Origin of the sequence: Phyllobacterium sp. 21LDTY02-6 (assembly GCF_023554255.2) — a bacterium.
Classification (GTDB): domain Bacteria; phylum Pseudomonadota; class Alphaproteobacteria; order Rhizobiales; family Rhizobiaceae; genus Phyllobacterium.
The window spans coordinates 285,228-341,387 of sequence record NZ_JAMJWD020000001.1; the positions used below are offsets into that span (position 1 = coordinate 285,228).

The window sequence follows — 56,160 nt, forward strand, 5'->3', positions numbered from 1 at the left end:
GACATTGGACGTGCCGTAGCGGGCGCGCACGTCCCGCGCGATCACCGGTACCGCATAGAGATTATCGGTCGGGATGTCGAAGAAGCCCTGGATCTGGCCGGCATGGAGATCGAGCGTCAGCACGCGGTTGGCGCCGGCTTCGGTGATGAGATTGGCGACGAGCTTGGCCGAGATCGGCGTGCGCGGCCCGGGTTTGCGGTCCTGCCGCGCATAGCCGAAATAGGGAAGCACGGCGGTGATGCGCTTGGCCGACGAGCGGCGGAACGCGTCGATCATGATGAGAAGTTCCATCAGATGATCGTTCGCCGGATAGGAAGTGGACTGCATGACGAATACGTCTTCGCCGCGAACGTTTTCCTGAATCTCGACGAATATCTCCTGATCGGCGAAGCGCCGGACACTGGCCTTGCCGAGTGGAATGTTGAGATATTTGGCGACTGATTCAGCGAGAACGCGATTGGAATTGCCCGCGAAGAGTTTCATGCCGTATTTTCCTCACGTCTTTTTCAGAGCGTCAGCCAAGGGAAGGATATGGCGGGCCTTTTACTGCGACTGACGGACAATGCAAGCGCGGTGCCGTGATTCATGTGGGATTCAGTGAAGTAAACTGCCGGAACGCGTAAATATGTCACGTCTTCGGGGTGGAAATCCAGCTCATATAGCCGTCGATTGCCTTGTCCGCGATGCCCTCCATCGTCGCGGCCGGTACGCTGCTCCATGGATCGGCACCGCCGCCAGCCACTTTTTCCTGGCCCTGGATGCGGTGCAGGCGGGTACCGGCGGGATCGAGAACGTCCCAGACATAGATGATCGTCGTCTGGTTGCCATCGGCCAGCGCGGAGAAATAGCCCTTCATGATGTGGGTATTGTCATTATCGCTGGCGGTGCCGAGCGTGATGCCCCTGGACTTGGCCAGCGCGGACAGGCGCTGCGAAAGTGGCGTGGCCGCGGCGATGGGCGCGCCGACGATAGGCGCGAATCGCAGTTTTGCCGTTTGCGCCACCCCGGGCGAAGCGGGAGCGGCCGGCTGGCCCGGCGCAGCGGTTGTTGGCCCAGTGGTTGCCGGTGCTGGCGCCTGCGCCGGGTCGGTAGTCGGCGTGGCGGCGTTCTGCGTCGGCGGCAGGTCCGCCTTGGTTACTCCCATGGGAGATTCTGAACTGTTGCAGGCGGAAAGTCCGATGGCTGCCGACAGTGCGGCGGCGCTAATCAACGCATAGCGGAACTTCATCTTCACTCAAACCCCAAGACGACCCAGTGGTCAGCTGCATAGCCATGAGACAAGAGTTTTATTTGACGATTAAGTCAAGTCCCAGGCGAGAAAGCGGCTGGGCAGCGCCATTTGTCGTCAGGTAGGTCCTGCCGAGAGTCATCGCGCTCTGGCTGTCGGAATCCATGATGATCATATGGGCGAACAGCGTCATGTCGGGCTGGATGGGCTCGGGATTGCCCGAATAGAACATCGGCATGTCCATCCATGACGGCGTGAACCGCGCTCCGACCGAATAGCCGCACGCATTCAGCCGATGCCGCGTCAGGTCATGGGCTTCCATGACCTTCGAATGCGCCTCGAACACGTCGCCGAAGGTCGAATCGGGGGTGAGGGCGGTTTCCACCGCTTCCAGCGCCTCGCGGGCCGCGTCATAGAGTTCCTGATGGCGTTTCGAAACCTTGCCGGTCAGGATCGTGCGCATCATGGGCGCATGGTAATGGCGATATACGCCCGACCATTCGAGCGTCAGCTGGTCGTTCTTGGTCAGTTTGCGCCGCCCCGCCTTGTAGCGGCAGAGCAAGGCATCGTCGCCGGAACCGATGATGAACTCGTTGGCGGGATAATCGCCGCCGCCGGAGAAGATCGCCGAATGCATGGCGGCGAGAATGGCGCCTTCGTCGGCTCCGGCCTTGACGAGCTTCAGCGCTGCCTCCAGCGCTTCGTCGCCGAGCGCCGCCGCCTTCTTGCTGAAGGCTATTTCGGCGGGGCTCTTCAACAGGCGAAGCCTGTCGACGAGGCCGGAAGCATCGACCAGTTGCCCGAAGGCCGCCAACTGCTCGTCCAGCTTGCGCCCATTGGCGGCGGTCAGTCCATGCGTCTGGTATTCGATGCCGATCCGGCAGCCGAGAAGATCGAGATCGTTGAGAAGCTCGCGCAGGTCCGCCGCCGGATTGGCATTGTCGCGGTCGGCCCAGACGACGATGTTTTCGATATTGGAGGTGTGGCGGGCCTGCCGGAGATCCGCCGACCGCGTCATCAGGACATTGCTGCCGTCCGCCTTGACCACCAGGCACTGGAAAAAGCAGAAGCCGAAAGTGTCATAGCCGGTGAGCCAATACATGCTTTCCTGCGAGAACAGCAGCATGGCATCCAGTTTCTGCTCCGTCATGACCATCATGAGGCGGTCGCGGCGCGCGCTGAATTCTTCCGGTTCGAAATGAAGCGCCATGATGTCTACTCCGTAATCGTGATTGCCGAAATCTGGCGGCCATAGTCGGGTTCGTTGCGGTGGGTCGTGCGGCGATAGGAGAAGAACCGATCCTCATCCGCATAGGTGCAAAGCCGCAGCGCGGAAGCGTTGACGCCGGTCCCTTCCAGCCTGTGAAGAATGAAACTCCACAGATCGAACATGAAACGATCACTGCGGCTGCCATCGCGAAAGAAACTCGTATATTTCCTGTCGGTTCCGGCGAACTGGTCGTAAAATTCCTGCCCGACCTCATAATTTTCGGGGCCGATCGTCGGTCCGAGCACGGCTTCGATGCGCTCGCGCCTGGCCCCGAGGGCAATCATCGCTTCGACGGTATTTTCCAGCACACCTGAAATCGCGCCGCGCCAGCCGGCATGGGCAGCGCCGATCACCCTGGCGTCGGGATCGGCGAAAAGGATCGGGCCGCAATCGGCCGACAGCGAGCCGATGACGATGCCGGGCGTCGCGGTGACCATGGCGTCCGCCTTCGGGCGCTCGCCATCGAAGGGGGCATCGACGGTGATGACGTCGGGCGAATGCACCTGATGCACCGTCACGAGATGCGACAGCGGCGCCCGAAGCGCCTGCGCCACGCGGCGCCGGTTCTCGGCCACCCTGGCCGGTTCGTCCTTCGAGCCGCTGCCGACATTGAGCCCACGATAGATCCCGTCCGAAACGCCGCCCTGGCGCGTGAAGAAACCATGCTCGATTCCCTGCCGTCCGGCCGGTGCCAGCTGGGGAGAACGGATCGGTTCGGGAGTGTCTGTCATGGTCGCACCGGCTGCTTCAAAGGTTGCGGATGGTGGTCGAGCTATGGCGCGAAGTCAATTGCGGTCTCGCGCCAGATTGAAGGGAAAGGTGGTGGTGGCGGCGTCGGTCACGCACAATAGCTTGAAGAGATGTCCCATCTGGTCGGGGCCGGCAAGCCGTTCGACGTCGGCGCGAATCTGCTCCTGATAATCTGTGGATTTATCCCGGCCAAGCGCGCCGGCGCGATCGAGAAGCCCCATCGCCAGCAGGAAATCGCCCTGGGTCATTGTCGCCGTCCGGCATTGCTCCGCATTTGCCGCCTGCACAAGTGCATGGAAGTCCACATGGGTGGTGACATCCGCCTCGCCCGGCGTATCGAGAACATCGACATGATCGTGGCTGCGCAGCGCCTGCAGCGTGTCGCCGAAGCCGGCCTGCAAATGGCCGTAGTCGACCAGCAGCGCGGCGCCGCGGCTCCGGCCTATGCGGGAGGCGATTTCGCGCATCAGGGCGACGCGCTGCGGCGATATCTCGAATATGGTGCCTTCCGCCGCAAGGGCATGCCCAGCCGGCAGCAAACCGGCATCCAACGTGCCGGTGCCGGCGATGAAGTGCAACCGGTCGTCATCGTCCGCAACCAGAAGGCGCTCGACGAAATGGCCCCGGTGTTTCACATATTGCCGGGTGGGGATGGCGTCGAACAGTTCGTTGGCGACGAGGATCAATGGCAGCCGGCTCGTCGTATCGAGCTGTGTGCGCCATTCGATGGCCAGAGGATGGTGCGCGAGCTTGCGGCGCTGCAACTCGGCCAGCCTGTCGCTGAGCTCCACCATGTGGATGCGGGCGGCGGCGCAGAAGGCCGGCGAGAGCCTGGCGACGGTGCGCAACAGATCGTCCATCAGCGTGCCGCGGCCGGGGCCCATCTCGCACAGGACGAAGGAAGAGGGCGAGCCCATCTCCTGCCAGGCATTGATGCACCAGGCGCCGAGCAGTTCGCCGAACATCTGGCTGACTTCCGGCGCCGTTATGAAGTCTCCTTCGGCCCCGAATGGCTCCCTCGTCGTGTAGTAGCCATCCTTCGGGTCGAAAAGGCATAGCGCCATATAGTCGGCGACGCTGATAGGGCCGTTCAGCCTTATCTGCCGCACTATGCGCTGCTTGAGGCTCATCGTCCCGTCGGGGTCTCGGGGTTGCGCGCGGACAGGACGAAGCCGATGCCGACCAGCACCATGGGGATCGAAAGGATCATTCCCATCGTCAGCCAGCCGCCATAGAGATAGCCGAGCTGCGCATCCGGTTCCCTGAAGAACTCCACGAAAATCCGCGATACGCCGTAAAGCGCAACGAATGTGCCGCTGATGAAGCGCGGGCTCTTCAATTTGCGGCCAAAGAAGATGAAAAGCGCGAGAATCGTGAACAGAACGATGCCTTCGAGGGCCGCTTCATAGAGCTGGCTCGGATGCCGCGGCATCGGGCCGCCCGTCGGGAATACGATGCCCCACCACACATCCGTCGGCCGCCCCCACAATTCGCTGTTGATGAAATTGGCGACGCGGACGAGCCCAAGCCCGACGGGCACGCCGGCGGCTATCGTATCGAGCATGCTCGACACGTTGATCCTCCTGGCGCGAGCGAAGAGCACCATTGCAAGAATGGTGCCGAGCATGCCGCCGTGGAAGGACATGCCGCCTTCCCACACCTTGAAGATGTCGAGCGGCTGGGCGAGATAGCGCTGGAAGTCGTAGAACAGTATGTAGCCGATGCGCCCGCCGAGGACGACGCCGAGCGCGGCCCACAGGACGAAATCGTCGAGATCGGTCGGCTTCATCGGCGGTGTATTGTTGGCCCAGAGGCGAGGCTGGCTGACAAGCTTCTTGGCATACCACCAGGCGAAGAGGATGCCGACGACATAGCCGAGCCCGTACCAATGCACCGACAATGGTCCGATACTGAAGATGACCGGATCGATATTGGGAAAGGCAATGGCCGAGAAGGTCGGCAACAGGACTTCGTTCACAACGCACTCCGGATAGATTTGCACATCGGCGCGGACCATGCGCGAGGGCTTGTTGGCCGTCAAGCCACAGCCCGGGTAAGTTTTGCCGGAGCGCCGCCTTGCCTCGAGCGACGGAACCTTTGCAGGCCCCGCAAATTGTAGGGGTCCAGGGGCTGTGTCATAATGATCGTATTCGCACGGGCAGCTTCCAATCGAATGGGTTTTCCTTTATTCGCTTGGGCAATCAGAGAGGTATCAGCCAATGACCAATGGATCGAACCGCGTTCTTGATGAACTGGCCAAACTCGTGACCGACGCCGCCGGCGCTGCCCAGGGCGTGCGCAAGGAAGTGGAAACGGCGTTCCGGGGACAGGCGGAACGCCTTCTCAACACGATGGACGTCGTCCAGCGCGAGGATTTCGAGGCCGTGCGGGAAATGGCGATCCGGGCGAGGGCCGAGAACACTGCGCTGCTCGCGCGGATCGAAGCATTGGAAGCCCTGGTGGGCAAGACGCCAGCGGAAAAACCCGTAAAGCCCGCTGGCACGAGAGCCAGGAAGTCCTGATCCTGGCCGATCGAGAAGTTGCTCAGGCCTGATTGTCTTCAGCGAGGTCTTCCTCGCCAGCCGCCAGGGCCGCTTCCTCGGTCTCGAAGGGCCCTACCTTCGGGCCTTCTTCATCATCTATGGTGATGGTGTAGTACCATTTTCCGTCATCATTCTTCTGCATTGCCCGTATTGTGGTTTCAGCTTCGTCGGCCATGATTCCGGTCCTTTGATAGGGTTGGTCTGTGGTACGCGCCGACTTTAGCGGCGGTTCTTATCGCCGATATGACGGGCGCCGCATCGGCAGGTGCAAGAATAATCGGCCCGCGGGCCCTTCCATCTTCTTTCCCCAAAAATAAATCGCAAGTCTTTATCAACAGGGACCGAGCGCCGAAAAGCCTTTGCATAGAGTCATTTAAAGGCAGCTTGTGAATCTTTTTCAGAACTTCTGTCCACATGCATTCCGCTCAAATCGCCGAAAGGGGACTGGCGCTGGGACTCAGCATCAATACACTGAAATTACAGCATGATTCGTGGCAGCGATCATGCCGCGGCCAGAATAAGCGGGCCGCAATCCGGCGGGTGCGTTCTTCCTGCTGGAGAGTTTCAAGCGTTGACGGTGTGCTGGGTGCGCCTCCTCTGGTGGCGTTTTACGATATTCGATTGAGCAGGGAATGGGCGATGAGCCTTCTGGAAATAGAGATTGCGAGAGACTTACACCCGGTGGACGTAATCGAGCATGTCGCCCTCACGAATGAGTGGGCGTTCGAACGGACTGGAGAAGACGAGATTGCCATCACCGTCGAGGGGAACTGGACCGATTACCAGATTTCCTTTTCCTGGATGGAGGATTTCGAGGCTCTTCACCTGGCCTGCGCCTTCGATATCGCCGTCAGCGAACCGCGCGTCAACGAGGTGCAGCGGCTGCTGTCGCTCATCAACGAACAGCTGCTGATGGGGCACTTCGATCTGTGGCGGCAGGAAGGCGCGATCATGTATCGGCAATCGCTGCTGCTCTCCGGCGGCGTAGAGCCGACGGGCAAGCAGGTGGAGGTGCTGCTGGCAAGCGCGCTCGATGCCTGCGAGACATATTTCCAGGCGTTTCAGTTCGTCGTCTGGTCCGGCTCGACCGCGCGGGAATCGCTCGACAGCATCCTGTTCGAGACGATCGGTTCTGCCTGACGGATTGCGGCCATGACGATAAGTTTTGCGGATTTTGAAAAGGTCGATATCCGGGTCGGCACGATCATCGAAGCTGAGCCTTTCCCGGAAGCGCGCAAGCCCGCCTTCAAGCTCAAAATCGATTTCGGCGGCGAGATCGGCGTCAAAAAATCATCCGCCCAGATCACGAAGCGGCACACGATCGAGGAACTCGTCGGGACGCAGGTGATGGCGGTGGTCAACTTTCCACCGCGGCAGATCGGCCCCTTCATGTCCGAGGTGCTGACGCTCGGCTTCCCGGACGAAAACGGCGATGTCGTTCTTGCCGCCATAAGCCGCCCCGTCCCCAATGGCGGCCGGCTTTTCTAGCCGCCCGCTTCTAATATCGTCGGCATCAGGCCGGGATGCGGATGATGGCGCGCAGGCCCTTTTTCGGGCTTTCATCCAGAATGATGTCCCCGCCATGGCTGCGCGCTATATCGAGCGCGATCGCAAGCCCGAGCCCCGTGCCGCTCGAATCCTGATTGCGCGCCTCGTCGAGGCGGAAAAACGGCTTGAACACTTCCTCGCGCATTTCCTTCGGTATCCCCGGCCCGTCATCATCGATGGTTATCGTCAGCCATCCATCGCGGTGGTCCGCCAGTACATAGACGTTCTTGGCGTAGCGGAACGAGTTCGACACGAGGTTCGACACCAGCCGTGAAAACGCGTTGGGGCGAACCTGGATTTCGGCAGGGCCGCGTATGGTCGATGTAAAGCCGCGGCCGAGCAGATTGCCTTCCTCCTTCAGCTTGGCGAAAACGCGGTCGAGATTGACCGTCCCGGTTTCCTCCTCGGCCTCGCTGCGGGCAAAGGCGAGATAGCCCTCGAGCATGGACTGCATGTCCTCGACGTCCTGTTCCATGGCGGCCGTATCGAGCCTGTTGCTGACGAGTGCGAGCTGAAGCTTGAAGCGCGTCAATATGGTCCGCAGATCATGGCTGACGCCGCTGAGCATGGTGGTGCGCTGCTCGATTTGCCGCTCGATCCGCTCACGCATGACGATGAATGCCGCGCCGGCGCGGCGAACTTCCTCCGCTCCGCGCGGCTTGAAATTGGGCGGCGCCGGCCGTCCCTTGCCGAAACTGTCGGCAGCGGCGGCAAGCTGCTGGATCGGCTTGATCTGGTTTCGCAGGAAGAGAATGGCGATCGCGAGAAGAACCAGCGCCGAACCGGCCATCCATACCAGGAATATCAGCGTGTTGGAGGCATAGGCCTGGCTGCGGCGGGCGAAGACGCGCAGCACCTTGTCCTCGAGCTGGATACGGATTTCGACGAGATCCGAGTCGCCGACCGTATCGATCCAGAACGGCCGGTTGATCTGGCGGGTTATCTCCTCGCTCAGGATGCTGTCGAGGATGGAGAAGAACGGCTTGGGACCCGGAGCGGGCAGGGGATCGAGCGGGAGGATCGAAATGTTCAAGGCCAGCCGTTCGCGTGAAATCCGGATGAGGTTCTCATGACCGGGGTCCTGAGGAAATGTGTCCATCAGGTCGATGATGCCGGAAATGTCGCGCACGACTGCCGTCGAAAGCCGCTGGGTGACGGTCTGCCAATGGCGTTCCATGAACACGAAAGCGATGAGCGACTGGAGCAGCACCATCGGCGCGATGATGATGATAAGCGAGCGGGCATAGAGCCGCTTGGGCATCCAGCGCGCGAGCCAGCGGGTAAATTTCCGCCATGGCCCGAACAGCGTGCTTCGCTTGCGGCGCCAATGGCGTTTTCGGACCGCGAGCGCGCGGCCCGCAGTGTCGCGTGATGCCATATCGGTGTCCGCTCGCGATTTGCGCCTGGTATTCGTCGGGAGTGCCTCTCTACTCAACGCTCAATTTATAGCCGACGCCTCTGACGGTCTGCAACCAGACCGGATTGGCGGGATCGTTTTCGATCTTGCGCCGCAATCGGTTGATCTGAACGTCGATCGTGCGCTCGCCCACTTCGCCTTCCTGGCCGGTCAGTTCGTGGCGCGGCACCGTTTCGCCTGCACGCTCGGCGAAGATGGCCATGATATCCTGCTCGCGATCGGTCAGGCGGATGACATCGCCCGAGCGCTTCAACTCCCGCTTGGCGATGACGAAAGTATAGGGCCCGAACACGATCTGCTCGATCTTGGCCTGCGGCGCCGGCGCGCCTCGCCGCAATATATTGTTGATGCGCAGGATCAGTTCGCGCGGGTCGAAGGGCTTCGGCAGGTAATCATCCGCGCCAGCTTCGAGCCCGGTGATGCGGCTGTCGGTTTCGGAGAGCGCCGTCAGCATGAGGATTGGCACGTTCTTTTCCTGCCGCAGCGACTGCGTCAGCGCGACGCCGCTTTCACCCGGCATCATCACGTCGAGAATGAGCAGGTCGTAATCGATGCCCGCAAGCTTCCGGCGCGCCTCGTCGGCATTCGCGGCCACCGTAATGCGAAAGCCGCTGCCCGTGAGATATTGCGACAGCAGGTTGCGGATTCGGGTGTCGTCGTCGACGATCAGCAAATGCGGCGCGTCGTCGGACAACTGGGCCGTTTCGCCTTCGGTTCTCGCGTCCTTGGTCTGTTCCATATCTCCCCCTTTCTTCCCAGGTTCTACCCCGTCTTCGGCAAGCTGTCGATCTGTTGCCATTGGGCAGGGTTTACCATCGCCTTCAGAAAATGCTCGACTATCGCCCGGTCGCCCGGGCCGATTTGTTCCAATGCACCGCTAATGCGGCGTGATTGCGGTGCCGCAAGCTGCAGCGCCAGGTCCCGGCCCTTCGGCGTGGGGTAGAGTTCACGCTGGCGCCGGTCCTTCGGGCCCGGAACCTGCACGACATGGCCGGTGTCGATGAGCTGTTTGAGCACGCGGGCGAGGCTTTGCTTGGTTATCTTCAAGACGTCAAGCAATTCCGCCACCGTCATTCCGGGCTTTCTGTTGATGAAGTAGAGGACGCGGTGATGGGCGCGCCCGAAAGCCAGCTTTTCGAGGATGAGATCGGGGTCTGCGGTGAAATCCCTATAGGCGAAGAAGAACAGCTCTATGATGTCCAGTTGCTCGGCATCCTGGCGGGTCAGGGCTGTCTCAATTGGCCGTTCTGGTGTATAAGAATTCATGCAGGATCCCCGGTTTTGCAGAAATTATGTCAGCTTTGTTGACTTAATTTTAGACTGCTGATAATTTTTGGCAAGCTGTTGGCCGGCATTTTGAAGCTTTCGAAAAGCCAAGACGTGTTTCTATGATATTTTCCTCATTCGAAACGCCTGTTGGCGCCGTTTACGATGGTACACCAATTGGACGCCGGGACCAGTTGGCGCAACGACAAATCCCGCTGAATCAGGAAACAGGCCTGGAGGAAAAAGATGGCATCCGTCCCATTCGATCAATTGGAAGGTTATATCTGGATGAACGGCGAGTTCGTCCAATGGGCAGATGCCAAGATTCACGTGCTTTCGCACGGCCTTCATTATGCCAGTGCGGTCTTCGAGGGTGAGCGCGCCTATGGCGGCGAGATATTCAAGCTCAACGAGCATACCGAGCGCCTGCACGAATCGGCGCGTATTCTCGGCTTCACCATTCCCTATTCCGTCGAGGAACTGAACGATGCCTGCCGCAAGCTGCTGGTCAAGCAGGGGTTCGAGGATGCCTATGTGCGTCCGATCGCATGGCGCGGCAGTGAATCGATGGGCGTCGCGGCGCAGGCGAACAAGATCAATGTGGCAATCGCCATCTGGCAGTGGCCGAGCTATTTCGACCCGGCACAGAAGCTGAAGGGCATCCGGCTCGATCTGGCGGAATATCGCCGTCCCGATCCGCGCACCGCGCCTTCCAAATCGAAGGCGGCCGGCCTCTACATGATCTGCACCATTTCTAAGCATGCCGCCGAGGCCAAGGGCTATGCCGACGCGCTGATGCTCGACTGGCGCGGCCAGATCGCCGAAGCGACCGGCGCCAACGTGTTCTTCGTCAAGGATGGCGCCATCCACACGCCGACGCCCGATTGCTTCCTGGACGGCATCACCCGCCGCACCGTGATCGATCTTGCCAAGCGCCGTGGCTACGAGGTCATCGAGCGGGCGATCATGCCGGAAGAACTCGCAGGTTTCGAGCAGTGCTTCCTCACCGGTACGGCGGCGGAAGTAACGCCTGTTTCGGAGGTCGGGCCCTATAAATTCACAGTCGGTGAGATCGCCGCAAATTTGATGAATGATTACGCTGCAGAAGTAACGCCAAAGAAAGCTGCCGCAGAATAACGCGCTTATTTTCCCCTGTTTTAAACTTGATGCGTCTTTATTGACGCATCAAGTTGTTTGACTTTGCCTAAAACTTGGTCATCATGACAATTGTCAGGCATGAGTCTGACGTTGAAACGTTGACGGGGTGTCCATTATGGAAGCGCTTCTACCTATAGTCATTCAACTTATTTCAGGTGGCGTCGGCGGCAATATCGTCGGCTCTCTACTGAAGAACCTGAGTCTCGGGACAACCGGCAATTCCGTTGCCGGTGCTGTCGGCGGTCTGATCGGCGGTTACCTCACGCAGTTCCTCGGTGCCGGCGGTGCTGAAGCTGTCGCAACTGCTGCCGCTTCGTCCGGTCTGGATTTCGGAGCGATCATCGGCCAGATAGCAGGTGGCGGCGTAGGCGGGATCATCCTGACTGCAATTGCCGGCGCGATAAAGAACTCGATGGCCAGAACCTGATCGTTCTTCGCAAGTGTTTCCTGGGCGGTCGTCGGGCCGCCCTTTTCATGTCCGCAATCCGGTGAATTAACCCGCGCCATGCGTCACCAATCGCGCGGCGAAGGTTCTCTACAGTCGGAAATTGCTCTAGGCTCCGCCTTTGAGCGGTGCGCATGCACCGATTCAGGTGGAGGCGCGGCATTGCCCGCGCGAACTGGACAGGATTGAAATATGGGACAATTGCAGGCCGGTATTATACCCGTGACGGCCTTTCAGCAGAACTGCACCATCCTTTTCGACAGTGAAGACAAGCATGGGGTGCTCATCGATCCGGGCGGCGACAATGATCAGGTGCTGCGCGCGATTCGCGAGAACGACATCGTCATAGAGGCGATATGGATCACGCATGGCCATATCGATCACGCCGCCGGCGCCATGGACATGAAGGAAGCGCTGGGCGTGGATATTGTCGGGCCACATGAGGCGGACCGTTTCCTGCTGGAGAGCATCGAGGCGAAGGCCGAGCAATATGGCATTTCCGACAAGGTGAGAAACTGCACGCCGGACCGCTGGCTGAACGACGGCGATGTCGTCTCCTTCGGCTCGCATGAATTCGAGGTCCTGCATTGCCCGGGCCATGCGCCTGGCCACGTCGTATATTACAACCGCGCGGCCAAGTTCGCCCATGTCGGCGACGTCCTGTTCAATGGTTCGGTAGGGCGCACGGATCTGCCGGGCGGGGATCACGCCGCGCTCATCAATTCCATCAAGACGAAGCTCCTGCCGCTCGGGGACGATATCGGCTTCATCTGCGGCCATGGTCCGGGAGGCCGTTTCGGCGAGGAGCGCCGCACCAATCCGTTCCTGGCAGGGACATGAAAAAGCCGCCGCTGGGATGGCGGCGGCTGGTTCCGGTTTTGTCTATATGATCAATCCGCGTTGCAGAAATAGTCGCGGCCGTCATAGCCGCGGAAGGTACCCGTCTCCGGATTGAAGGAGCGGTAGCGATCCGAGCAGTAGCGGTACCATTCACGCGACCAAGGCTCGGCGCTGCCGTAATAGCGCGGTGCGCGAACCTCGCGGTAGACACGGACCGGCTCGCGGTAGACGCGCCTGTCGTCGTAATCGCGGTAGACGACTTCCGGCTCGCGCGGCTGCGCCAGCGCGCCGCCGATCAGGGCGCCAGCGGCAAGGCCGATAGCGCCGGCGGCAAGTGCGTCGCCGCCGCCGCGGTGATGATGCCGGCGCCAGCGGTGGTGGTCAGCCGATGCCGACGATAGCGGTGCGACGACTGTTGCAACGACCGCCGTGGCAAGAATGGCAAGTTTCGTACCTTTGTTCATGTTTTCGCCTCCTTGAAGCATCTGGCGCGCATCTGCCGCCGAAATTGTTTGGGCCATCAGGTCATTCAGACCGGCCATGCTCCATTTTTATGCCGTTCAGAATGAATGCAAGCTGAACGATCATGACATGAAGAAGGTTGCAGCATGCCATGTCCTGCCTGCATTGTTCCACGGAACACAGACATGAGGATTTCAGCATTTCCAAGGCAAAAGCAAGGTTATGGCACGCAGTGCGCGCTGGGAGTTGCAGAAGATGCTCACCGCAACAAAACTTCCCCCAATCGCAGTTGGGGGATAGCTTGGATCACAGGGGCGTTCCAAATCGGGCAATGCCCGGATGAAAAACCCTGATCTGACCGTTTATCGGCAGATTATTCCGTGATCGAAATGTTGACGGCTTTCGGGCCCTTGCCGCGACGATCCGGCTCCGTATCGAAGGAGACCTTCTGATTGTCCGCAAGGTTTGTCAGCCCCGAGGCCTGTACAGCGGAGATGTGGACGAAGATGTCTGCCGCGCCATCATCCGGCTTGATGAATCCAAAGCCTTTCTCGCTGTTGAAGAATTTGACCGTACCGGTCTGTGCCATGCTCAGTTCCTTTTTCATAACTACCGCGTCCCCCTCTGTGGGTCTGCGGGCTTTGTAGTGCCGTCTCCGGGTAGATGACCTTCGACGATATAATGCAGGCAGTTCTCGAATTCAGGAAAGGAGCCGATCATTGCCGGGATTTCTCCCGACCCGGTATTATTGCGGTTCCGGCGCGCCGTTCTTCCAGTCTTCCAGTGTTCATAGATGCCCGAGCAACTCAAGACTGCTAGAATAACTGTTTTTTGGCAAGCAAAAGTTTTTCTACCATTTGGGGCGTCAGGTAGAATGAACCTGCAAGCCTGTGCAACCGGCATAGAACTTGGCAATTATACGTGGCGGGCGTGCGCCTTCCCGGGTCAACACTTGGCGCTCGCAGCTAGCGGTTGCGCATGACGATGCAGGCACCACCGGCGGTACGCAATTCGGAGCAGATTTCATTCGCCTCGGTCCTGCTGTCCGAACCGATGCGAACGGCATAGACGCCGCGACGTCCCATTGGACTGCGGTGGCGGCTGATCACAGGCTGGTGCTTGCCAATAATGCCCGGAAAGCTGCGCCTGAGCCGGACAAGTTGCCTTTCGGCGGCGCTGCGGCGGAAATTGCCGGCGATCTGTATGCCCCAGGGTTTTGGCTTCACCTGCGCCATCGCCACGGTGGCGAAGCGGATGATCGGCAGGCGGCGGCATGCCTGGTCGAAGCCGAGCTTGGCATCGAGCGGGCGATTGGTGATCTCGGCGCCGGCGGCGAAGTCGTCCGGTGAGCGGCCCGTGATGTTCAGCACGTATTCCTCGGTTTCGAGCGGCAGGAACCCGCCGCTCGCCAGCCATTTCGAAACGCGTGTCGGCCCGGCATTATAGGCGGCCGCCGCCAGGCCCCAATTGCCGAACGCGCGGCGCAGTTCCTTCAGAAACGCCGCCGATGCAGGTAGAGCAGCGGCGAAATCATAGGGCTTGGCAAGACCGCGCTCTTTCGCGGTGCCGGGCATGAATTGCGCAATCCCCTGGGCCCCGACAGGGCTGGTGGCATTGGTGTCGAAGCGGCTTTCCTTCCAGATCAGGCGGGCGAAGAAGTCGCGCGGTACGCCGTGGCCGTCGGCGCTGGTGGTGAGCGCGGCGCATATCTGGGCGACGCTCGGTTCCGGCGGCGGCGCGGGCCGCACCAGGGCAGCATTCTCCGCAGCGTTCGCAATCTGCGCGCAGGACAGCACGATCATGCCCAGGATGAGTTGCTTCGACCAGTTCACGCGGTTCTCGTCATGAGAGAAATATCGCTTCATTAAACACAGCATCGCGTCCAATGAAAGATGGCGCGCGCATTCCTCTTAGTGACCGGCCTGCAATTTGCTATAGATGTCCCATGGCGGATTCGATAACGACGATCGGCTTCGATGCCGATGACACACTTTGGCAGAACGAGCAGTTCTTCCGTTCGTCCGAACGGCAGTTTGCCGCGATGCTCGCACCCTATTTCGACGGCGACGATCTGATGGATCGCCTTCTCGCCGTGGAGAAGCGCAATCTGCAATATTATGGCTTCGGCATAAAAGGCTTCACCCTGTCGCTGGTTGAAACCGCGATCGAGGTCACCGAGGGCAATATTCCCGCCTCGGTGATCGCCGACATCCTTGCCGCCGGCCGCGAAATGCTGTGGCATCCCGTCGAGACATTGCCGCATGTGACCGAGACGCTCGAGGGCCTGGCCGACCGCTACCGGCTCGTTCTCATCACCAAAGGCGATCTGTTCGACCAGGAGCGCAAGCTGGCGCAATCCGGCCTCGGGGACTTCTTCGACGCCATCGAGATCGTCAGCGACAAGGATCGCTCCACCTACGAGCGGATATTCACGCAGCATGGCGATGGTCCACGGCACGCGGTCATGGTCGGCAATTCGCTGAAATCGGACGTGGTTCCGGCGATAGAGGCGGGAAGCTGGGGCGTTTTCGTGCCGCATGAACTGACATGGGTGCTCGAACATGTGGACGAGCCGGTTTCGAGCAGCCGTTTCCGGCGCATCGAGACATTGCGGGCGCTGCCCGAAGTGCTTGCGGAAATCTCTGCCGCTTATTCCGCCGCCTGAGTGTCGAAGCCGGCGTCGTCGGGTGCATTCGGATCGCCCGCCGCCGTTTCGAGGCCGAGATCCGGGAACGCAACAATGCGGTTGCCGGTGAAGTCGGTGCGGACGACAATGAGGCCGCGCTCCTCGAAATAGGTCAGCAGCCGCCGCGCCCGGCGTGCGGAATGGGTACCATAGGCGCGGGCCAGGGTGGCATCCGACGGGCAGGGCGCGCCGGTAACCGCCGCCTGCGCCACGATGAAGAATACGCCCTGCACGTCGTCCGGCAGGGTCTTCGACAGTTCCAATGCCTGCTGCCAGGGTTCGCCGCGCGCCGTCTCGCCATCGATGCCGGCCCGTGCGACTGCCAGCCGGCGCCGAAAGGCGGGCAGGGGCAGCTGCTCTCCCGGCACCTTGCGAATACGGCAGCGCACCAGAAAGTCCTGGTAGAGCACGGCATCGTTGCGGAAGGAGGCGTCGGGGTCGTCCAGCATGTCGCGCATCACCGCCTCGAGCAGCGCATCGCGCTCGGCCTCGTCGATCTCCGGAAAGAGCGTCGGCGCGGCGCGCTCCTCCTGCTCCGTGGACCGCGCCTGGCTGAGCTGGGTCAATATATCGGCCGTCGGCATGGGTGGCGGCGGCGGGGCCTTGCGGATCGGCGCGCGCCGCTCCTCGGGCGAGGGGGTGAAGATAAGTTCCCGCGCATCCTCGCCCGGCTGCGGCAGTGGCGTCAGCTTGGGGCTGGAGGAACGGGCAGAGGTCTCGACAGCGCCGATGGTCACCGGCAACGGGCGGCGCGACAGCGCCGGGCCGAGCGCGATGAAATTGCCGCGGGCAAGATCGCGGAACTGCTCCGCCTGCCGCCGTTCCATGCCGAGAAGATCGGATGCGCGGGCCATGTCGATATCGAGGAAGGTGCGCCCCATCAGGAAGTTGGAAGCTTCGGCGGCGACATTCTTGGCCAGCTTGGCCAGCCGCTGCGTCGCGATCACGCCGGCAAGGCCGCGCTTTCTGCCTCGGCACATGAGATTGGTCATGGCGCCGAGCGACAACTTCCGCGCCTCGTCGGAGACTTCCCCGGCCACGGCGGGTGCGAACAACTGGGCTTCGTCCACCACGACGAGCATCGGATACCAGAAATCGCGCTCCGCATCGAAAAGACCGCCGAGAAAGGCAGCGGCGCAGCGCATCTGCTGCTCGACGTCCAGCCCTTCGAGGTCCAGCACCACCGAGACGCGGTGCTGGCGGATGCGTCCGGCGATGCGCGTCAGTTCGTTTTCGGTGCGGGCGCCATCGACGACCACATGGCCGTATTTCTCGGCGAGGGTAACGAAATCCCCCTCGGGATCGATAACGCATTGCTGCACCCATTGCGCGCTCTGCTCCAGCAGGCGGCGCAACAGATGCGATTTTCCCGAACCGGAATTGCCCTGCACGAGAAGGCGCGTCGCCAGCAGCTCCTCAAGGTCGAGCATGGCTTTTGCGCCTGCGGGCGCTGCTCCCATGTCGATATCGACCTTCATTTCAGCTCCAGATCCAGTGATTCCGCGCGCAATGTTCTGCGCGCGGACTGTCTAGCATTCCTTGGCCGCCCATGCGCCGGTTGCGATCAAAAATCGGCAGTTAACCACAGCTGGTTTCATCGTGTTTCCTTGAAGATGGTGCCAAAGGCCTTCATCTGCGCGACGACGTAATCGGCATCCATGATGCTCTCCGGGAGGAAAAGCCCCGGCTTCAACGCCTGCCCGTCCCTCAGGCCCAGCGCACGCTCCACGGCGAGCGCCACGTGCAGCGCCGTCAGCGGAGCCTGTCCTTGCGGGTGGACGATATCCAGACGGCGCTTGCCGCTGCCGCCATCGGCAGGCGTGCCCTCCATTTCGATCGCGATTTCCGTGGAGAATGCTTCGCCGCGGCGACGGCTGGCGGATGTGCCGTAGACGAGGTCGACCCGGATCGATTTCGCATTGGTCGCGGTCGAAAGGCTGAGAACGTCGAGGGGCGCATAGCCGGTCGCCTCCATTGCTGTGCCGTCAACATCGGTGAAGGAACGCCGTGCCTCATCCTTGTCGGCCCAGTGCCAGCGCCCATCGACCAGTTGCAGCGGGCTCGGCGCGGATTCCGTCAGGCGCACGAAATCAGCATAGGCCGCGGGACCGCCCATGTCCTCCTCGTCGAGCACGACGGTAATCCTGATGCTGTCGATGGCGCTGAACTGGCGGGCCATCCGTATCGCCGGGAACGTCGCCGCACCGGCCAGCCAGTTGCTCGCCATGAGAACAGGCGCGGCGTCGGGCTTGCTGATGGCGAGAGCCATTTCCGGGCCGACTTCGTAGACCCCGCTCGATACGGTGATATGGGGCAGGCCCTTGCGCTGGGCGTAGCGCATGGAGTTGAGCGTGTAGTCCTTGACGAAAACGGCGAGGGCGCTGAACCCCGCTCCGGCTGGAAGGGCGAGATCCGCCTGGTCGAGATCGACCCGGACGGCTGTCGTGTTGGGAAAGCGCGCGGCGACTGCCTGCGCCTTGGCCAGATCGCGCCCGCCCACAGCGATGGGAAGATCGGGATATAGCTTCCGCAATGTCTCGACCGCCCTGGAGCCTACTATCCCGGAGCCTCCGATGATGAGCGCCGGCTTGCTGCTATTGGTGTTCATGCCTGAATTCCTTTACAAGTTCGCGTTGGAACGGGCATGTTCGACATGAGTGCCCGTTTATGCTACTATTAGTAAGTTACTGATAGTATCATAACAAGGCATGCGTGAAATTATTATTGGACCTGGTGGCGAATGGCGATGAACGTTGCAAGAAAGATGGCAAGGCAGGACCGGCGCAAGCAGCTCCTCGACAAGGCGCTGACCATTGTGCGCGAAGAGGGGACGGACGCTCTGACCCTTGGCCATCTGGCGGAATGCGCCGGTGTGAGCAAGCCGATCGCCTATGAGCATTTCGGCACGCGCAGCGGCTTGCTGATCGCGCTCTATCAGCTGCTGGACGACCAGCAGGTGGACAAGCTCGTCGCCGCACTGGAGCAGGCGCCGAAACATCTGGAGGACGTGGCCCGGACGCTCAGCTACGCCTACATGGATTGCTGTCGCTCGATGGGTCCGGAATGGTCGGCGATTTCCGCCGCTCTCAAGGGCGACGAACAGATGGAGGCATTCCAGCTGCAGCTGATCGACGATTATGTCGACAGCTACTGCTCGATCCTCGCGCCCTACAGCAGCCTCGACCGGCAGCAATTGCGGTCGCGCTGTGTCGGCATCATCGGCGCGGCGGAAGCCATCGCCCGCGAGATGATGCGGGACAAGCTCGAAGTCTCAGCGGCCGCAGACCTGCTGCGGTCGCTGATCATGTCCTGGCTGGCGCCTAGCCGGCATGAGCCGGCTGCATGACGTCCTTCTTGGCGTGCTTGCTGATCGTCAGGACGAGCAGCGCGGCGATGAGGCACAATATCCCGGCCACCATGAAGGCAGGCATGTAGGTCTGGTACTCGGTCCGCGAAAAGCCGCCGCCATAGGCCGCGGACGCTGCACCGAGCTGGTGCCCGGCGAACACCCAGCCGAAGATCAGTCCCGCCTTCTCCCGGCCGAAACGGTCGGTGGCGAGTTTCACCGTCGGCGGCACGGTGGCGATCCAGTCCAGGCCGTAGAACATGGCGAAGAGCGAAAGGCCGTAGAAGGAAAAATCGGAATAGGGCAGGTAGAGCAGCGACAGGCCGCGCAATCCGTAATACCAGAACAGCAGCCAGCGATTGTCGACACGGTCCGATAGCCAGCCGGAGCCGATCGTTCCGAAGAAGTCGAAGAAGCCCATCATGGCGAGGACGCTGGCGGCACCGACGGCGGCCAGGCCGTAATCGCCGCACAAGGCGACGAAATGCGTGCCGACAAGCCCGTTGGTGCTGGCGCCGCAAACGAAGAATGTCGCGAACAGCACCCAGAACGTGCTGCTGCCCGAAGCCTCCTTCAGTGCCAGAAGCGGCATGGTCACCAGTGTCAGAAGCCCCCCGGTCACCCTGGGCGTCGGAATCACGTCCTTGTCGCCATAGGCCGGCAGGCCGACATCGGCAGGCCTGTCGCGCATCAGGAAGAATACGGCGATGACCGCCACGGTCAAAAGCGCACAGATCAGCATGACGGCGGTGCGCCAGCCATAGGTCTCGCTCAAGGACGCCATCAGCGGCATGAAGGCAAGCTGGCCCGTGGCGGAACTGGCGGTCAACATGCCGAGTACGAGGCCGCGCCGCTCCGTGAACCAGCGAGCGGCCACTGTCGCGCCGAGCACCATGGCGGTCAGGCCGGTTCCGAAACCGACCACGACGCCCCAAAGCATGATCAACTGCCAGATTTCAGTCATGGCCAGCGATGCGAAGAGCCCGCCCACGATCAGGGCCAGCGCGACGCAAACGACCCGCCTCACTCCGAAATAATTCATGAAAGCCGCCGCAAATGGCCCCATCAGGCCGAAAAGCAGCAGGCGAATCGAAAAGGCGATGGCGATATCGCGTGTTTCCCAGCCGAATTCCTTTTCCAGCGGAACAATAAGAACGCCCGGAGCGCCCACCGCTGCGGCCGTGACGAGCATGGTGAGAAAGGTGACTGCGACAACGACCCAGCCGTAGTGGACGTTGCGCTTCGCGAGAATATTTGCCAGCGGAGTGGAAAGCATGAGCGATCTTTCAAACAAGGAGAGCGATGACTATATCGATAAGTTAGATGATGGTCATCATATTTGACTATTCATGACGAGCATCATATAAATTGTCAAGAGACCGATCCCAGGAAAAGCGGAAGCATTCCCGACTGGGGGAGAACGCATCCTTGTAGAGGAAGGGGAGCGCAGATGCGCGTCAGTAAGGAGCAGGCAGCGGAGAACCGCGCCCGTATCGTCGAGGTCGCGAGCAGGCAGTTCCGGCAGAAGGGATTTGGCGGCATCGGCGTCGCCGATGTGATGAAGCAGGCGGGCCTGACGCATGGCGGCTTCTATGGCCACTTCGCGTCCAAGGACGATCTCATCGCCGAATCATGCGATGCGGCGATGAAACGCTCGGCCGAGAAATGGTCGCAACTGGTCGAGCAGGATCGCGAAAGCGCGCTCGACGCCATCATCCTGTCCTATCTCAGCAAGACCCATGAGGGCAATCTCGCCAATAGCTGCACCATGTCAATGCTCGCGCCGGACATTGCCCGGCATGGCGGCGAGGTGCAGGCGCGCTTCACCGAAGGCACCAAGCGGCTGCTCGACATCATGTCGCTGGTGGTCGACGAGCCTTCGCAGCAGGCGAAGCGGAAGAAGGCGCTGGAGATAATGGCAGGCCTGGTCGGCGCCGTGGTTCTGTCCCGTGCATCGGATGATCCGGATTTCGCCGATGAAATCCTCGATGCGGTTCGGTCCGGTTTCCAGGGCTCCGAGCCGGAAAGCGGAAATACGCCTTAAAATATCGACCCAGCCGCGATCAGCGGCCGGGACGCCCCGTCTTGCCTGGGCGGCGCTTGCGCTTGCCGTCATCCTCATAGGAGCCAGCCCCCGCTCGCTCGCGGCGGATGATGGCGTGATCATTGCGGTTCGTGCCGGTGAAGGCCGGCTTTTCCGGGATATTGCCCGGCAGCGGCTTCTCGGTTCGTCCCACTGTCATCTCGTCCAGCGTGTTCTTGCGGAAACCCTTCGGCGCGAGCGGCCGGGTGCTGTCGCCGCCCATTTCGTCGAGATGCGGCTTGCGGAAGACGCCGGCCGGCGTTTCGCCATCTTCGGTGACGACGCGGTGAGCGGCCCGTCCGGCATTGTGCCGGCCCTTGGTGCGCCCCGTGACAGGACTTTCCAGCTCTACTTCGCGGGCCATCGGATCGTCGGAAATGGCAAGTTCCGTATCGCGCAGGCGCTTGATCTCGTCGCGCAGCCGTGCGGCGACCTCGAAGTCGAGATCGTCGGCGGCGTCGCGCATCTGGCGCTGCAGATGTTCGAGATGCGCCTTGAGATTATTGCCGACCATTGTACCGGAATCGGCAAAGCCGGAAATATCCGCCATGACGTGGTCGCGCTCGTAGACGCTGTTGAGGATATCGCCGATATTCTTCTTCACGCTTGCCGGCGTTATGCCGTGGGCGATGTTGTAGGCCTCCTGCTTCTCGCGGCGGCGGCTGGTTTCCGCCATCGCCCGTTCCATCGACCCGGTAATATGGTCGGCGTAGAGGATGACCTTGCCGTCGACATTTCGCGCGGCGCGGCCGATCGTCTGGATCAGCGAGGTTTCAGACCGGAGGAAGCCTTCCTTGTCCGCATCCAGAATGGCGACGAAGCCGCATTCCGGTATGTCCAGGCCCTCGCGCAGCAGGTTGATGCCCACCAGCACGTCGAAAGCGCCGAGGCGCAGGTCGCGCAGGATCTCGATGCGTTCCAGCGTGTCGATGTCGGAATGCATGTAGCGCACGCGGATGTTCTGCTCGTGGAGATATTCCGTCAGGTCCTCGGCCATCCGCTTGGTCAGCACGGTGACGAGCGTGCGGTAGCCCTTTGCGGTCGTCTCGCGGATTTCGCCCAGCACATCGTCGACCTGCGACTTTGCGGGGCGAACCTCGACCGGCGGGTCGATAAGACCGGTCGGGCGGATGACCTGCTCGGCGAACACGCCGCCGGACTCCTCCATCTCCCAGCCACCCGGCGTCGCGGAGACGGCAACGGTCTGCGGCCGCATCGCGTCCCACTCTTCGAAACGCAGCGGCCGGTTGTCCATGCAGGAGGGCAGGCGAAAGCCATATTCCGCCAGCGTGGCCTTGCGCCGAAAGTCGCCCTTGTACATCGCGCCGATCTGCGGCACGGTCACATGGCTTTCGTCGATGAAGACCAGCGCATTGTCGGGGATGTACTCGAAAAGAGTGGGCGGCGGCTCGCCCGGCTTGCGGCCGGTGAGATAGCGCGAATAGTTCTCGATGCCGGCGCAGGAACCTGTCGCTTCAAGCATTTCGAGATCGAATGTGCAGCGTTGCTCGAGGCGCTGGGCCTCCAGCAGCCGCCCGGCCTCAGTCAGTTCCACCAGCCGGTGCTTGAGTTCTTCACGGATCGACTTGATCGCCTGGTTCAGCGTCGGCCGCGGCGTCACATAATGCGAATTCGCGTAGATCTTGACCGAGCGCAGGTCGCCGGTCTTGTGGCCGGTCAGCGGATCGAATTCGGTAATTGCCTCGATTTCATCGCCGAAAAGCGAAATTCGCCAGGCGCGATCCTCCAAATGGGCGGGGAAAAGCTCGATCGTATCGCCGCGCACCCGAAACGAGCCACGGGAGAAATCCGCCTCGCGGCGCTTGTACTGCTGGGCCACGAGGTCGGCGAGCAGCGCGCGCTGGTCGAGCCGGTCGCCGATCTTCATTTCGAAGGTCATCGCCGTATAGGTTTCGACCGAACCGATACCGTAGATGCACGATACCGAGGCGACGATGATCACATCGTCGCGCTCCAGCAGCGAACGGGTAGCCGAGTGCCGCATTCGATCGATCTGCTCGTTTATCGAGGATTCCTTCTCGATATAGGTGTCGGAGCGCGGCACATAGGCTTCCGGCTGGTAATAATCGTAGTAGGAAACGAAATACTCGACGGCATTGTTGGGGAAGAACGACTTGAACTCGCCATAGAGCTGCGCGGCAAGGGTCTTGTTCGGCGCCAGGATGAGAGCCGGCCGCTGCGTCGCCTCGATCACCTTCGCCATGGTGAAGGTCTTGCCGGAGCCGGTGACGCCGAGAAGGACCTGCGTCCGGTCGTCATCGCCGATGCCGGAAACAAGGTCGGCAATGGCCGTCGGCTGGTCGCCGGACGGCGTATAGTCCGTCTCCATGCGGATCGGGATGCCACCTTCCGATTTCTGCGGGCGCGCGGGCCGATGCGGCTGCCAGGCCGTGCCGTTCTTGAACAGCGGGTTGCCGCTCTCGATCAGGGCGGACAGGGCGGCGACGGTAGCCGTGGCGCCGCCGGGCGCTATGCTGCCGGCGTCTTCCAGCGAAATGTCCAGCCCCGCGACCGGATTGAGACCGGCGGCGGCGCGCGTCTTGGGATCGGATGAGCCGCCGATCGACGTGCCACGCGACGTGCGCGCGGCAGGCGCTTCCTTTGCGGGTTTCTTCGTCCTGGCGCGCGGCTTTGCAGCCTGATCCGACTGTTTCGTTATGCCGACAGCCCAATCGCTGATGCTGCCGGAAAGCGGCGTGCCTTCCAGCTCCGGTTGCGGGGTTTCGCCGAAACCGTCGGTGCTGTGTTTCGATGGTGACTTGGTCATGGGGCAAATATGGTTAGAGTCTGCCGAAATGGAAAGGGGCATCGCCCGGAAAGCGCACCGCCGACACAACCTCCTGACACCAAGCTGTCAGGAAGTTGTCATGAAATGCGGCGTTCAGGGACGGAAAATATTGCTCCGGTGATAGTGCAGCAATCCCTGGTGCGGCCAGTGATAAGGGTCTTTCGGCAGGTGTATGCGCGCCGGCTTCCTGATCAGGAGGTCGCACACCGCTTTCTGCCCCGCAATGACCGAGGACACCAGTATCGTGTAATCCGCGTCGATCGACAGCAGGCCCTTGTCGAACAGCCAGTGGATGGTGCGGCTGAGGGCGATACCGTTTCCGGCGGAGTCGGAACCGGATTTTTCGATCGGCCGGATATGCGCGCATTCGATCTCATGCCGGCCGTCCGGAGCCTGGAGGCAGGTGCCCGTCATGGCACAGGTACATCCATAGGCCTCGCCGATAAGCCGGCGGAAGGCGCGGTCGCGCAGGAGCGGCGAGGTGAGAATCCGGGTGCGTTCATCGGCGGGAGGAGGGTCTTCCCCAAAGCCGAAGCCGTAATTGGCGTGGCCAATCCGGGGCGGTTCGATCCATGCCTCGCCCATGCCGGCGCGCAGGATGGTCATGCAATCCTCGTCCGACAGGCGCCGGGCTTCCTGCTGCACCAGCGATGAATTTACCGAACCGTCGATCTGGCGCATGGCCGATTCGTAATAGGAACTGGGATAGGGCGCGCGGAAGGGCACGGGACGCGGGAACTCGAAATATTGCTCCACCTTGGCAAGCCAGTAGGCCGGATCCGCGGTGGGGCGGATGGCGGCGACGCTGGCGGCAGCGAAATAGCCGGCCAGGCGGCCAGCATAGGCCTCGTTGGGGCGGCGCGGGCGAAGAAAAATGACCCAGTCGCCGAGCTGCTCGCCGATAATGTCGAGATATTTCGTCCGAAAGCGGAATCCAGCCTGAAGCGGCCCAACGCTCCCGACGCCGGAGCGAACGTTGAAAATGGCTGCCATGCGGCGGAATCACTGCTCGTCATTTCCACGACAGCATGGCTCAGCCTGCCCGAATGCGAAACGAACCCCAAATTGCAAATGCGGGCTTCAGCCGCAACTCAGGCGCCGGCTTCAGCCGTAGCGCAACTTCAGGCCGAGAATGGTCAGGATGAGGAGCAATGTCAGGCCATTGGCGGCGATGACCGGCCAGGAGCCGATCAGGAGCCCGTAGCAGAGCCAGAGAAAGACGCCGAGGGCGAGCGAAACATTGGTGATCAGCGAAATGCTGGCCGTTTCGCGGTAACGAACGATCTTCATGATCTGGGGGATCCAGCACATGGTCGTGATGATGGCAGCAAGACTGCCGACAAGCTCGATATGGAACGGCACGGACGGCTCTTTCGCGCAAGAAAATAAAAACAGTATATGAGCGGTTTCATCGCTAAAATACAGCGGAATCGTGACGTAACCCGCCGAATTCCGTCAGGTTTTTCATAGGGCTTACCCGCAGCGGCCGCAGTTCTATCGGACGACGTCGAGCAGGCGCGCCGGCAGGTAGATCACCAGCGATGCCGCCCCGGTGATGACGGAGGTTCCGTCGGCCAGAACGGCCTGTCCCGGTGATTGCTCGTCGCCTTCGAGGACGCGCTGCGAAAGCTCGCCGCTCCGCGCCATTTTCATGAGCGTGGGCGAGCTCGCAAAGACGCCGTGTGAGCCTCCGTCGAGCGATGACGCATCGAGCACGACGATGCCGAGACTCTGCAGCGCGGGAATGCTGGAGCCGTCGCCGACCCGCGGATGGCCACCGACGATCCGGCTGGAGACGTTGAGGGCGCGGTCCGCGCGGGAAACCAGCACCGTGAACGGCTTTGGCAGGGTGCCGATATCCTCGGCCTGCTGCTGGAAGACGTCGATGTCGATATCCGGCGCAGCGAGCATCACGCCGGAGAAGCGGTTGAAGACCGCGCGGTCGCCGCTTTCCGCCAATTCCTTCAGCGCCTCCATGACGACGAAAGAGCCCATGGAATGGCCGAGCAGCAGTATCTTGCTCGCATTGGAACGCGCCGCTACGCGCAGCGTCTCCGCCAGGCCGTCGCGGCCGAAGGTGGCGCTGTCGCGATCATAGACGTAAAGACCGATGGAGCCGGCTGACGGCCAGGCATAGTGCAGCGTGACGCCGGGAATCGCGTAATCATGCGCGATCTGCGCGGCGCGAAAGACGCTGTCGGCAAAATTATTGTTGTAGCCATGGACGAAGACGAGCAATTCGCGCTGATTGGCGGGCCGGCGCGCGAGCTCGGCGTTCAATTTGTCCAGAAACAGTTGCTCCCTGTCATAGGGCTGGAAAATGGTCGCGGCGAAGTTGCGGGCCGGATTCGGCTTGGTCGTCGATTTTTCCACCTGGCCGGATTTGTGGCTCGGCGGAATGCCGATATCCACCCGCGCAAAGTTCAGCTCGGCGGAACGTCTGGCGGAAAATGGCAAGGAAAGATTGTCGGAGCGCTCGCGGCTGGTTGCGACGAAGATCGGGACAACCGCCTTCGGCCCCTTGGTTTCGCTCAGCCTCGGGGCTGGCACAGCCGCGCTTGCCTTGACAATGCCTGTCTCCTTTAGCCCCAGGACCGCCTTCCCGCCGCAGCCGGCAAGGAGGAACGGGATGAGCAGAATGACTGACAGACGCGACAACGCCATGGCTCAACTCCACACTACCATGCACCGCTTGAAACAGTATTTTGCCGCCGCTGCAACCGCAATCGCCATTTGCGCGGCTTGTCGTGCTGCCTATTTCGCCGCGCGTGACAAATTTTCCACAGCCGTACCGCGTCCGCAGGGGGCGGTTACAGCGGCAGCGGGTCGCGCCCCATGCCGAGATGAAGCTCATGACCGGTATAGGCGTGGCGCTCGGCAACTTCCTCGTCCAGTTCAACGCCGAGGCCGGGTTCGGTCGGCGGAATGACATAGCCTTCTTCCCAGCGCAGCGGTTTCTTCAGGATCTCGGCGTGGAAGCCGCCAAACCCCTGGATACATTCAAGGATCAGGAAGTTCGGGCTGCATGTGGCGAGCTGTATGTTGGCTGCGCCGACGAGCGGCCCGCAATAGAGATGCGGCGCGACCTGGGCGTGGAACGTCTCCGCCATGCCGGCGATCTTCTTCGCCTCCAGCAGCCCGCCGACACGGCCGAGATTCATCTGCAGGATATTGGCGGCACGGTTCACGAGCAGGCGCTGGAATTCGTATTTCGTGGTCAGCCTCTCACCCGAGGCTATGGGAATGGAGGTATGCTGCTGCACATAGCCCATGTTTTCCGGCATATCCGGCGGCACCGGCTCTTCCAGCCAGAGCGGATCATAGGGTTCGAGCCGTTTTGCAAGCCGAACGGCGCTCGCTGGCGTCATCTGCCCATGGGTGCCGAATAGCAGGTCCGCCTTGCTTCCGACCGCCTCACGTACGAGTTTCACGAATTTTTCGCCGAGATCGAGCTGTTCGAGCGATAATTGGCGCGGATCGAAGGAGGTATAGGGCGCGACCGGGTCGAATTTGACGGCAGTATAGCCCTCGCCGACATATTCTGCGGCGCGCGCGGCCGAAGCCTCGGCATCCCAGTAGATAGCCGATGTCTCGCCGAGTTCCGTCTTCGGATAGATATAGGTGTAGCTGCGCAGCCGCTCATGCACCCTGCCGCCGAGAAGTTCGTAAACCGGCTTGCCGGCTTCCTTGCCGATTATGTCCCAGCAGGCCATCTCCAGCGCGGACACCGCGCCCATCAGCGTGGGGTCGGGGCGCTGCGAGAAGCCGCTCGAATAAGCGCGGCGGAAAAATTTCTCGATATGGTGCGGATCTTCGCCGATCAGCCAGCGTCCGGCGACATCTTCGACGATCTGGCGCATGATCTGCGGGCTGATCGTCGAATTATAGGCTTCGCCGTAGCCGACAACGCCGGTATCGGTGGTCAGCTTGACGAAGAGAAACCAGGTGCCGCCGAATGAGGGGGGAGGATTTCCCACGACGAAGGTTCTGACATCGGTGATTTTCATGGCTCGTCCCGCATTGTTTCCAAGAGACTAGGGCAGCGACCTCGACCGGCAAAAACCGGGTAGCGACCCGCTATGTCACGTTTCCGACAGTTCGAAGGCTTTTCAAACCCGCCGCGACACAGCATTCTTGCTTCGGCGAATCCCGTCCGAGGAGTAATCTATGACCGAACCGACCAATCCGATAGGCGAACTGACCTTGCGCACCCTGGCCATGCCTGCCGATGCGAATGCGGCGGGCGATATTTTCGGCGGCTGGGTCATGGCGCAGATGGACCTTTCCTGCGGCATAAGGGCGGCCGAGCGGGCGAAGGGACGTGTCGTGACCGCCGCGGTCAAGGAAATGGCCTTCGCCAAGCCGGTCAAGATCGGCGACACACTCTGCATTTATACGCAGGTGGCCGGTGTCGGCCGGACGTCGATCACCCTGAAGGTGGAGGCCTGGGCGCAACGTTATCTCACCGACATCATGGAGCGGGTGACCCACGCCGATTTCGTCATGGTCGCACTGGACAAGGAAGGCAAGCCGACACCGGTGCCGGCGGAGGAGTGATCAGCTACCGCTGCCGATCATATATTTGTCCCAGAACCCCGCCTCGGCTTCTGTCTGTTCCACGATGTCGATCCAGAGGCCGGACGGATCATGGAAGCCGAAGCGCCGCTGTCCGAACGGCTCGTCCGTCAGCGGATATTCGATCGTCAGGCCTGTCGCCGCGATCTTGTCGAAGGCCGCCCCGGCATCGTCGACCTGCAATTCGAAACACATGCCCGTGCCGCTGAACGTCTCGGAACCTGGCGGTGACGAGGGATGATCGGGTGTCATGAAGGCGATGGATGCGGACTGGTCTTCGGCGGATAGCCAGCAGAACCACGTGCTGTCGAATCCGCTGACGAAGCCGAGATGCCTGATCCAGAAGTCGCGGCAGGCTTCCTTGCGGTCGGTGACGATGATCGGATAGCGATCGTTGAAGCGCATATGAGATCTCCCTTCTTCTCCGAGCCGGATTAGACAGGAACGAGCCGGGCTGACAAGGGGCGCCTGTCAGGAGAGTTTATCTGGCTCCTGCCGAAAGGCGCGCATTCTCGCATCGAAATTCATGTATCGATTCAACTTGCTGCCAATCTGATTCCGTCGGGGCTGCCAATGCGTTGATTTCATTGCCCCTAGCGGCAGGCGCGCCTTCCATTGCGCCGCTGCATCAGGTCGAAGTGGAAGTGGTCGCCATGGAAGCGGTCATAGCCCGGGCCGAGGACGGTGGTGAAGTAGTCGCAAGCGTCGGAGCGTACGCTGTTGAGCAGGCCGCGTTGGCGGAAGGAGAACAATCCGGGCTTCTGCACCTTGATCGCCTTGCCATTGTTGAGCGTGATCCTGGAGATATCGAGGGCATTTCCGCGCGAATGTTCCGACATCGCCCTGCCGCGCTGGTTGCTCATGGTGCGGCAGGAGTAGCTGGACGCCTGATGGATGGTATTGATGCCTGACAGATAGCGAAGGCGGGTCGATGGCGTCAGGTCGCTCTTGACCCAGCGGGCGAAGGCGAGCGTCATCTGGCAGTTCAATGTGGCAGCCGGTTTCAGCTTGATGTTGCCGCTGGCGAAGCCGCTGACCTTGAGCGGATGATCGATGCGGCAGACGCCGCCATCATTGATCGGTTCCCCTTCGGTGAAGACCACGCCCAGTCGCTTCAGTTGCGTGCGGCAAGCGGCTTCGCTGCCGGAGAGCGCATAGGCCGCCTGGCCGCGGGCGACGGGATCAGGCACTGACGCCGGGAACCCGTATTCGTCCGGGCTGCTCTGATAGGTCTGCGCCTCTTCTTCCTCGGCGCGGGCGAGCGATGGTGTTTCAGGTTCTGCGGGCTGTTCGGCCTGCGGGATATCGGCGATCTGGGCTGTTTCGGATGATTGGCCGGCATCGTCGACGACGGATGGGGCCGGCTCGGCAACGACGAGAGGATCGGCCGCAATCTGGGGCGACTGGCTGGCATAATCCGCCACCGTCGAACTGCCGACATCGGCGGAAGGGCGCGGTGTTTCACCCATACCGCATGCGCTGAGCGCCGTACAGGCGCAAAGTGCGAGCATGACCGGTATGCGTTCAAGACGCAGGGCGGATGACAACGCGATACCCATGTCACCATATCCTTCTGCCGTAGCCGCTGTGGGTGCGGCAGCCGCGAACATCTGAAATCAGGAGTAGCAGCAAAGGGTAAAGGAAAGGTCAGCGGGGCTGTTAAGCCCTATGTCGCAATTGAGGCGGGGCGCGCCGCCGCTGTCAGGCAGTGGCGCGTTTGCGCATCGCGGGTATCAGTTCGACGGCGATCATGGCGATGAAGATCAGGGCGCATCCCGCCATGCCCTGCACGCCCATGCGTTCGCCGAGCAGGATGGTGCCGAAAAGGGCGGCGAACAGCGCTTCCGAGGACAACATGATTGCCGCCTGCGGCGCGGTGGTGAAGCGCTGGCCGATTGCCTGCAGGGTGAAGCCTATTCCCGAGGAGAACACGCCGGCGAAGATGATCTCCGGCGCGACAGCGAGGATCAGGGCGGGGTTCGGGGTCTCGAGCGGGAGGGAAATCAACATGCTGAGCACGCCGCAGACAAGGAACTGCACCAGCGAAAGCATGATCGGACGCCCGCTGCGGATGGCGATGCGGCCCATGAATATGATCTGGAGAGCCCAAAAGATGGCGCAGGCGACGATCAGCCAGTCACCGGTCGTCAATCCTTGCAGATGCCCGCCGGACAGGAGATAGATGCCGGCGAGCGCCGACAGCGCGCAGGGCCAGACCACCGGATGCGGCCATTGGCGATAGATGATCACGGCCAGGAAAGGCACCATGACCACATAGAGGCCGGTGAGGAAGCCGGCATTGGTGACGGTGGTCGTCTCGAGGCCGATCTGCTGCAGGATCGAGCCGATGAACAGCAGCACACCGAGGAAAGCAAAGCCGTAATAATCGGCCCGGGATAGGGGCGACGCTGCAGCCCTGGCTTCCCGGATGGCCAGCGGCACGACGGTCAGGGCGGCGAGCAGGAAACGCAGCCCGACGAACGTAAAGGGGCCGATATTGCTCATGGCGCTCGACTGGGCGACGAAACCCAGGCCCCAGATGGCCCCGGCCGCTAGCAACAGAATATTGGCACGCGCATGCGTCATCGAATCCCCGCAACTCCCACCGCGGTCCTCGACGCGCAGTCCTCGCATTGGCTCTATCCAAGGAACGGTCCGGCGGCAAGCCCGATCAGGCGCCGGATGCCCGGGTCAGGCGCACAATCTTGCCATTGCTGTCATCGGTCAGGAGGTAGATCGAGCCATCCGGTGCAACACGAACGTCGCGAATCCGGCCGAATTCGCCCTCGAACAGCCGTTCCTCGCCCTTCATGGCGCCCTTTTCGTCGCGGTCGAGGCGAACGAGGAGTTCGAACTTGAGCGCCCCGGCGAGAAGATCGCCGTTCCATTCGGGAAACATCTTGCCCTGATAGACCGCGAGGCCCGAAGGTGCGATGGAGGGGTCCCAGTAATAGAGCGGCTGCTCATAGCCTTCGGCTTCCGTGCCGACGCCGATCTTGGCGCCCGAATAGTCCTCGCCATAGCTGATTACGGGCCAGCCATAGTTCCTGCCGGCGCGCGGCTGGTTGATTTCATCGCCGCCCTTGGCGCCATGTTCCAAGGTCAGCAGCGAGTTCGTGACCGGGTCCCATGCCGCCCCTTGCGGATTGCGATGACCCTTGGACCACAATTCGGGAAGGCCCTTGCCGCCATCCGCGAACGGGTTGTCCTTCGGGATCGAACCATCGGCATTGATGCGCAGGACTGAGCCGGCGTGATCCTTGAAATCCTGCGCCCGTTTCTGCTCGCCGCGCTCACCCATGGTCACGAAGAGCTTGCCATCGGGCGCGATGACGATGCGGGAGCCGAAATGCTGGCCCTTTTGCGTCTTGCGGTTCATCGAAACGAGGACTTTGACATCCTCCAGTGCCGCGGAGCCATCCGTTCGTACGAGCCTGGCGCTGGCCAAAGCCGTTCCCGCGCCGCCACGGCCGGGTTCCGAATAGGTGAAATAAATGCGTCCGCTTCGTTCGAATTCCGGTGCGAGCGCCACGTCAAGCAAGCCGCCCTGGCCCCTTGCCGCCACTTCGGGCACGTTTTCGACCGGTTTCGAGGCCTTGCCGTTCTGGACGATCCGCATGGTGCCGCTGCGCTCCGTGACCAGCAGGGCGCCATCGGGAAGGAATGCCAGGCCCCAGGGATGGTCGAGATTGTCGACCACCGTATCGGCGGCGACAGTCACTGTTTCCGTCTTGTAATCCTTGGCGATGGCCGCCGATGGCAGGGATGCGATGGCGAAAGCACCGATCAGTAGAAACTTGACTTTGCTTTTCATGAGTTCCGTCCTCGATCCATTGGTATAATCCGGGCAACGCATTGTATTTGTGCATAATTGCACGCGGGGGTGGTGTCACAGTGACGTGATCCGGCGTCGAAGCAGCGCCTCGGGATCGGTAGTGCGACATTTTCCACTTTCTTCGTGAAATCGCCTGAAACGGTGCTATATTAAGCGCAGATTGCATGAACGGTTCCGGAGTATGCGCTCTGGTGACCGTTTTCTTTTTGTGCCGAGGCCCGCAGAGAGGCTGTGGCACGTTCTGAGAAAGGAGAGGGCATGGAAAAGGTCCCGATGACTCAAGGTGGATTTGATAAGCTCAAGGAGGAGCTGCGCTGGCGCCAGCAGGAAGAGCGGCCGCGCATCATTCAGGCCATTGCCGAGGCGCGCGCCCATGGCGACCTTTCGGAGAATGCCGAATATCACGCCGCCAAGGAGGCCCAGAGCCACAATGAAGGCCGCATCGGCGAATTGGAGGACCTGACCGCCCGCGCGGAAATCATCGATATTTCAAAGCTGTCGGGCGACAAGATCAAGTTCGGAGCGACCATCGAGCTGGTGGACGAGGATACCGAGGAGGAGAAGGTCTACCAGATCGTCGGCGACCAGGAAGCCGATCCCAAGGCTGGCCGCATCTCGATTTCCTCGCCGATCGCCCGGGCCCTCATCGGCAAGAGCGAGGGCGACACGATCGAGGTCAATGCTCCAGGCGGGGCGCGTTCCTACGAGATTCTCGGCTTCAAATTCATCTAGGCGTGCCAAGCTCCCTTACCGAAATCGAGGTGATCGCCCCGAACTTCAAGCGCAAGCTTTCGGGGGTCACCTCGACTATCGTGCAGCTGATACCGTTGCAGCGCGCGAAGGGGCTCAATATCACGACCATCGGTCCCGGCCTGCCGCCATCTCTTCCGCGGATAGGTTGGTCGTCGCTGCTCGGCCTCTGGTCGCGCCCGAAGCATCGTCCCTTCCGCATATGGCATGCCCGGCGCAACAATGAGATGCTGGCGGGCATCGTCCTGCGCTGGCTTTGCGGCTCGCGGCTGAAGCTTGTCTTCACCTCCGCCGCGCAGCGTGACCACAAGCCGTTCACCAAATGGTTGATACGCCGCATGGATGCCGTCATCGCGACGAGCGGGAGGTCCGGCAGCTTCCTCAAAGTGCCGCATCGCGTCATCATGCACGGCGTCGATACCAGCCTGTTCCATCCTCCTGCCAACGCCGACGACCGCTTCGAGGCGTCCGGCCTGCCCGGAAAATATCTCGTCGGCTGCGCCGGCCGCATCCGCCCTTCCAAGGGCACAGACCTGTTTGTCGATGCCATGATTGCGCTTCTGCCGCACTATCCGGATTGGTCGGCAGTCATGACAGGGCGCACCACGGCCGAATTTGCGAATTTCGAGGCGGAGCTGCGCAGCCGCATTGCTGCCGCCGGGCTGCAGGACCGCATTAAATTCCTTGGCGAGGTGCCCGACGTGCGTCCCTGGTACCGCAGGATGACGCTCTATGTGGCGCCGTCACGCAATGAAGGCTTCGGCCTGACGCCGCTCGAAGCGATGGCTTCGCAGACAGCTGTTATTGCCAGCGATGCGGGAGCCTATGCCGAGATGATAACGCCGGAGACGGGCAGGGTGGTGCCGGCGGGTGACGGCGAGGCGCTGAGACAGGCGATCGAACCATATCTTGCCGATCCGGCGAAATGCCTGGCCGCAGGGCAGGCGGGGCTTGCGCATGTGCGCGCGAACTTCCCGCTCGAGAAGGAGGCCGCGCAGATCCTTGACGTCTATGAAACGCTGTTCGCCGGAGGGTCGCGATGACCGTGCAGGGCTTCATCATCCATCTGCAACGGGCGGAACGGCGCGGCGAGCATGCGCGGTCGCTGATCGACAATCTCCCCGTGCCGACGGAGATTCTGGACGCGGTGGATGGGGAAGCCATGTCGGAGCCCGAGATTGCGGATGTCTTCCGGCGTTCGCTGCACCGGCCCTGGTACCCGTTCGCGTTGCGCAAATCCGAAATCGCCTGCTTCCTCTCCCACCGCAAGGCGTGGCAGGAGATCGTCGACCGCAATCTGTCCGCGGGGTTGATCGTCGAGGATGATGTCGAGCCCGGCGAAGGCTTCGATGCGCTGTTCAGGCTCGCCGCGAGCTCCATCCAGCCGAACGACTATATCCGTTTTCCACGCTGGGAGCGCGGCGAGAACGGCGATGTCGTCGCGGCCGAAAATGGCCTGTCGATCATCGAGCCGCGCCTGCCCGGGCTTGGCATGCAGATGCAATTGGTCGGTGTCGAAGCGGCGCGCGCCCTGCTGGCCGCCACGCGGCGCTTCGACCGACCTGTCGATACGACCATCCAGATGGGTTGGCTGCACACCGCACGTATCCTCTCGGCGCGGCCGATCGCCATCAGGGAGATCGATTTCGATCTCGGCGGTTCGGTCGTCCAGAACAAGAAGAAGACACTGGCGGCGCGGCTCTACCGCGAGGTGATGCGGCCCTGGTACCGCTTCACGCTCTATATGATCAACCGATTGCAGGGCTGAACGGCCCGCCGCTCATTGCGCGCCTTCGGGCAGCCAGTCCACCGGCACATGGCCTTCATCCGCCGCGACGCGCCCGAGCCACTTTGCCACGGAAGGATAGGCCGATAGGTCGAAGCCGCCATGATTGGCCGTGTGCGTATAGGCGTAGAGCGCGATATCCGCGATACTGAAACTGCCGCCGGCGAAATAGGGCGTCTTCTGCAACTGCGTCTCCATGACGAGCAGGGCCTTGTTGCCGCCTTCCAACGTGGCCGCCAGCCGTTCCGGCGTCGCCTCGCGGGCGCGCTCCGGATAGACCATGAGAGCCCGGCGCACGGCGATATAGGGTTCGTGGCTATATTGTTCGAAGAACAGCCATTGATACATGAGCGCGCGTTCATAGGGATCGGACGGAATGAAGCGGGTGCCTTCCGCCAGGTGAAGCAGAATGGCATTGGATTCGGCCAGCAGTCTGCCATCGTCAAATTCGAGCAGGGGCACCTTGCCGTTCGGGTTCCTGGCCAGGAAGTCCGGCTTGCGCGTCGAGCCGTCCACCGAAGATATCGCGACATGCTCGAACGGCATTCCCAGTTTCGCCATCAGGAGGCGAGGCTTGTAGCAGTTTCCCGAGTCGATCTGCGAGTATAGTTTTGGCATCGTTCTTCTCCTGTGGCGCGCGACTATTTCCGGTGCCTTTCCCTGTGTCCAATCAATTTGGTTGAAGAGATACGTTAGCTGCCCTTATGTTTGCGCAGCTGTATGTCACACCCTGCACATAAAGTGCGCGATGTGAAGTCCATAGGGTATGCTTTCGCTTGCGATTCCAGAGGCATTGCGACATAGCAGTCCCGCAAACCGAATACCGGTCATCAACCCTCGTATCAGGAGAACGATACCATGGCATTCCTCGCCGACGCCCTTTCCCGTGTGAAGACTTCCGCAACGATTGCGATCACCCAGAAAGCGCGGGACCTGAAAGCCGAGGGACGCGATGTCATCTCTCTCTCCGTCGGGGAGCCGGATTTCGATACGCCAGATAATATCAAGGAAGCCGCAATTGCTGCAATCAGGCGCGGCGAGACGAAATATACGCCCGTTTCCGGCATTCCCCAGCTGCGCGAGGCGATCACCCGCAAGTTCAAGCGGGAGAACGAGCTCGACTACAAGCCCAGCCAGACGATCGTCAGCACCGGCGGCAAGCATGTCATCTACAATGCGCTGCTTTCGACGCTGAACCCCGGCGACGAGGTGATCTGCGTCGCGCCCTACTGGGTCAGCTACCCGGAAATGGTTTCGCTTTGCGGCGGCATCCCGGTGATCGTGTCGGCGGTGCAGGCGAATGAATTCAAGCTGCAGCCCGAGGATCTGGAGCGCGCAATCACGCCGAAGACCAAGTGGATCATCATGAACTCCCCGTCCAATCCTTCCGGTGCGGCCTATACCTGGGATGAGATGAAGAAACTGACCGACGTGCTGGTCCGGCATCCGCATGTCTGGGTCCTGACCGATGACATGTACGAGCACCTGACCTATGGCGACTTCAAATTCGTCACGCCGGCGCAGGTCGAGCCCAACCTCTATGAGCGCACGCTCACCATGAACGGCGTCTCCAAGGCCTATGCGATGACCGGATGGCGCATCGGCTATGCTGCCGGGCCGATCGAACTGATCAAGGCCATGGACATGGTGCAGGGCCAGCAGACATCGGGAACGAGCTCGGTTTCGCAATGGGCGGCGGTCGAGGCGCTGGATGGCACGCAGGAACATCTGCCGGTGTTCAAGAAGGCGTTCGAGGCGCGGCGCGACCTTATCGTCTCCATGCTGAACCAGACGAATTTCCTGGAATGCCCCAAGCCTGAAGGTGCCTTCTACGTCTATCCGTCCTGCGCCGCTGCGATCGGCAAGACGGCGCCGTCGGGCAAGAAGATCGAGACCGACGAGGATTTCGTCAGCGAGCTTCTCGCCAGCGAGGCCGTGGCGGCGGTGCATGGCTCGGCATTCGGCCTTGGACCGAACTTCCGTATTTCCTACGCAACCTCCGATGCAAATCTGGAAGAGGCAGGCAAGCGGATACAGCGTTTCTGCGCAAGCCTGCGCTAGAGCCGAACGACCTGGAGCCGAAAGGCCTGGAGCCGAAAGACAGGGGCCCTTCGGGGCCCTTTTTTGGCGATAGAAAGCAAGCTCCCGACAAAAGGCAGGCGCTCGAAGCCGATGCAGTTTCAGTGTTCTGGAAAGAAAAGAGGCCGGACGTAAGCCCGGCCTTGAATTTTGAAGGTGCCGTTTCCGGCAAAACCTCCAGAGGGGAACACTTGCGGCGCGCAAAATGGGAGGAGGAGACGCGCCAGCAAGTGAGTTGGATATGAGGCCTTTGACCTGGGCTTTCAACCCCGCGTTTTTGCATTGCACCTATGCGACTGGTGCATAGCTCCTGTTCGACCGGCTATTCCGGCACAGGCGTTTCGGATACCACCTGATATGCGCAAAATCATGCCAGCGCCGGCGGCACGGGCGGAAGCAAAATTTTCTGCATTCGGTCGAATAAACTGCTTCGCGGCGGCATAAACCGGCGGATCGGCGAAATTAATATGACCAGGTGCGGGCCTTGTTGAACAGGAAATCCCGGAAGACGTGCAATTTGGCGGCGTTCTTGATACCCTCTGGATAGCAGAAGAACGTATCGAAGGACGGCAGTTCCATTTCAGGAAGCAGGCGGACCAGGGTGGAATCCTTTTCCACCATGTAGTCCGGCAGCACGCCGATGCCCACGCCCTTCTGTATCGCCCGCTTGATCGACAGGAGATTGTTGATCTGCAGGACGGCCGGGCGCTGGTTGCCGTCGGACCTGCCGATGATTTCCAGCCAGTTCAGATTTGTCAGATAGGAGGGGGCGGGTTCGCCGAAACTGACGATCCTGTGGCTGTCGATCTCGTCGATGCTTTCGATCTTGCCATATTTCGCAATATAGCTTGGCGCGGCATAGACGTGCATGTGCACGGTGAACAGCCGCCGCTGGATGAGGTCCGGCTGCTGCGGCTGGCGCAGGCGAATGGCGCAATCCGCGTGGCGCATCGTCAGGTCCAGTTCCTCATTGTCGAACAGGAGCTGCAACTGCACTTCCGGAAAGAGTTCGATGAATTCCTGCACGCGCTCCACCAGCCAGCCGGAACCAAGCCCGACCGTCGTCGTGACACGCAGCTTGCCTGAAGGCCGGTCCTTGCTTTCGGTGAGGCGGGAGCGGACGTTCTCCAGCTTCATCAGCACTTCGTGGGCGGTGCGGTAGAGAACCTCGCCCTGTTCGGTCAGTATGAGGCCGCGGGCATGCCGGTGGAACAGCGGCACGCCGACATCCTGTTCCAGTGCGCTTACCTGGCGGGAAATGGCAGATTGCGACAGATGCAGCGTCTCGGCAGCATGGGTGAACGACCCAGCTTCCGCCGCAGCATGAAATATTCGCAACTTGTCCCAATCAAGCGACATCGCGCCGTTTCTCCCCCTTTCCGGACCCCGTATGCGGGGCCGGCTCCTTCATATGGCCTCTATTCGGCAGCCTGACGTACCGGTTCCTGCGCCGCCAGCCACCGCTCGGCTTCGAGCGCGGCCATGCAGCCCATGCCGGCCGCGGTAACGGCCTGCCGGTAAATGTCATCGGTCACATCGCCAGCCGCGAAAACGCCCGGAACATCCGTCGCAGTCGAATCGGCGGCAGTCCATAGATAGCCATTCGGCTTATGTTTCAGTTTCCCCTTGAACAGTTCGACCGCTGGCGCATGGCCAATGGCGACGAATACGCCATCGGTGGCAAGGTCGGTGGTCTCGCCGGTCTTCACATTCTTCAGACGAACCCCGGTAACGGAGGCAGGCATCGGAGCCTTAGCTTCGCTGCCGGTGATCTCATCGATCACACTGTCCCATATGACTTTGACATTTTCTTTGCTGAGCAGGCGGTCCTGCAGAATCTTTTCGGCACGGAAGCCATTGCGGCGATGCACGATGGTGACCGATTTGGCGATATTGGCAAGATAGAGCGCCTCTTCCACGGCGGTGTTGCCGCCGCCGACCACGACCACATCCTTGTTGCGGTAGAAAAAGCCGTCGCACGTGGCGCAGGCCGAGACGCCGAAGCCCATATAGGTCTGCTCGCTGGGCAGGCCCAGCCATTTGGCCTGTGCGCCCGTGGCAATGATCAGGGCGTCGCAGCTATATTGCGTGCCGCCATCGCCGATGAGGCGGAAGGGGCGGACGGAGAGGTCGACTTCCGTGATGATGTCGTTGATGATCTCGGTGCCGACATGTTCCGCCTGCAGCCGCATCTGCTCCATCATCCAGGGGCCCTGGACCGGATCGGCATAGCCGGGATAGTTTTCGACGTCGGTGGTGATCATCAACTGGCCGCCCTGCTGCAATCCTGCGACGATCACGGGTTTCAGGTTGGCGCGTGCCGCATAGATGGCTGCCGTGTAACCGGCCGGACCGGAACCGATAATGAGGACGGGCACGTGGCGCTGTGTCATGATCAAACCTTGACGTAGATAATCGGACGCGTGAAGGCTTTTGGCGGCCTGTCACCTTCTTGAGCCATAAAGTAGTGTTTGATGACCCTTCCTTGCAAGGTCTGCTTATAATATAGACGGGTTAGCCACAGCTTGTATGCGCCAGGGCACGGAATATCGTCGCTGGCTTTGGCCGTGGAGGTAAGTCTATGAAATATAAGCTGTCCAAAACGCGACCACGAGGCTGATCCCATCCTTCGAACCATTGCCAACATATGCGCGCGTTTTGGTCTCGTCATGGGCGGGATGATGCTCGTGCCGGCGCTGGTGGATCTGCACATCGGCAATAGCGACTGGCTGGTTTTCGTTCAGTCGGCCCTGTTCACCGGCATCCTCTGCGGGCTGGTGCTGCTGGCGACGCAGAATGTCGAGATACGCTTCACGCCGCGCCTCGGATTTCTGCTTATCGTTGCCGTATGGCTGACGGCGGCCTTGCTGGGTTCGCTCCCGCTCTATTTCTCGACATTGCCGATAAGCTTCATAAGGGCCCTCTTCGAATCCCTGTCCGGCCTCACTTCGACCGGCGCGACCGTGCTTACCGGGCTCGACCGAATGCCGCGCGGCATATTGATGTGGCGCTCGCTGCTCTGCTGGTTCGGGGGTCTCGGCTTCATCGGCCTCGGGCTGCTGCTCCTGCCTTCGCTGCGTGTCGGCGGCATCCAGCTGCTCCACATGGAATCCTCCGACAAATCGGAGAAGATACTGCCGCGCGTGCATCAGATCGCGACGGGCATAACCCTGGCCTATTTCATCCTGACGGTGCTTTGCATGGCGTCGTATTTCGCCGCCGGCATGGGGATGTTCGATGCGGTCAACCACGCCCTGACGACCGTTTCCACCTCGGGTTTCTCCACCCACGACAGTTCGCTCGGCTTTTATGCGCATAACAGGCCCATTCTGATTATCGCCACGGTGTTCATGACGCTCGGAGCGCTTCCCTTCGTGCTCTATATCAAGGCGCTGATGCCGCAGCGCTTCGTATCCTTTGCCGATCCGCAGGTTTCGCTGTTCTTCATCATCGTCATCAGCCTGAGCGTGTTTCTGGCCATCATGCTGAAGATCGAGACCGGCATTGCATTCGGCGACGCATTGATCGCGGCCTCGTTCAACCTCGTCTCGGTCATATCCACGACGGGTTTCGCCACGGAGGACTACCAGCTCTGGGGGGCGGAGGCCCTGGGCGTGTTCTTCCTGGTAACATTCCTCGGAAGCTGTGCCGGTTCGACCTCCGGCGGCATCAAGCTCAACCGGGTGATCATCCTGTGGCAGCTCGCTTCGGCGACCCTGACGAAACTCATAATGCCCAATGCCATCATCAAGATGCGCTATGGACGCTCCGAGATCACCGAGGAAGTGGCGCAGTCGGCGCTGCTGTTCATGTTCCTCTACACGGCATCCCTGATCCTTGGCGCAAGCGCCCTTGCGATGCTGGGCAATGATCTCGGCACGGCGATAACCGGGGCGCTGACGGCCCTTTCCAATGTCGGTCCCGGCTTTGGCGATACGATCGGGCCGGTCGGCAATTTCTCGACATTGAACGAACCATCGCTGCTGGTCTTGAGCTATCTGATGCTGGCGGGGCGGCTCGAAATCATAACGGTCGTGATCCTTTTCACGCGCCGCTTCTGGAGCCGCTAATGGGAAGCTGTTTGCAACTGGTCCGGGATGCAGTACACAGCGGCAGGAATCGCATATGTTAGCCACTTCTGGGACAGGATAAGATTACACCATGCCTTTGACGGCGGATCTCGACGCGATCGACTGGAAAATTCTGAAACAACTGCAGGATAATGGCCGCATCACCAATGTGGAATTGGCTGAGCGGGTTGGAATCTCTGCCCCGCCATGCCTGCGGCGTGTCAGGAAGCTGGAGGAAAGCGGGATAATCCAGGGATACCGCGCCATTCTGAATGGCGGGATTCTGGGGCAGGACATCGTTGCCTTCTGCATGATCCGCCTGCATCGCCAGTCCGATGCCGACCTGAAGAGCTTTGCCGAAAAGACCAATAGCTGGACGCTGGTGCGGCGGGCGTGGATGGTCTCGGGGGAATCGGATTTCCTGCTGCATTGCGTGGCGCCGGACCTGAACACGTTCCAGAATTTCGTCATCGAAGAGCTGACCTCGACGCCGAATGTCGATTCGGTGCGCACGTCCCTGACGATCCGCTCGGTCAAGAACGAGCCGCTGATCGTCCTTTAGCGTTGTCTTGCCCCGATAATTGTCGTGCCCGGGTAGCGGCGGGCACTATTCGGGTAAAAGCGGGTAAAGAAAAAGGCGGGAAGAACCCGCCTTTTTACATTGAGGAAAACCAGGCCACGGGGGCCGGATAATCAGCCCTCGACGCTGAGATTGTCAGCGGACGACTTGCCCGAACGGCGGTCCTGAACGATTTCGTAGTTGATCTTCTGACCATCATTGAGACCGCGCAGACCTGCACGCTCAACGGCAGAGATATGAACGAAAACATCCGCACCACCGGTGTCAGGCTGGATGAATCCGTAGCCCTTAGTGCCGTTGAACCATTTCACTGTTCCCGAAGCCATGGGAAGTTCCTTTCAGGTATATAAGAGAGACAGCATAAACAAATGCTGCCCAGGGAATCGAACCTATGCAATGGAGTTCATCAGGAAGCGCAACAGGTTACGCGGTCGCAAAGTCACTCGACCGATAAAATCGATGTGAAATACATAGGACAGAATTCCGGGCAAGACAAGCGGGTTTGAAATCGGCGCCGACCGACGTTCCGGCCGCACCGTTGCAAGCGACGGGATTGGACCTACATTGCAGGAAGAAACCGCACGGCCTTCAGTCCGCTTTGCGTCGCAAACTGCTAGAATAGCCGGGCCGAATCAGGGTCGTGGACGGGAGAGACTATGGCGAAGAGGAAAGCCGATCGGACGCCGCCGACCGCCGTTGCCGGTGAAGTCCAGTCCGGATTGCTCTCCCAGCTTCGCGTCATCGTCGACATCTACTGGAATTCCCCTGTCCGCAACCGGTTGATCCTCCTGGTCCTCGGCGTATTCGCCATCATCATCGTCACCTCCGCCGGGCAGGTATTGCTCAACCGCTGGAACGTCCCGTTCTACGATGCACTTTCGCGCCGCGACCTGCCGGCATTCACCGAGCAGCTCATGGTGTTCATAGGCATCGCCTCGGTATTGCTGGTCCTCAGCGTTGCGCAGACCTGGCTCAACCAGATGACCCGGCTGAAGCTGCGCGAGGGGCTGACCCGCGATCTCATCGGCGAATGGCTGGTGCCGCGGCGGGCTTTCAAGCTCTCCAATTCCGGCCCTATCGGCGTCAATCCGGACCAGCGCCTGCATGAAGATGCACGGCATCTGGCGGAAATGTCGACCGATCTTGGCTTCGGCCTGCTGCAAGCCTCGATATTGATGGTCAGTTTCGTCGGGGTTCTCTGGTCGCTGTCGAGCGGCTTCGTCTTCAACCTCTATGGCTACAGTTTTTCCATCCCGGGCTACATGGTATGGGCGGCCATACTTTATGCGGCGTCTGCCTCCTGGCTCAGCTGGCTCGTCGGCCGCAAGCTCATCAAATACAATGCCGATCGCTACCAGAAGGAATCGGAACTGCGCTTCTCCCTGATGCGGGTGAACGAGCATATCGATGCCATTTCGCTCTATCGCGGCGAGGCCGACGAGAAGCGGCGCCTCGGCTTCGATGTAGACAGCCTGCTAGCGGCCATCCGGCTGCTCGTGACGGCGCTGACGCAGCTCACCTGGGTGACGTCCGGCTATGGCTGGTTCACCATCGTCGCGCCGATCCTCGTCGCTGCCCCGGTCTATTTTGCCGGGAATCTTTCGTTCGGCGGCCTGATGATGGCCATCGGCGCCTTCAACCAGGTCCATGCCGCGCTGAAATGGTTCGTCGATAATTTCGGCGCCATAGCCGATTGGCGCGCGACCCTCCTGCGCGTGACGTCGTTCCGGCAAGCCGTGCAGGCGACCGACATCATGAACGGCGTCGAACAGCGCATCGGCTTTGCCGAAGGCGAGGCGAATGAATTGCGGCTGGATGCGCTAAAGATATCGGCGCCGCGCATGACCGTGCGCCTCAAGGAGAAGGCGGCGGTGGTGAAGGAGGGCGAGCGTGTCCTCATCACGAGCGAGACCGGTATCGATCGCACATTGCTGTTCCGTGCGATTGCCGGTCTCTGGCCGTGGGGCGCCGGAACCGTGACGCTGCCGGGCGGCAAGGAAATCATCTACATGCCGCGGTTGCCCTATTTTCCGCCGGGAAGCCTGCGCGAGGCCATGTCATATCCGCTGGGCAAGGATGGGTTCAGCGATAGCCAACTCGTCGATGCCCTGCACAATCTCGGCCTGAAACGCCTCGAAACCATGCTGGATTTCAATGCGCGCTGGGAAAGGGAGCTGAGCGACGATGAACAGCAATCGCTGGCATTCGCCCGGCTGCGTCTGCACAAGCCGGATTGGGTGGTGATCGACGAAGCACTGGATGGCATGGAACCCGATGCACGCGAGCTGGCGCTGGCCGTCTTGCGCGACGATCTCGGGGCATCGACAGTGGTTCATATCGGCAGGGAAGACAAGGATGACCATGTCTTCTCCAAGGTGCTGCACTTCGTCAGCGATCCCTCCGGCCATGGCCTGGAGGGTACGGGCGTGACCGGCGTTTAGCCCGGCCCGGATTGCTCCGGACTAGGCGAAGTAGTCCTGCAGGGGCCTGACTTCGAGTGAACCCGCCTTCAGCGCTGCGATCGCCTCCGCCACCGCGTCCGCGCCCGAAAGCGTCGTGTAATACGGCACTTTCTGCATCAGGGTCGCGCGGCGCAATGATTTGGAGTCGGAGATTGCCTTCGCGCTGTCCGTCGTGTTGAAGACGAGCTGCACCTGCCGGTTGCGGATCGCGTCCTCTACATGCGGACGCCCTTCCTGCACCTTGTTGATTTTCTGTGCCTCGACGCCATTCTCGCCGAGGAACCTCGCGGTTCCGCCCGTAGCGAGAATCTTGAAACCCAGTTCCGCCAGGCGCTTGACCGGCGCGAGTATCCGCTGCTTGTCCTCGTCGCGTACCGAGACGAAGAGCGTGCCATCGCGAGGCAGATCGACGCCAGCGCCAAGCTGGGATTTCGCGAAAGCGAGGGCATAGTCGTAATCCAGGCCCATGACTTCGCCGGTCGAGCGCATTTCCGGTCCAAGCAATGTGTCGACGCCGGGGAAGCGTGCGAAGGGGAAGACCGCTTCCTTGACGGCAATGTGCTTGATCGCCCCCGCGGCAGGCTTGCCGCCATAATTGGCCAGCGCACCCTCCAGCGTTTCGCCGGCCATGATGCGAGCCGCCACCTTGGCGATCGGCTTGCCGACGGTCTTGGCGACGAAGGGAACGGTCCGCGATGCGCGCGGGTTTACTTCGAGCACATAGATCGTGTCGTCCTTGATCGCATATTGCACGTTCATGAGGCCGACGACATTGAGGGACTTCGCCAGCGCCGCGGTCTGCTGTTCCAGTTCGGCGACGGTAGCAGCAGAAAGCGAATGAACGGGAAGCGAGCAGGCGCTGTCGCCGGAGTGGATGCCGGCCTCTTCGATATGCTCCATGATGCCCGATATCCAGGTGTCTTTGCCGTCGCAGAGGCAATCGACGTCGACTTCCGTCGCCAGCGTAAGGTAGCGGTCGAAGAGAAGCGGGTTCTTTCCGAGCAGCGTGTTGATCTGGCCGGTCTTGTCGTTCGGATATTTCTGCTTGATATCCTCGGGAACGAGTTCCGGCACGGTGTCGAGCAGATAGGTCTGCAATGCGCGCTCGTCATGAATGATCTGCATGGCACGGCCGCCAAGCACGTAGGAAGGCCGCACCACGAGCGGGAAGCCGAGTTCGCTGGCGATCGTGCGCGCCTGCTCGACCGAATAGGCGATGCCGTTCTTCGGCTGCGTCAGGTCGAGCTTCACCAGCAGCTTCTGGAACCTGTCGCGATCTTCCGCAAGGTCGATGGCATCGGGCGAAGTGCCGAGGATCGGAATCCCTGCTTTTTCGAGCGCATCGGCGAGTTTCAGCGGCGTCTGTCCGCCAAACTGCACGATGACGCCGTGCAGCGTCCCGGCCTGCTGCTCGGCGCGCAGGATTTCCAGCACGTCCTCGGCCGTCAGCGGCTCGAAATAGAGCCGGTCGGACGTATCGTAGTCGGTGGAGACCGTTTCCGGATTGCAATTGACCATGATGGCCTCATAGCCGGCATCGCGAAGCGCAAAGGCGGCATGGCAGCAGCAATAGTCGAATTCGATGCCCTGGCCGATGCGGTTTGGACCGCCGCCGAGGATGACGACCTTCTTCCGGTCGGATACCTGTGCCTCGGAAGCCGTATTTCCGGCGAATGGCACTTCATACGTAGAGTACATATAGGCCGTGGGCGATGCGAACTCGGCCGCACATGTGTCGATGCGCTTGTAGACCGGGTGTACCTCCAGCCTGTTGCGCAGCTTCGTCACGTCGCTCACCTCGATTTTTGCGAGGCTGGCGAGGCGGGCATCGGAGAAGCCCATGCCCTTCAGCATGCGCAGGTTCTGTGCATCCTGCGGCAGGCCATGTTCGCGAACGCGTTCCTCCGTGGCGATGATCTCGGCCATCTGTTCGAGGAACCATGGATCGATCTTGCAGCCTTCGTGGACCTCCTCGACCGAAAGCCCTATGCGCAGCGCCTGGGCCACCATGCGCAGCCGGTCCGGTGTCGGCGTACCGATGGCGGCTCTTATGGCATTGTTGTCATTTCCTTCGCCAAGACCGGGAATGGCGATTTCATCAAGGCCGGTGAGGCCTGTCTCAAGGCCGCGCAGCGCCTTTTGCAGCGATTCCTTGAAGGTGCGTCCGATCGCCATGACCTCGCCGACGGATTTCATCGCCGTGGTGAGCGTCGGCTCGGCGCCGGGGAACTTTTCGAAGGCGAAGCGCGGTATTTTCGTGACCACATAGTCGATCGAAGGTTCGAAGGAGGCCGGTGTCGCGCCGCCGGTGATATCGTTCTCCAGCTCGTCCAGGGTATAGCCGACAGCCAGCTTGGCGGCGATCTTCGCAATCGGGAAGCCGGTCGCCTTCGACGCCAGCGCCGAGGAGCGGGAGACGCGCGGGTTCATTTCGATGACGATGAGACGGCCATTGTCGGGATTGACCGCAAACTGCACGTTCGATCCGCCGGTCTCCACGCCGATCTCGCGCAGCACCGCGATCGATGCGTTGCGCATGATCTGGTACTCCTTGTCGGTGAGCGTGAGGGCAGGGGCGACCGTGATGGAATCTCCGGTATGAACGCCCATCGGGTCGATATTCTCGATCGAGCAGATGATGATGCAATTGTCCGCCTTGTCGCGGACGACCTCCATCTCGTATTCCTTCCAGCCGAGGACGGATTCTTCGATCAGGACTTCGGTCGTCGGCGAGGCGTCGAGGCCGCTGCCGATGATCTCGTAGAATTCCGCGCGGTTATAGGCGATGCCGCCACCGGTGCCGCCCATGGTGAAGGACGGCCTGATGATGGCCGGCAGGCCGACATGATCGAGCGCGGCGCCGGCCATGCCGAGCGCATGCGCAACATAGCGCTGCTTGCGGTCGCCTTCGCCGAGCTGCCACTCGGTCTCGAGTTTGTCGAGCGCCGCATCGAGTTCGGCGCCGGTATATTTCGCCTTGACGGCCTCGCGCTGTTCCTGGTGCAGCTTCCTGTCGAGGTCCTTCACTTCGGTGGCATTGGCCAGCATGGAGCGCGGGGTCTCGAGGCCGATCTTGTCCATGGCCTGGCGGAACAGCGCCCGGTCCTCGGCCTTGTCGATCGCTTCCGCATTGGCGCCGATCATCTCCACATTGTAGCGATCGAGCACGCCCATCCGCCGCAGCGAAAGCGCCGTATTGAGCGCGGTCTGGCCGCCCATGGTCGGCAGCAGGGCGTCCGGCCTTTCCTTGGCGATGATCTTGGCGACGACTTCCGGCGTGATCGGCTCGATATAGGTGGCGTCCGCCAGTTCCGGATCCGTCATGATCGTCGCCGGATTGGAGTTCACCAGGATGACCCGGTAGCCTTCTTCCTTCAGCGCCTTGCAGGCCTGTGTGCCCGAATAGTCGAATTCGCATGCCTGGCCGATAATGATCGGTCCCGCGCCGATGATCAGTATGGATTTGATGTCGGTGCGTTTCGGCATGTTCTTTTCCTATCCATGGCGGCTGCACAAAAAACCGCACGGATTGACCGTACGGGCAGGCACACAATTCATAATGCGAGGCTAAGGCTGCCTTATAGGCAAAGGATTCGGTTTGTGTAACCCCAAAAAACGCCAATCCCTGCTTTTTCGCGGGCTTCCGGCAATAAATTTCCGCCTTTTGCGGCAACGTTTATGCCGACGCGTGTAACTAAACACAGCTCCACGTTGAAAAACGCGAGCGCTCATGAAACAAATGATGTTGAAGAGTGTTTTAGTTCGCTTGCCGGCCATTCATTGGACGGCCCAAAGGGAGATGGAGTGGATGCGTTGGCAAGGTCGCAGACAGAGTGACAATGTTGAAGATCGGCGCGGTGAAGGGGGAGGTTTTCCTGGCGGAATAGGACGCGGCGGGGGTTTCCGGATACCTGGCGGGTCGGGGATAAGGACGGCGCGGGGCGGTGGCCTTTCGGGCATCATCATCCTGGCGGCGATCTTCCTGTTCCTGAAACTCTGCACCAATATCGACCCGATGCAGATTCTCGTCGACGGCGGCGGCGGCCAGCTTCTGCCCGGCGGCCAGAGCCAGACCGATACGTCGGTCAAGAACAATGACGAGATGACCCAGTTCGTGCGCACCGTGCTCGCCGAAACCGAAGATACCTGGAGCGGCATTTTCCAGGCGTCGGGACAGACCTATCCGGCGCCGACGCTGGTGCTGTTCGATGGCCAGGTGCAGTCCGCATGCGGCTTCGCAAGTTCGGCGTCGGGCCCGTTCTACTGCCCGGGCGACAAGAAGCTCTATATCGACCTGCGCTTCTACGATGAACTGGACCGTAAATTCGGGGCTTCCGGCGATTTTGCCCAGGCCTATGTTCTTGCGCATGAGGTCGGCCATCATGTGCAGAACCTGATCGGCGTTCTGCCGAAGTTCAATCAGATGCGCCAGAGCATGGGACAGGCGGAGGCCAATGCCATGTCTGTGCGGGTCGAGCTTCAGGCCGATTGCTTTGCGGGCATCTGGGGGCATTTCACCCAGCAGAAGGGCATTCTCGATGTTGGCGATCTCGACGAGGCCCTGAATGCCGCGCAGCAGATCGGCGACGACACGCTGCAGCGCCGCACGCAAGGCTATGTCGTGCCGGAGAGCTTCAACCACGGCACGTCCGACCAACGCAGCGCATGGTTCAAGCGCGGTTTCGAGAGCGGCAAGCTGGAGAGCTGCGATACGTTCAACGCCAATATCTAGCGGAGAGGATCAGCGGTGGCTCGCCGCTGCGGCTGATCTTTCCAGCGCATGATCGACCGCCGCCCGCGCATGGATGGCGGTCGAATCGAACAGCGGGAGGGCAAGATTGTCTTCCGTGAGCGACAGGCAGATTTCGGTACAGCCGAGGATCACGCAATCTGCCCCGGCCTCCTTGCCACGCTCGACGATCTTTTCCAGCGCCTGCCGCGATTCCGGCTTCACCACGCCACAGCAGAGTTCGTCGAAGATCACTGAATGCACCTTCGCGCGGTCGATCTCGTTCGGAACGAGCAGATCCAGCCCGAAATGCGTTTTCAGGTAGTCCGCATAGAAGCCGTGCTCCATCGTGTAGCGCGTGGCGAGCAGAAGCGGACGCTTCATTCCGGCATCCGTCAGGGCACGTCCGGTTTCGGCGCGGATGTCGATGAGCGGAATGTTTACGGCCGCGGAAACGGGTTCTGCCACCAGGTGCATGGTATTGGTGCAGATCAGGACGCAGTCGGCGCCGCCCAGCTCCAGCCGCCTTGCCGCGTCGGCGAGGAGCACGCCGGCATCATGCCAGCGGTCGGCCTTCTGCAGGGCGACGACCTCGGAGAAATCGAGCGACTGCATGGCGATCCTGGCCGAGACCAGCCCGCCGAGGCGGTTGCGCACTTCTTCATTGATATGGCGGTAATATACTGCCGTGCTTTCCCAGCTCATTCCGCCAATCAGGCCGATCGTCCGCATTGCCATCTCCTCTTCGTTGACGACATGATACCGGTGTATCCGACGGAAAACTCGGCGATTTGCGTGGCATTCCAGTATTTATGTGCAATAAATAAGCGTATCACTTCTTGAGAGCGCAAAACAACGGCGGAGGCAGGGGTAATGATCGATGATCGGGATCGCAAGATTCTGCATCTGCTGCAGCAGAATGCTGCCATGCCGGTTACGGACCTTGCCGAGAGGGTCAGCCTTTCGGTATCGGCCTGTTCCCGCCGTGTCCAGCGGCTCGAGGATGAGGGCTATATCAGCCGGCGCGTGGCGCTGCTCGACCGGGCAGCAGCGGGATTGCCGACGACGATGTTCGTGATCGTGCGGACCGCACGCCACTCGGCTGAGTGGCTGGAACAATTCAGGGCGGCGGTTCTCGAAATCCCCGAGATCGTCGAGGTGCACCGGATGACCGGCACCATCGACTACATATTGAAGATCGTTCTTCCGCGCGTCGAAGCCTATGATGCGATCTACAAGGCCCTCGTCGAAAAGGTCGAGTTCTTCGATATTTCTGCCTCCGTCTCGATGGAAACACTCAAATCCACCACTGCGCTTCCGACCAATTACGTTGCCTGAGCCGAAAGGTCGGCTCTGATCCTGTCCATGCTGCGCTGGAACAACTCCGGCTGATCGAGCGCCCGCGCCAGTACCAGCGCTCCCTGGATGGCGATCAATGTGTCTTCGGACAGGGTCTCGGCGCGGGATGCCGTGTCGCCGCGCCGCTGCAGGGCATCGGCCAATGCCGACCTCCATGCTGCGAAATAGTCGTTGACGCGGGCGGCGAAGCGGTCGCGCACATTGTCCAGCGCAAAGGCGCCGATCAGGCAGATGCGGCGTCCGGAATGGAAATAGGCGCTCACATCGTCGCACATGGACATCAGCGCCGCCTGCGGGTCGGCCGAATTGCGCAGCGGCTCATAGATGCGGTGCTCGAACCATTGGCCGATCTCGTCGATGACAGCGGCGGCCATCTCTTCCTTCCCGCCCGGGAAGAAGTGGTAAAGGCTGCCCTTTCCAAGACCCGTTCGGGCGCCGATAATCGCAAGACTGGCGCCTTCATAGCCATATTCGCGGAAAATCTCGGCGAGTCGAGGCAGGATATCGGCTCTTTCGGTGATGGTTTTCGCCAAACTCAAAGCTCCAGCCCGGACAGGCCGGGATGGTCGGACGGGCGTGGTCCCGATCGAGCCCAGAAGAACTTCCTGTCCGTTTCCGCGATGGGCAGATCATTTATCGAGGCAAAGCGCCGACGCATGAGCCCGTTCTCGTCGAACTCCCAGTTTTCATTGCCATAGGCACGAAACCAGTTGCCGGAATCATCGTGATATTCATAGGCGAAACGCACGGCGATCCTGTTGTCGGAAAAGCTCCATAATTCCTTGATGAGGCGATAATCGAGTTCCCGTATCCACTTCGCCTTAAGGAAACTGACGATCTCTGCGCGGCCACGAATGAATGTCGATCGATTGCGCCAGAAACTGTCGACGGTATAGGCGAGGGAGACGCGCTCCGGGTCGCGGCTGTTCCAGCCATCCTCGGCAGCGCGGACCTTCTTCGTTGCGCTCTCCAGATCGAATGGCGGAAGCGGCGGGCGTTGTTCGGTCATAGACGAGCTTCCCTGTACTGAGCGGTCAAGATTGTACCGATTAGTACAGGGCTGGCTGTCATTGTCAAGCACGCTCGACCGCAGGAGCAGTTCGCCATATCGAGGGCCGGTGAAGGCCGCGACGTCGCCTGGTCAGGCGGCGTGTTCGCGTTCGGGCAGCGTCTCCAGTCCCTTGCGCTGACGGATCAGGTTGAAGAACCGGCGGAAGAGATAGTGCGAATCCTGCGGGCCCGGCGAGGCTTCGGGATGATGCTGCACTGAAAAGACCGGACGCCCGGCGATGCGAAGACCGCAATTGCTGCCGTCGAAGAGCGAAACATGGGTTTCCTCGACGCCGTCGGGGAAGCTCTGCGCATCCACAGCGAAGCCATGGTTCATCGAAACGATCTCGACCTTGCCCGTCGTATCGTCACGGACGGGATGGTTGGCGCCGTGATGGCCCTGATGCATCTTCTTCGTCTGGCCGCCGACCGCGAGCGCCAGCATCTGGTGCCCGAGGCAGATGCCGAAGACGGGAATGTCGGTCTTGATGAGTTCCTTGATCGCGGGCACGGCATATTTGCCCGTGGCCGCCGGATCGCCAGGCCCGTTCGAGAGAAAGATACCATCCGGCTCATAGGCGAGCACGTCTTCCGCCGTTGCTGTCGCCGGCAGGATCGTCACCTTGGCTCCAAGCCCGGCGATAAGCCGCAATATATTGCGCTTGATGCCGTAATCGATGGCGACCACGTGGAATTCGGGCTGTGACTGCTCGTCGAAGCCCTTGTCCCAGACCCATGGTTTCTCGGTCCAGACGGAGCTCTGCCCGGACGTCACTTCCTTGGCGAGGTCGAGGTCGAGCAGGCCGTGCCACGCCGCGGCGCGCTTCTGGAGCGCCGGGATGTCGAACTTGCCCTCGGGATCATGGGCGATAACGGCGTTCGGACTGCCGTTCTCGCGGATCAAGGCAGTGAGCGCCCTTGTATCGACGCCGCAAAGGGCGATGACGCCGCGCGACTTCAACCATTCGTCGAGGCCCTGTGCCGCGCGATAGCTGGACGGGGAGGTGATGTCGGCCTTGAAGATCGCGCCGACGGCCCCTGCGCGCTTGGCCGGTGCCAGATCCTCGATGTCTTCATTGTTGGTGCCGACATTGCCGATATGCGGGAAGGTGAAGGTGACGATCTGGCCGGCATAGGACGGGTCTGTCAGGATCTCTTCATAGCCGGTGAGGGCAGTATTGAAGCAAACTTCCGCTTCGCATGCGCCCGTTGCACCCAATCCCTTGCCCTCGATGACGGTACCATCCGCCAGTACAAGTAAAGCGGTAGGTTTAAACTCGCTCCAACCTGCGGTTTTGGTGTCGTTCGGCAAGGTGTTCATTTGGCACTCCTGGCGGGCCCGCCAAAATGGATCGTCCGGGCATTGAAAAATACTTCGGAATACTCCATATGACGTGGCTGATCGCGATGGTTGAATTATCACCCACCGCAGAAACTATGAAGATGTCTGGCTAGGTCCCAGTCCATAAACAAAATAGCACGCCCGGTCAATTGGATCACGAGTGAGATCTTGGGATAATCATGTCTGCGGATATGAGCGTTTCTTGATTTCGCTCGGCACGATTACTAGTGTGTGCGGATAACAGGAGAGTGAAGCCATGCGCGAGATAATCGCCGAGGCACTGAATAAAGCCGTAAAGGAACAGGACAAGAGCCGCATTTCCACGCTGCGCTTGATCATGGCCGCCATCAAGGATCGGGATATCGTCAATCGCGGGATCGGCAAGGAGCCGGTAAGCGGAGACGAAATCAGCACCATCCTGGCCAAGATGATCAAGCAGCGCGAGGAATCGGCGAAGCTCTACGAGGAGGGAAACCGCCTCGAACTGGCCGAACAGGAACGCGCTGAAATCGAGATCATACGCGATTTCATGCCGCAGCAGTTCTGCGAGTCGGATATCCGCAACGCGTGCAGCGAGATCATCGGCGAAATCGGCGCCGGTGGCCTCCGCGACATGGGCAAGTGCATGAACGCCCTGAAGGAGCGCTATGCCGGCCGCATGGACTTCAGCAAGGCGAGCGGCATCGTCAAGGAAATCCTGCAATAGGCCGGCGGGCCGGCGTCGATTCGCGCTCGTCGAAGAACAAAAATCAAGTGGCGCATCTCGGATGTGGCCGATCCTGCGGGCAGTGTCATGAAACATGCGCTGCCCGTAAATATGTCTATTCGACACTAAATGATGCTCATTGCGGATGGGCACTTGACGCCAACGCCGACTTGCCCACTAATTAGCCGAATAGTTTAGTATTTTTTATTGTTCGGGATTTTTCATTATGCCTTTTCACGCCACTTCTGCGGCTTTTTCCGCACGTCATCACTCGCTCTCCGCTTCCCGCAAGTTTCTGAAAAGCTCCGCATGTATCGCCCTGATTCTTGTCGCGACGAGTGCCACGGCACTCGCTGACGGGAAGTACTTCAATGCCGATGGCAGCAGGACCGATGATCTGGAAGCGGCAGCAGCGACCTGGCGTACGCCGGAATTTCTAAAGGATCACGCCCTGGCAGGCGTCAAAGCGGAATATGCCTATGCCCAGGGGATCACTGGCGCCGGCGTCAAGATTGGTGAGGTAGACTCCGGTATTCTGGCAAGCCATCCTCAACTTGCCGGCAAGTTCACTTCACTCAAGGTGGAAGGCACCTACGGCGCGGATGGCGACAGGTATGAAGGTAAGAAGGCCGGAAAATGGAGCTGGAAGAAAGGCGACAGGTTTTCGGTTTCCGGCGACTATGATCCGCGCATCAATGATAGCCATGGCACCGCAGCGGCTGGCGAAATGGTCGGGATTCGGGATGGCAAGGAGATGCATGGTATCGCGTTCGACGCCCATCTCTATTCAGTCAATACAGGCGGAACCGATTCTACTCTGACGGGGCCATCCGTAGATTACGAATATTTCAGGGAAGCCTATGCTGTAGCGTCGCGCAATGGTGCCCGCGCGGTCAATTCGAGCTGGGGGCAAACGCCTGATATAATACAGAATTACAGTAGCGTAGCCGAGCTGGTTGGCTCCTATTCCCATTTTCTGGGCAAGAAGACCTATGCTGATTCAGTCGCCGAGGCCTCCCAGCAATATGGAACAATTCAGGTTTGGGCGAATGGAAATGCCGGGCACAACAATCCCGGCACAGTAGTATCCTTGCCCTATTTTCGCCCGGAGATCGAAAAATACTGGGTCGGCGTCACTGGCGTCACAAAGACGGGTGAGTCGATATATGACCGCTGCGGCGTCGCCAAATATTGGTGCATTGGCGGACCCACCGCGGGCATTTACAGTACGACGGCAGGGCGGAACGGCGATGTTTATGATCGTGGGCACGGCACGCCCAATGACAAGATAGCGGCAACTTATTCCCCCAACTATGATGGCACCTCGGCGGCTGCACCGAACGTGACTGCTTCGCTTGCGCTCGTCATGCAGCGGTTTCCGTATTTGAATAATTCCCAGGCCCGGGATGTGATGTTCACCACAGCTGAGCATCTCACGGATGCCAGGCTGAAAAACGATATTGCCGATATACCCAATAAGGTCTTTGGCTGGGGCAGGCCGGACATGAAGAGCGCCATGCGCGGTCCGAAACAGTTTCTGGAGCGGGTTGTCGTGAACCTTTCAAAAGATGACGCCGTTCCGGGGCACGCCAATGGCACCGATGTCTGGTCCAACGATATTTCCGATACGGCACTTGTTCGGCGCAAACAGGAAGAGCAGGCCGAGGCGACTTCCTGGACAAACAGGAAGCCGGAATTGCAAGGCAAACTGCAAGCTGTTCCCGGTATTGTGAAACCATCAACGCCGCTCATTGCCGGCATTGATACAGGCAAAAATCTCCTTAAGGCGGCGATCGAATCTTTCCTGGAGCAAGGATATCGCTCGGCCAGAGCGCGCACTGCATTGTCCGCTCTGGACGCCGACCCGTTCGGGAAGATTCTGGCCGATCTCTATGCAAAAGAGAGACCGTATTGGCGCGGGCAATATAGTCAGTCGACTGATTTCGATGATTTCATTGCTGGCCGGAGCAGTGAAGTTATCGCTGGCCTAATTGCGAATGCTCCCCGCGACGCAATTATAGGCGCTAACCTGCTCGTTGAAGCTGAAATCAAGTTCAATGATAGCAGCCGTATACCGTATCTCACTGCCAAGCTTGCAGATGCTTCCTCCTATGATGCCGGCCTGACCAAGATCGGCTCTGGCCAGCTGACATTGGCGGGCCACAACACCTATTCCGGTGATACGATCGTCGATGGCGGCGAATTGGTGATCGACAAAAAGGGCTCCATCACCTCGCGATCAATCGTCAATGCCACTGCACTGTTTACGGTTGAAGGTATTGCAGCCGACACGACAGTCAACAAGGGCGGGCGTTTGTACGTCGCCGTTGACGGCACAATTGGCGATGCGTCGATCGATGGTGGATGGGCAGCGATCAACGGCAGGAGCGGATCTACCATCGTCGGCGAAGCGGGCGTTGTTTCCGGAACCGGCATTGTCGGCAGTCTCCTGGCGAAGAGCGGCAGTAAGGTCTCGCCGGGCAATTCGGTCGGCACGCTCAATGTCGGCAAGGACGCAACCTTCGAAAAAGGCAGTGTTCTTGATGTCGAGATCGCGGCCGATCATGGCGCGGCGGACAGTCTTTCTGTCGGAGGCAAGGCAAGTTTGCTTGGCGGCGTCGTGGATGTGCGGCTTGAAGGCAAGGCGGCTTTGTTGAACAATGCCGAGATAGAACAGCTTTTCGACCGGCACTATGACATTCTCACGGCTAGCAAGGTCGAAGGCAGGTTCGATACCGTCAATGGCGCCGGCAGTTTCAACTACATTGCGACGCAGCTCGATTACAGCGACACAAGCAAGGTGATGCTTGGGTTTGACAGGAAGGATGTGCCGTGGACCGTTGGTGTCGACACCGATAATCAACGCGCCGCATCGGGTGCCGTCCAAGGCTTGAAGCAGGGCAATGCGCTCTATAACACCGTGCTCTTTTCCACCATCGGCAACCTGCTCGATTTCGATGCGCTGTCGGGCGAGGTCCATGCGACG

Annotated in this window: 55 protein-coding genes (2 of these 55 running past the window's edge); 21 read left to right on the forward strand and 34 right to left on the reverse strand. The window is 60.6% G+C overall.

The window, feature by feature from the left end:
* The 6 genes from M8997_RS01350 to lgt form a co-directional block, all read right to left on the reverse strand.
* Positions 1-483: the 5' portion of a ribose-phosphate pyrophosphokinase gene (locus M8997_RS01350; RefSeq protein ID WP_250019625.1), read on the reverse strand. 450 nt of this gene lie to the left of the window's left edge; 483 of the gene's 933 nt are visible here — the first part of the coding sequence; the start codon lies at positions 481-483; its stop codon lies beyond the left edge, outside the window.
* Between the two features lie 145 nt (positions 484-628).
* Positions 629-1,144 carry a hypothetical protein gene (locus M8997_RS01355; RefSeq protein ID WP_250019626.1) on the reverse strand — a complete coding sequence of 172 codons (516 nt, stop codon included), beginning with the start codon at positions 1,142-1,144 and terminating at the stop codon, positions 629-631.
* A gap of 142 nt (positions 1,145-1,286) precedes the next feature.
* Positions 1,287-2,438, reverse strand: a complete 1,152-nt coding sequence (locus tag M8997_RS01360) for a Xaa-Pro peptidase family protein (protein WP_250019627.1) — start codon at positions 2,436-2,438, stop codon at positions 1,287-1,289.
* Between the two features lie 5 nt (positions 2,439-2,443).
* Positions 2,444-3,229 (reverse strand): peptidoglycan editing factor PgeF, encoded by a 786-nt coding sequence (gene pgeF / locus M8997_RS01365; RefSeq protein ID WP_250019628.1) that lies wholly within the window; start codon positions 3,227-3,229, stop codon positions 2,444-2,446.
* A gap of 54 nt (positions 3,230-3,283) precedes the next feature.
* Positions 3,284-4,378, reverse strand: coding sequence for a class I SAM-dependent methyltransferase (locus M8997_RS01370; protein ID WP_250019629.1), 1,095 nt, complete (start codon positions 4,376-4,378; stop codon positions 3,284-3,286).
* Positions 4,375-5,226, reverse strand: a complete 852-nt coding sequence (lgt, locus tag M8997_RS01375; RefSeq protein ID WP_250019630.1) for a prolipoprotein diacylglyceryl transferase — start codon at positions 5,224-5,226, stop codon at positions 4,375-4,377. The genes M8997_RS01370 and lgt overlap by 4 nt, the downstream gene beginning before the upstream one ends.
* A 241-nt stretch (positions 5,227-5,467) precedes the next feature.
* Here lgt and M8997_RS01380 point away from each other — a divergent pair, with 241 nt between their 5' ends.
* Positions 5,468-5,770: an accessory factor UbiK family protein gene (locus M8997_RS01380; RefSeq protein ID WP_250019631.1), complete on the forward strand. Its 303-nt coding sequence runs from the start codon at positions 5,468-5,470 to the stop codon at positions 5,768-5,770.
* 22 nt (positions 5,771-5,792) lie between these two features.
* Here the strand turns inward: M8997_RS01380 and M8997_RS01385 are convergent, their stop codons facing one another.
* Positions 5,793-5,966 (reverse strand): hypothetical protein, encoded by a 174-nt coding sequence (locus M8997_RS01385; RefSeq protein WP_250019632.1) that lies wholly within the window; start codon positions 5,964-5,966, stop codon positions 5,793-5,795.
* A gap of 464 nt (positions 5,967-6,430) precedes the next feature.
* Between M8997_RS01385 and M8997_RS01390 the strand changes: the two genes are divergently transcribed.
* Both M8997_RS01390 and M8997_RS01395 read left to right on the forward strand, forming a co-directional pair.
* The gene (locus M8997_RS01390) at positions 6,431-6,931 is read left to right on the forward strand and encodes a YbjN domain-containing protein (RefSeq protein WP_250019633.1); all 501 of its coding nucleotides are present in this window, start codon (positions 6,431-6,433) and stop codon (positions 6,929-6,931) included.
* Positions 6,932-6,943: 12 nt separating this feature from the next.
* Positions 6,944-7,279, forward strand: coding sequence for a tRNA-binding protein (locus tag M8997_RS01395; protein WP_250019634.1), 336 nt, complete (start codon positions 6,944-6,946; stop codon positions 7,277-7,279).
* Positions 7,280-7,304: 25 nt separating this feature from the next.
* On the opposite strand, the gene M8997_RS01400 is transcribed toward M8997_RS01395, so the two are convergent.
* From M8997_RS01400 to M8997_RS01410, 3 genes are all read right to left on the reverse strand, one after another.
* The gene (locus tag M8997_RS01400; RefSeq protein ID WP_371929504.1) at positions 7,305-8,600 is read right to left on the reverse strand and encodes an ATP-binding protein; all 1,296 of its coding nucleotides are present in this window, start codon (positions 8,598-8,600) and stop codon (positions 7,305-7,307) included.
* A gap of 166 nt (positions 8,601-8,766) precedes the next feature.
* A complete protein-coding gene (locus M8997_RS01405) occupies positions 8,767-9,495 on the reverse strand; it encodes a response regulator (RefSeq protein WP_250019635.1) in 729 nt (242 codons plus the stop codon).
* A 23-nt stretch (positions 9,496-9,518) separates the two neighbouring features.
* Positions 9,519-10,022: a MarR family winged helix-turn-helix transcriptional regulator gene (locus M8997_RS01410; RefSeq protein WP_250019636.1), complete on the reverse strand. Its 504-nt coding sequence runs from the start codon at positions 10,020-10,022 to the stop codon at positions 9,519-9,521.
* Between the two features lie 246 nt (positions 10,023-10,268).
* Here M8997_RS01410 and M8997_RS01415 point away from each other — a divergent pair, with 246 nt between their 5' ends.
* The 3 genes from M8997_RS01415 to M8997_RS01425 all read left to right on the forward strand — a co-directional run bounded on the left by M8997_RS01415 (position 10,269) and on the right by M8997_RS01425 (position 12,465).
* Positions 10,269-11,159 carry a branched-chain amino acid aminotransferase gene (locus tag M8997_RS01415; protein WP_250019637.1) on the forward strand — a complete coding sequence of 297 codons (891 nt, stop codon included), beginning with the start codon at positions 10,269-10,271 and terminating at the stop codon, positions 11,157-11,159.
* A 136-nt stretch (positions 11,160-11,295) separates the two neighbouring features.
* Positions 11,296-11,607, forward strand: coding sequence for a hypothetical protein (locus M8997_RS01420; protein ID WP_250019638.1), 312 nt, complete (start codon positions 11,296-11,298; stop codon positions 11,605-11,607).
* 210 nt (positions 11,608-11,817) lie between these two features.
* Positions 11,818-12,465, forward strand: coding sequence for an MBL fold metallo-hydrolase (locus M8997_RS01425; RefSeq protein ID WP_250019639.1), 648 nt, complete (start codon positions 11,818-11,820; stop codon positions 12,463-12,465).
* Between the two features lie 50 nt (positions 12,466-12,515).
* On the opposite strand, the gene M8997_RS01430 is transcribed toward M8997_RS01425, so the two are convergent.
* The 3 genes from M8997_RS01430 to M8997_RS01440 all read right to left on the reverse strand — a co-directional run bounded on the left by M8997_RS01430 (position 12,516) and on the right by M8997_RS01440 (position 14,729).
* Positions 12,516-12,929 (reverse strand): BA14K family protein, encoded by a 414-nt coding sequence (locus M8997_RS01430; protein ID WP_250019640.1) that lies wholly within the window; start codon positions 12,927-12,929, stop codon positions 12,516-12,518.
* Between the two features lie 371 nt (positions 12,930-13,300).
* A complete protein-coding gene (locus tag M8997_RS01435; RefSeq protein WP_250019641.1) occupies positions 13,301-13,516 on the reverse strand; it encodes a cold-shock protein in 216 nt (71 codons plus the stop codon).
* Between the two features lie 376 nt (positions 13,517-13,892).
* Positions 13,893-14,729: a lytic transglycosylase domain-containing protein gene (locus tag M8997_RS01440; protein ID WP_256473162.1), complete on the reverse strand. Its 837-nt coding sequence runs from the start codon at positions 14,727-14,729 to the stop codon at positions 13,893-13,895.
* 143 nt (positions 14,730-14,872) lie between these two features.
* Here M8997_RS01440 and M8997_RS01445 point away from each other — a divergent pair, with 143 nt between their 5' ends.
* The gene (locus M8997_RS01445; RefSeq protein ID WP_250019643.1) at positions 14,873-15,592 is read left to right on the forward strand and encodes an HAD family hydrolase; all 720 of its coding nucleotides are present in this window, start codon (positions 14,873-14,875) and stop codon (positions 15,590-15,592) included.
* Here the strand turns inward: M8997_RS01445 and M8997_RS01450 are convergent.
* Together M8997_RS01450 and M8997_RS01455 are read right to left on the reverse strand one after the other, a co-directional pair.
* Positions 15,577-17,091, reverse strand: a complete 1,515-nt coding sequence (locus M8997_RS01450) for an ATP-binding protein (protein WP_250019644.1) — start codon at positions 17,089-17,091, stop codon at positions 15,577-15,579. The genes M8997_RS01445 and M8997_RS01450 overlap by 16 nt on opposite strands.
* A 116-nt stretch (positions 17,092-17,207) precedes the next feature.
* Positions 17,208-18,221, reverse strand: coding sequence for an NAD(P)-dependent oxidoreductase (locus tag M8997_RS01455; protein WP_250019645.1), 1,014 nt, complete (start codon positions 18,219-18,221; stop codon positions 17,208-17,210).
* Positions 18,222-18,359: 138 nt separating this feature from the next.
* Between M8997_RS01455 and M8997_RS01460 the strand changes: the two genes are divergently transcribed.
* The gene (locus tag M8997_RS01460) at positions 18,360-18,959 is read left to right on the forward strand and encodes a TetR/AcrR family transcriptional regulator (protein ID WP_250019646.1); all 600 of its coding nucleotides are present in this window, start codon (positions 18,360-18,362) and stop codon (positions 18,957-18,959) included.
* Here M8997_RS01460 and M8997_RS01465 read toward each other — a convergent pair.
* Entirely contained in the window at positions 18,934-20,235 is a 1,302-nt protein-coding gene (locus M8997_RS01465; protein ID WP_250019647.1) for an MFS transporter, read from the reverse strand. The genes M8997_RS01460 and M8997_RS01465 overlap by 26 nt on opposite strands.
* A gap of 174 nt (positions 20,236-20,409) precedes the next feature.
* Here M8997_RS01465 and M8997_RS01470 point away from each other — a divergent pair, with 174 nt between their 5' ends.
* Entirely contained in the window at positions 20,410-21,003 is a 594-nt protein-coding gene (locus M8997_RS01470; protein WP_250019648.1) for a TetR/AcrR family transcriptional regulator, read from the forward strand.
* Between the two features lie 19 nt (positions 21,004-21,022).
* On the opposite strand, the gene uvrB is transcribed toward M8997_RS01470, so the two are convergent.
* The 5 genes from uvrB to M8997_RS01495 all read right to left on the reverse strand — a co-directional run bounded on the left by uvrB (position 21,023) and on the right by M8997_RS01495 (position 27,858).
* Positions 21,023-23,830, reverse strand: coding sequence for an excinuclease ABC subunit UvrB (gene uvrB, locus M8997_RS01475; RefSeq protein ID WP_250019649.1), 2,808 nt, complete (start codon positions 23,828-23,830; stop codon positions 21,023-21,025).
* A gap of 114 nt (positions 23,831-23,944) precedes the next feature.
* Positions 23,945-24,844, reverse strand: coding sequence for an HNH endonuclease (locus M8997_RS01480; protein ID WP_250019650.1), 900 nt, complete (start codon positions 24,842-24,844; stop codon positions 23,945-23,947).
* A 111-nt stretch (positions 24,845-24,955) separates the two neighbouring features.
* The gene (locus M8997_RS01485) at positions 24,956-25,213 is read right to left on the reverse strand and encodes a SemiSWEET family sugar transporter (RefSeq protein WP_250019651.1); all 258 of its coding nucleotides are present in this window, start codon (positions 25,211-25,213) and stop codon (positions 24,956-24,958) included.
* Between the two features lie 132 nt (positions 25,214-25,345).
* Positions 25,346-26,515, reverse strand: a complete 1,170-nt coding sequence (locus M8997_RS01490) for an alpha/beta hydrolase (protein WP_250019652.1) — start codon at positions 26,513-26,515, stop codon at positions 25,346-25,348.
* 146 nt (positions 26,516-26,661) lie between these two features.
* Positions 26,662-27,858: a mandelate racemase/muconate lactonizing enzyme family protein gene (locus tag M8997_RS01495; RefSeq protein ID WP_250019653.1), complete on the reverse strand. Its 1,197-nt coding sequence runs from the start codon at positions 27,856-27,858 to the stop codon at positions 26,662-26,664.
* Between the two features lie 160 nt (positions 27,859-28,018).
* Here M8997_RS01495 and M8997_RS01500 point away from each other — a divergent pair, with 160 nt between their 5' ends.
* A complete protein-coding gene (locus tag M8997_RS01500) occupies positions 28,019-28,408 on the forward strand; it encodes an acyl-CoA thioesterase (RefSeq protein WP_250019654.1) in 390 nt (129 codons plus the stop codon).
* Here M8997_RS01500 and M8997_RS01505 read toward each other — a convergent pair whose 3' ends face one another.
* The 4 genes from M8997_RS01505 to M8997_RS01520 all read right to left on the reverse strand — a co-directional run bounded on the left by M8997_RS01505 (position 28,409) and on the right by M8997_RS01520 (position 32,240).
* Positions 28,409-28,831: a VOC family protein gene (locus tag M8997_RS01505; protein WP_250019655.1), complete on the reverse strand. Its 423-nt coding sequence runs from the start codon at positions 28,829-28,831 to the stop codon at positions 28,409-28,411. It lies immediately after the preceding gene.
* A 188-nt stretch (positions 28,832-29,019) separates the two neighbouring features.
* The gene (locus M8997_RS01510; RefSeq protein ID WP_250019656.1) at positions 29,020-29,985 is read right to left on the reverse strand and encodes an extensin family protein; all 966 of its coding nucleotides are present in this window, start codon (positions 29,983-29,985) and stop codon (positions 29,020-29,022) included.
* Between the two features lie 142 nt (positions 29,986-30,127).
* Positions 30,128-31,012 carry a DMT family transporter gene (locus M8997_RS01515; protein ID WP_250019657.1) on the reverse strand — a complete coding sequence of 295 codons (885 nt, stop codon included), beginning with the start codon at positions 31,010-31,012 and terminating at the stop codon, positions 30,128-30,130.
* Between the two features lie 85 nt (positions 31,013-31,097).
* On the reverse strand, positions 31,098-32,240 hold the full coding sequence (locus M8997_RS01520; protein ID WP_250019658.1) for a PQQ-dependent sugar dehydrogenase: 1,143 nt from the start codon (positions 32,238-32,240) through the stop codon (positions 31,098-31,100).
* A gap of 279 nt (positions 32,241-32,519) precedes the next feature.
* Here M8997_RS01520 and greA point away from each other — a divergent pair, with 279 nt between their 5' ends.
* Genes greA through M8997_RS01535 form a run of 3 tightly spaced genes read left to right on the forward strand, consistent with a single transcriptional unit; the run spans position 32,520 to position 34,779 of the window.
* Entirely contained in the window at positions 32,520-32,993 is a 474-nt protein-coding gene (gene greA / locus M8997_RS01525; protein ID WP_250019659.1) for a transcription elongation factor GreA, read from the forward strand.
* Between the two features lie 2 nt (positions 32,994-32,995).
* A complete protein-coding gene (locus M8997_RS01530) occupies positions 32,996-34,054 on the forward strand; it encodes a glycosyltransferase (protein ID WP_250019660.1) in 1,059 nt (352 codons plus the stop codon).
* Positions 34,051-34,779 (forward strand): glycosyltransferase family 25 protein, encoded by a 729-nt coding sequence (locus M8997_RS01535; protein ID WP_250019661.1) that lies wholly within the window; start codon positions 34,051-34,053, stop codon positions 34,777-34,779. The genes M8997_RS01530 and M8997_RS01535 overlap by 4 nt, the downstream gene beginning before the upstream one ends.
* A 12-nt stretch (positions 34,780-34,791) precedes the next feature.
* On the opposite strand, the gene M8997_RS01540 is transcribed toward M8997_RS01535, so the two are convergent.
* Positions 34,792-35,415 carry a glutathione S-transferase family protein gene (locus M8997_RS01540; RefSeq protein WP_250019662.1) on the reverse strand — a complete coding sequence of 208 codons (624 nt, stop codon included), beginning with the start codon at positions 35,413-35,415 and terminating at the stop codon, positions 34,792-34,794.
* Between the two features lie 240 nt (positions 35,416-35,655).
* On the opposite strand from M8997_RS01540, the gene M8997_RS01545 reads away from it, so the two are divergent.
* The gene (locus M8997_RS01545; RefSeq protein ID WP_250019663.1) at positions 35,656-36,858 is read left to right on the forward strand and encodes a pyridoxal phosphate-dependent aminotransferase; all 1,203 of its coding nucleotides are present in this window, start codon (positions 35,656-35,658) and stop codon (positions 36,856-36,858) included.
* Positions 36,859-37,338: 480 nt separating this feature from the next.
* Here M8997_RS01545 and M8997_RS01550 read toward each other — a convergent pair whose 3' ends face one another.
* Entirely contained in the window at positions 37,339-38,235 is an 897-nt protein-coding gene (locus tag M8997_RS01550) for a LysR family transcriptional regulator (protein ID WP_250019664.1), read from the reverse strand.
* Positions 38,236-38,294: 59 nt separating this feature from the next.
* A complete protein-coding gene (trxB, locus tag M8997_RS01555) occupies positions 38,295-39,269 on the reverse strand; it encodes a thioredoxin-disulfide reductase (protein ID WP_250019665.1) in 975 nt (324 codons plus the stop codon).
* Between the two features lie 276 nt (positions 39,270-39,545).
* On the opposite strand from trxB, the gene M8997_RS01560 reads away from it, so the two are divergent.
* Complete coding sequence (locus M8997_RS01560; protein WP_250019666.1) at positions 39,546-40,946, forward strand: TrkH family potassium uptake protein; 1,401 nt, start codon at positions 39,546-39,548, stop codon at positions 40,944-40,946.
* Positions 40,947-41,037: 91 nt separating this feature from the next.
* Positions 41,038-41,508 carry an Lrp/AsnC family transcriptional regulator gene (locus tag M8997_RS01565; protein WP_250019667.1) on the forward strand — a complete coding sequence of 157 codons (471 nt, stop codon included), beginning with the start codon at positions 41,038-41,040 and terminating at the stop codon, positions 41,506-41,508.
* A 131-nt stretch (positions 41,509-41,639) separates the two neighbouring features.
* Here the strand turns inward: M8997_RS01565 and M8997_RS01570 are convergent, their stop codons facing one another.
* A complete protein-coding gene (locus M8997_RS01570; RefSeq protein WP_250019668.1) occupies positions 41,640-41,852 on the reverse strand; it encodes a cold-shock protein in 213 nt (70 codons plus the stop codon).
* Between the two features lie 330 nt (positions 41,853-42,182).
* Between M8997_RS01570 and M8997_RS01575 the strand changes: the two genes are divergently transcribed.
* Positions 42,183-43,967: an ABC transporter ATP-binding protein/permease gene (locus M8997_RS01575; protein ID WP_250019669.1), complete on the forward strand. Its 1,785-nt coding sequence runs from the start codon at positions 42,183-42,185 to the stop codon at positions 43,965-43,967.
* A gap of 21 nt (positions 43,968-43,988) precedes the next feature.
* Here the strand turns inward: M8997_RS01575 and carB are convergent, their stop codons facing one another.
* The gene (gene carB, locus M8997_RS01580; RefSeq protein ID WP_250019670.1) at positions 43,989-47,474 is read right to left on the reverse strand and encodes a carbamoyl-phosphate synthase large subunit; all 3,486 of its coding nucleotides are present in this window, start codon (positions 47,472-47,474) and stop codon (positions 43,989-43,991) included.
* Between the two features lie 322 nt (positions 47,475-47,796).
* Between carB and M8997_RS01585 the strand changes: the two genes are divergently transcribed.
* Positions 47,797-48,720 (forward strand): neutral zinc metallopeptidase, encoded by a 924-nt coding sequence (locus M8997_RS01585; RefSeq protein ID WP_250019671.1) that lies wholly within the window; start codon positions 47,797-47,799, stop codon positions 48,718-48,720.
* 9 nt (positions 48,721-48,729) lie between these two features.
* On the opposite strand, the gene M8997_RS01590 is transcribed toward M8997_RS01585, so the two are convergent.
* Complete coding sequence (locus M8997_RS01590; protein ID WP_250019672.1) at positions 48,730-49,449, reverse strand: aspartate/glutamate racemase family protein; 720 nt, start codon at positions 49,447-49,449, stop codon at positions 48,730-48,732.
* Positions 49,450-49,590: 141 nt separating this feature from the next.
* Between M8997_RS01590 and M8997_RS01595 the strand changes: the two genes are divergently transcribed.
* On the forward strand, positions 49,591-50,055 hold the full coding sequence (locus M8997_RS01595; protein WP_250019673.1) for an Lrp/AsnC family transcriptional regulator: 465 nt from the start codon (positions 49,591-49,593) through the stop codon (positions 50,053-50,055).
* Here the strand turns inward: M8997_RS01595 and M8997_RS01600 are convergent.
* From M8997_RS01600 to carA, 3 genes are all read right to left on the reverse strand, one after another.
* A complete protein-coding gene (locus M8997_RS01600; RefSeq protein ID WP_250019674.1) occupies positions 50,043-50,609 on the reverse strand; it encodes a TetR/AcrR family transcriptional regulator in 567 nt (188 codons plus the stop codon). The genes M8997_RS01595 and M8997_RS01600 overlap by 13 nt on opposite strands.
* 2 nt (positions 50,610-50,611) lie before the next feature.
* A complete protein-coding gene (locus M8997_RS01605; protein ID WP_250019675.1) occupies positions 50,612-51,085 on the reverse strand; it encodes a nuclear transport factor 2 family protein in 474 nt (157 codons plus the stop codon).
* Between the two features lie 132 nt (positions 51,086-51,217).
* On the reverse strand, positions 51,218-52,447 hold the full coding sequence (gene carA / locus M8997_RS01610; RefSeq protein WP_250019676.1) for a glutamine-hydrolyzing carbamoyl-phosphate synthase small subunit: 1,230 nt from the start codon (positions 52,445-52,447) through the stop codon (positions 51,218-51,220).
* A gap of 277 nt (positions 52,448-52,724) precedes the next feature.
* Between carA and M8997_RS01615 the strand changes: the two genes are divergently transcribed.
* Both M8997_RS01615 and M8997_RS01620 read left to right on the forward strand, forming a co-directional pair.
* Positions 52,725-53,174 carry a GatB/YqeY domain-containing protein gene (locus M8997_RS01615; RefSeq protein ID WP_250019677.1) on the forward strand — a complete coding sequence of 150 codons (450 nt, stop codon included), beginning with the start codon at positions 52,725-52,727 and terminating at the stop codon, positions 53,172-53,174.
* Between the two features lie 226 nt (positions 53,175-53,400).
* Positions 53,401-56,160, forward strand: the 5' portion of a protein-coding gene (locus M8997_RS01620; protein ID WP_250019678.1) for an autotransporter domain-containing protein. Its footprint extends 999 nt past the window's final position; only the first 2,760 of its 3,759 coding nucleotides appear in the window; it begins with the start codon at positions 53,401-53,403; its stop codon lies off the right edge, out of view.

Coding starts and splice junctions, on each gene's coding strand:
- M8997_RS01540 (WP_250019662.1), bottom strand. CDS start 35,415: ATGCCAAAACTATACTCGCAGATCGACTCGGGAAACTGCTACAAGCCT.
- M8997_RS01390 (WP_250019633.1), top strand. CDS start 6,431: ATGAGCCTTCTGGAAATAGAGATTGCGAGAGACTTACACCCGGTGGAC.
- M8997_RS01405 (WP_250019635.1), bottom strand. CDS start 9,495: ATGGAACAGACCAAGGACGCGAGAACCGAAGGCGAAACGGCCCAGTTG.
- M8997_RS01415 (WP_250019637.1), top strand. CDS start 10,269: ATGGCATCCGTCCCATTCGATCAATTGGAAGGTTATATCTGGATGAAC.
- M8997_RS01505 (WP_250019655.1), bottom strand. CDS start 28,831: ATGCGCTTCAACGATCGCTATCCGATCATCGTCACCGACCGCAAGGAA.
- M8997_RS01575 (WP_250019669.1), top strand. CDS start 42,183: ATGGCGAAGAGGAAAGCCGATCGGACGCCGCCGACCGCCGTTGCCGGT.
- trxB (WP_250019665.1), bottom strand. CDS start 39,269: ATGACACAGCGCCACGTGCCCGTCCTCATTATCGGTTCCGGTCCGGCC.
- M8997_RS01500 (WP_250019654.1), top strand. CDS start 28,019: ATGACCGAACCGACCAATCCGATAGGCGAACTGACCTTGCGCACCCTG.
- M8997_RS01545 (WP_250019663.1), top strand. CDS start 35,656: ATGGCATTCCTCGCCGACGCCCTTTCCCGTGTGAAGACTTCCGCAACG.
- M8997_RS01355 (WP_250019626.1), bottom strand. CDS start 1,144: ATGGGAGTAACCAAGGCGGACCTGCCGCCGACGCAGAACGCCGCCACG.
- M8997_RS01535 (WP_250019661.1), top strand. CDS start 34,051: ATGACCGTGCAGGGCTTCATCATCCATCTGCAACGGGCGGAACGGCGC.
- M8997_RS01445 (WP_250019643.1), top strand. CDS start 14,873: ATGGCGGATTCGATAACGACGATCGGCTTCGATGCCGATGACACACTT.
- M8997_RS01455 (WP_250019645.1), bottom strand. CDS start 18,221: ATGAACACCAATAGCAGCAAGCCGGCGCTCATCATCGGAGGCTCCGGG.
- M8997_RS01595 (WP_250019673.1), top strand. CDS start 49,591: ATGATCGATGATCGGGATCGCAAGATTCTGCATCTGCTGCAGCAGAAT.
- M8997_RS01605 (WP_250019675.1), bottom strand. CDS start 51,085: ATGACCGAACAACGCCCGCCGCTTCCGCCATTCGATCTGGAGAGCGCA.
- carB (WP_250019670.1), bottom strand. CDS start 47,474: ATGCCGAAACGCACCGACATCAAATCCATACTGATCATCGGCGCGGGA.
- M8997_RS01385 (WP_250019632.1), bottom strand. CDS start 5,966: ATGGCCGACGAAGCTGAAACCACAATACGGGCAATGCAGAAGAATGAT.
- M8997_RS01515 (WP_250019657.1), bottom strand. CDS start 31,012: ATGACGCATGCGCGTGCCAATATTCTGTTGCTAGCGGCCGGGGCCATC.
- M8997_RS01565 (WP_250019667.1), top strand. CDS start 41,038: ATGCCTTTGACGGCGGATCTCGACGCGATCGACTGGAAAATTCTGAAA.
- M8997_RS01430 (WP_250019640.1), bottom strand. CDS start 12,929: ATGAACAAAGGTACGAAACTTGCCATTCTTGCCACGGCGGTCGTTGCA.
- M8997_RS01550 (WP_250019664.1), bottom strand. CDS start 38,235: ATGTCGCTTGATTGGGACAAGTTGCGAATATTTCATGCTGCGGCGGAA.
- M8997_RS01425 (WP_250019639.1), top strand. CDS start 11,818: ATGGGACAATTGCAGGCCGGTATTATACCCGTGACGGCCTTTCAGCAG.
- M8997_RS01490 (WP_250019652.1), bottom strand. CDS start 26,515: ATGGCGTTGTCGCGTCTGTCAGTCATTCTGCTCATCCCGTTCCTCCTT.
- M8997_RS01420 (WP_250019638.1), top strand. CDS start 11,296: ATGGAAGCGCTTCTACCTATAGTCATTCAACTTATTTCAGGTGGCGTC.
- M8997_RS01400 (WP_371929504.1), bottom strand. CDS start 8,600: ATGCCCAAGCGGCTCTATGCCCGCTCGCTTATCATCATCATCGCGCCG.
- M8997_RS01460 (WP_250019646.1), top strand. CDS start 18,360: ATGAACGTTGCAAGAAAGATGGCAAGGCAGGACCGGCGCAAGCAGCTC.
- M8997_RS01495 (WP_250019653.1), bottom strand. CDS start 27,858: ATGAAAATCACCGATGTCAGAACCTTCGTCGTGGGAAATCCTCCCCCC.
- M8997_RS01440 (WP_256473162.1), bottom strand. CDS start 14,729: ATGATCGTGCTGTCCTGCGCGCAGATTGCGAACGCTGCGGAGAATGCT.
- M8997_RS01570 (WP_250019668.1), bottom strand. CDS start 41,852: ATGGCTTCGGGAACAGTGAAATGGTTCAACGGCACTAAGGGCTACGGA.
- M8997_RS01520 (WP_250019658.1), bottom strand. CDS start 32,240: ATGAAAAGCAAAGTCAAGTTTCTACTGATCGGTGCTTTCGCCATCGCA.
- M8997_RS01470 (WP_250019648.1), top strand. CDS start 20,410: ATGCGCGTCAGTAAGGAGCAGGCAGCGGAGAACCGCGCCCGTATCGTC.
- M8997_RS01410 (WP_250019636.1), bottom strand. CDS start 10,022: ATGAATTCTTATACACCAGAACGGCCAATTGAGACAGCCCTGACCCGC.
- uvrB (WP_250019649.1), bottom strand. CDS start 23,830: ATGACCAAGTCACCATCGAAACACAGCACCGACGGTTTCGGCGAAACC.
- M8997_RS01560 (WP_250019666.1), top strand. CDS start 39,546: ATGGGCGGGATGATGCTCGTGCCGGCGCTGGTGGATCTGCACATCGGC.
- M8997_RS01450 (WP_250019644.1), bottom strand. CDS start 17,091: ATGAAGGTCGATATCGACATGGGAGCAGCGCCCGCAGGCGCAAAAGCC.
- M8997_RS01465 (WP_250019647.1), bottom strand. CDS start 20,235: ATGCTTTCCACTCCGCTGGCAAATATTCTCGCGAAGCGCAACGTCCAC.
- M8997_RS01360 (WP_250019627.1), bottom strand. CDS start 2,438: ATGGCGCTTCATTTCGAACCGGAAGAATTCAGCGCGCGCCGCGACCGC.
- M8997_RS01435 (WP_250019641.1), bottom strand. CDS start 13,516: ATGGCACAGACCGGTACGGTCAAATTCTTCAACAGCGAGAAAGGCTTT.
- M8997_RS01380 (WP_250019631.1), top strand. CDS start 5,468: ATGACCAATGGATCGAACCGCGTTCTTGATGAACTGGCCAAACTCGTG.
- pgeF (WP_250019628.1), bottom strand. CDS start 3,229: ATGACAGACACTCCCGAACCGATCCGTTCTCCCCAGCTGGCACCGGCC.
- M8997_RS01585 (WP_250019671.1), top strand. CDS start 47,797: ATGCGTTGGCAAGGTCGCAGACAGAGTGACAATGTTGAAGATCGGCGC.
- carA (WP_250019676.1), bottom strand. CDS start 52,447: ATGAACACCTTGCCGAACGACACCAAAACCGCAGGTTGGAGCGAGTTT.
- M8997_RS01480 (WP_250019650.1), bottom strand. CDS start 24,844: ATGGCAGCCATTTTCAACGTTCGCTCCGGCGTCGGGAGCGTTGGGCCG.
- M8997_RS01510 (WP_250019656.1), bottom strand. CDS start 29,985: ATGGGTATCGCGTTGTCATCCGCCCTGCGTCTTGAACGCATACCGGTC.
- M8997_RS01615 (WP_250019677.1), top strand. CDS start 52,725: ATGCGCGAGATAATCGCCGAGGCACTGAATAAAGCCGTAAAGGAACAG.
- M8997_RS01370 (WP_250019629.1), bottom strand. CDS start 4,378: ATGAGCCTCAAGCAGCGCATAGTGCGGCAGATAAGGCTGAACGGCCCT.
- M8997_RS01590 (WP_250019672.1), bottom strand. CDS start 49,449: ATGCGGACGATCGGCCTGATTGGCGGAATGAGCTGGGAAAGCACGGCA.
- M8997_RS01395 (WP_250019634.1), top strand. CDS start 6,944: ATGACGATAAGTTTTGCGGATTTTGAAAAGGTCGATATCCGGGTCGGC.
- greA (WP_250019659.1), top strand. CDS start 32,520: ATGGAAAAGGTCCCGATGACTCAAGGTGGATTTGATAAGCTCAAGGAG.